We start from the raw sequence: 57,671 nt of genomic DNA on the forward strand, positions 1-57,671 counted from the left end.
GCTCCTTCTCAAGCAACGCCCGGCAATGGATGCACGGCATCCGCGCTAAACGGGCCGTGGACCTGCCCTACCCAGCCGCCCGCGTCGACGCCGTCGACGAGGGCGACGTCGCCGAGGTGGCGTACCACACCCTCACCGATTCCGGGCTACGCGGCGCCACACTCAACCTCACCGGACCGGACGCGATCAGCCTCGCCGAACAGGCACACGCCCTGTCGGCCGCCCTCGGCGAGACGATCACCGTCAACCGGATCACCCGCGAGCAGTGGAAACAGCCTGCCAACCAGTACGTGACCGGCGACTACGCGGAAGCGCTGCTGAACTACTGGCAGGCCCTCGAACTGCACCCGGCATCGATCAGCACCGCCGTTTCGGATATCGCGGGCCGACCCGCGACCAGCTTCCACACCTGGGTTCACCGCAACATCGACATGTTCCGCTAACGACCGCGCGTCCGGCTCCGCCGCCGACGGGAGGCGGAGCTGGTCCGCTTCGGTACCGCTGGACCGACCCGGGTCAGCGCCCCTGATCTGCCCACTTTTGCCCGTGATCGGACTACACAATCAACTGTCCTGTAGCTGATACCCTCCGTGGGGCAGCCCACCGTTCCTGCCGGTAAGTGACCCGCCTACTGTGGGTAATCTATGCGGGGAATCCGCTGTTCATCCGGCCATCTATTTCGGTTGATGGATCTCGCCTATCTTGCCACCAGAAGTTGCGTCTGAGGAGGCAGCATGTCGGGACCGCTCGGCCGCCGCACCATCCAGGCACGCCCGAGGGCGACGACGGTGCGACCGGCCAGCCCGGGACGCCGGTGGCCGGTACAGCGTCGCCGCCCCGGGTGGGCCGCGATGGTCGGATCGCCGGTCGGTCACCGGCGTCCCCGTCCTATCTCAGGTAGGTGGCCAGGGGGATCTGCTGGTCACGGAGTGCTCGGGTGACGACGCCGGCGATCTGCCTGGCGCCGGACGGCTCGAAGTGGGTGTGGTCGTCGCAGAAGAAGGCACCCACCGGGCCCGAGCCGTAGTCGCCGTTGAAGGGACAGAAACGCAGGCTGTTGTAGAGCGTGTAGCTGAGCCGGTGCAGGTCGATGACGGGGACGGCGTTCGCGCTGCCGGCCGAGTTCGTCTCGGTGACGAAGCCGCGGTTGCCGACCGCCGTGCTCCCGGAGCAGGTGAGCGCGGCCGGCGGGGTCAGGAAGACGGGGTGGGCGCCGCGCGCCTTGGCCGCGGTTGCCATCATCCCGAGCAACTGCTGGTACCGCGCCGAACCGACGTGGCGGGGGCAGGCACTGGTCCCGTCGTTGATCCCGAACTGGATGAGCAGGTAGTCGCCGCGCTTCATGCCGGTCGTCGGGTCGAGCATGGCCTGCCAGCGCGAGGAGTACGTCTCCGGGCTGACGACGCACTCCCCGGCCGGGTTCTTCGTGCTCGTCACGTTGGGGTCGTAGAGCCACGTCTGGATGCTCCGCCCGCCCACGGCACTGTTGCGTACGGTGACGTCGCTGGTGAAGTACTGGGCGAACTGGTTGCCCCAGCCGGCCGGGCACACGGTGCCGCCGGAGGGGTCGGCCACCGTGGAGTCGCCGGCCAACCAGACGGTGACCTGCCCCTGCGGGGGAGGAGAGCTGGACGACGGCGGCGCGCACGGCGACGGGCTCGGCGACGGGCCGCTGCCCGTCAGGTCGAAGTAGTCGAGGTTGGGCAGCCCGCCGGCCGTGGTCGGGCTGAACCCGATGGTGGTGGTGCCCGGGTTCACCGGCACGGTCACCGTCGTGGTGACCCACGTCGTCCACGCCCCGGTGGGCGCGAAGGGCACCGTCTGCGTCGATGTGCCGTTCACCAGGACGGCGGCGGGTCGCGCGGTGGTGGAGCCGTTGGCGAACCGTACGTCCAGCGTCGCCGTCCCGGCCGCCGAGGTGGTCACGGTGAGCCGGACCGCCGCGCCGACGGCGTTGTCGCCGTTGCAGAACCCGGTCCCGGAGTACCCGGCGTGGTTCGCGTCGATCGTGCCGGTGCACACCACCGGCGCCGTCTCGGCCTCGTACCGACTGGGCGCTGCCGTGGCGATGGTGGCGCCCAGCCCGATGAGGACTGTCGTCATCGTCACGACGCCGATGACCGCTCGTCGATTCATGTCGCTCCTCGGGTCGCTCAGATGTACTGGTCGAGAATCGGCCGGAGCCGTTGCGTGATCTTGACGTGGCCGGCGTCCGTCGGGTGGACGTTGTCCGTGGTGTCGGTGGCCGGGTCGATCCAGCCCGTGGTGTCGACGAAGTGGACCTTCGCGTCGCCGGCCGCGGTGCGGGTGGCGACGGCGCTGCGGGTCTCGGGCACGTACCGGTTGCGGAAGACGCCCATCGCGAAGATCTCCGCGTTGGGGTACGCCACGCGCACGCGTTCGAGCATGACGACGTAGTTCTGCTGGAACTGCGCGGTGCTGACGCCGTGGCCGACGTCGTTGGTGCCGAGGTTGATGACCACGGCGGTCGCCTGGTACGTCCCGAAGTTCCAGTCGTCGGTGCTCACCCACGCCGAGGAGCGGCGGAACCAGTCGACCATGCCGTAACAGTCCTGGTTGACCAGGCAGGCGCCGCCCTGGGCGACCTGGGTGTGACCGGCCCCGAGGGCCTCGGCCGTGAGCCACGGGTAGGCGGTGAAGGGGCGGTTGGCGTTGGGCTGGCCCACCGTGATGGAGTCACCGATGAACTCCACGAGGTTCGCCGGCCTGGCCAGCGGCGCGGTCTGCGCCCCGCTGGCCAGGATGAGCCCACCGAACACCGGGTCGCCGGTGTACGAGCCGGCCCGCTCGCGGTAGCCGATCCGGATGCTGTGCGAGCCGCCGGTCAGCCCGGAGGCGAGGGTGACGTTGCCGGACACGTTGCGCCGCCACTGCGGTGCGGCCTGGTCGACGGAGTAGTACAGGTCGATGGCGTTGCGCTGGCGCACCCCGATGACGCTGCCGGTGAAGCGGGTCTCGAGGTAGCCGCCGGCCCAGCCCATCGCGGGGAACGCCGGGTCGGACCTGTTCCACCGGCCGTAGTACTGGATGTTCGAGTCGTCCGGCCGACCCGTGCCGGCCGAGGAGCTGCCGGAGGTGTCGACATCGAGATTGTCGACGTTGGGCAGGCCGGCCGCCGTGGTCGGGCTGAGCCGGATGGTGTTGCTTCCGGCACCCAGCGACACGGTGAGCGTGCTGGCCGACCAGGTGGTCCAGGCACCGGTGCCGCCGAAGGCGGCGGTCGAGACCCGGGTGCCGTTGACGAGGACGTCCGCCGGGCGGCCGGTGGTGGTGCCGTTTGCGAAGCGTACGCCCAGGGTCGCCCGTCCCGCCGCCGGCATGGTCACGGTGAACTGGACCGAGGCGCCGACGACGTTGTCGCCGTTGCAGAACCCGGTCCCGGAGAAGCCGGCGTGGTTCGCGTCGATCGTGCCGGTGCACACCGCCGGCGCTGTCTCGGCTTCGTACCGGTTCACGGCCGCCGTCGCGGGACTGCCGCTCAGCGCCGCGACCGTGCCGGCGACGAGCGTGCCGATGACGAGGAAGGGCAGGGGTCTCATGACTGAGCTCCTTGGCTGATCGAAGGTCGGTGGTGTTCCCGCAGGCCCGGCACGACGAGGTCGGACGCCGTACTCCGGAAGTGGCAGCTACCGGAGGTAGATGTCGGGGCGGGGCGGGGTGGTCATGCCGTCGCCCAGGAAGAAGCTCGGGTGTGGCGGCTGGTTGTAGGCGGTGTTCTGCCAGGCGATCGCCACCCGGTACTGCGGGTCGTGCAGGAGGGTGTAGAGCCGCCGGTCGGTCTGCGTCGGGCTGGCGTAGATACTCAGCGCGGCGTTGTCGTCCCGGGGCAGGATGACCTCTTCCCGCCAGTCGCCGAACAGGTCACCGGAGAGCGAGGGCGTCGCCTTGGTGCCGTTGATCGAGTGCGCGCCGGTGGCGGTGAGCAGGCGCGTGTCGCCGCCCGTGCCGTACTTGTCGACGTGGTTGCCGTCGAGCAGTTCCCGCACCGGGTCGCCGTCCCACCAGGCGAGGAAGTTGGAGCTGCCCGGGGTACGCCCGACGCTGCCGCCAGCGGAGTTGAACAGGCTGGTCAGGCCGGTGCCGCTCCCCCAGAACTCGGCGCCGGGGTTGCCGGCGAAGACGTCACCGGCCACACCACGCCCCGGCCCCTCGCAACCGCAGCTGTTGTTCTTCTGCATGATTATCGCGCCGGTGTTGGCGTCGCGCAGCGTCGCCGCCGCGCCGGAGTTCTGCTCGTGGATCTGCCAGATCTCCTTGCCGGGGCGGCTGGGCACGAAGTCGCTGACGTGCAGCGCGTCGCCGTGGGCGTAGAAGTTGGTGGTGTAGCGGCCGGTCCCGTTGGCGTTGATCGTCATGCCGCCGTAGATGATCTCGTCGGTGCCGTTGCCGTCGACGTCGGCGATGGACAGCGAGTGGGTGCCCTTGCCGGTCCACTGGCTGCCCGCGCTGCTCGAATCGAACTTCCACCGCAGGGTGAGCTGTCCGTTGCGGAAGTCGTACGCGGCGATCGCGGTCTTGGCGTAGTAGCCACGGCCCACGATCAGGCTGGGTCGGCGCCCGTCGAGGTACGCGGTGCCGGCCAGGAACCGGTCGACGCGGTTGCCGTAGTCGTCGCCCCAGTCACTGACGTTGCCGCGGGCCGGCTGGAACGGCACCGTGGCCAGCACCGCGCCGCTCAGCCCGCTGAACATGGTCAGGTACTCGGGCCCGGTGAGGATGTACCCGCCGGCGTTACGGTGCAGGGCATTCGCGTCACCGATGACCTGCCCGGTGCCGGAGCGGCTGCCGTCGCCGGTTTTGACCGCGACTTCCGCCCGGCCGTCACCGTCGTAGTCGTACACCTGGAACTGCGTGTAGTGGGCTCCGGCACGGATGTTGCGCCCCAGGTCGACGCGCCACAACCGGGTGCCGTCGAGCCGGTAGGCGTCGAGGTAGACGTTGCTGGTCACGCCCGACTGGGAGTTGTCCTTCTGGTCGCTGGGGTCCCACTTGAGGAAGATCTCGTACTGCCCGTCGCCGTCGGCATCGCCGACGCTGGCGTCACCGGCGGTGTAGTTGCTGCCCGGCCGGGAGATCGGCACGTCCAGGTGGTCGCCACCGGCGAAGCGCAGCGACGCCTCCGAGGCCGCCTGCTCCGCCCCGTCGACCACCGCACGGATCGTGTACGAGGCGTCGGCGGGCGCCCCGGAGTCGAGGTAGTTGGTGGAGGTGGTGATCGGCGACGCGGTCAGCTTCGTGGCGCCGCGGTAGACGTTGAAGCCCGTGTTGGCCGCCTCGGTGCCGAGCAACCGCCAGGACACCAGGTTGCCCGACCCGGAGCGGACGCTGACCACGCCCCGGTTCAGGTCCTCCAGCTGTCGGCCCGTCTCGGACGGCGGCGGGGTGCCGGTCGTCTCGACCTCGACGTAGTCGATGTTGGCGAGTCCCGCGGCGGTGGTGGGGCTCAACCGGATCGTGTTGCTGCCGGCGGTGAGCGAGGCGGTGAGGGTCTTCGTGGCCCAGGTCGTCCACGCCCCGGCGGGGTCGAACGTGCTAGCGGCCTGCGCCACCGAGCCGTTGACGAGCACGTCGGCCGGGCGGTTGTCGGTCGTACCGTTGGCATACCGGACGGCGATGGTCGCCGTGCCGGCGGCCGACACGTTCACGGTGAACTGCGCCGCCGCACCGACGGCGTTCCTGCCGTTGCAGAACCCGCTGCCCGAGTAGCCGGTGTGGTTGGACTCGATCGCGCCGTCGCAGGTGGCAGGCGCGGTCTCGACCTCCTGACGGATCGCGGCGGCGGACGCCACCGTGACGACGGCGACGCCGGCGCTGACGGTGACCGCCGTGCAGGCGGAGAGCAGCGCGACGCGCTGTCTGCGTGACAACATGACGATCTCCAGGGCTTGAGGACGACCGGTTGAGGGCTCGTGCGGGTCAGTGTCGGGAGGCGCGACGTGCCGCCGGTGCCGCCGAAGGTGTCGACACAGTTCAGGTACCTCCTGTGGGCTGGCACGGTGGCGACCCTCGGACCGCGCCGAGGCACGGCCGTGGCAGCGACACGGCCGTGAGGATGCCGATCACCGTCGGGATGTCCCGGTCTGGTCGGAGCAGTAGCAGCGGACGTCGGACGGGGAGCGTTCACGCAATGCGCCTTCGACCGGCCTTCCGGCCCGGAGTCTCAGCCCGCCAACCTGCGGTCTTGGATTTGTAACACCCTGTGAACACTCCCATGACATTTACCTGCGTCAGTCAGTCTCCCGACCGGGCGGCCATCCGTCAATCGACGCCGCTCATTTCCTTGCCTCCGGTGCCGCGCTGGTCGATATCCGCACAGACCGTGCCCACCCCCTCCCTCTCCGTCAGATTGAGGTCAGACGCCACCCGAGGTCGCGGCGGCTGCTCCCGGCCAGATCCGGATGGCCGCGGGAGCAACAGCAGTCCCGCATAATCCGTTCATGACCTCCACCCGCTCGTCACGGCTGTCGTTGTGGTCCACCGACTCGTTGCTGTCCATCGGATCGCGCGGCTCGGTGCTGTCCATCGGCAGCGTCGGCTCGATCGCCTCCGTCGGCAGCGTCGGCTCCGCCGGATCGGTCCTGTCCATCGGGTCCGCGCTCTCGATCGGGTCGGCCCTGTCGTGGCGGTCTCGCTGGTCGTTGATGGCTGACCGCTCCTTCGGAGCCGCGCTGGGCTCCCGCGAGGGTGGCCGCGCACTCATCGGTCCGTCCGCGGCGTTGGCAACCATGGCGCTGACCGCCTGTGCCGGCTACCTCCTGACGCGCAGCGGCGCGAGGCCAGCGCGGCCAGCCCGGCGCCAGCGGCGTTGAGCAGCACGTCGTCCACGGACGACACCCGATCCAGCCGCAGGACGTACTGCCCGGCCTCCACCAGGACCGAGCAGCCCGCCGCGAGCGCCAGGATCCGCGGCACCGACGCCAGCGCCGCGAACCGCAGCGGGGCGAAGAACCCCAGCGCCGCGAACACCAGCAGGTTGCCGGCGACCTGCCCCGTCAGCGTCACCGACCCGCGGTCGGCGAGGATCGTGAGCAGATCCCGCAGCGGTACCAGGCTCACCCCGGCCCGGGAGCCCGGCAGCAGGGTCATCCACACCCACGGCACCGTCCCGTACCCGATGCCGACCTCGGCCAGCGACATCCGCTACGCCCACGCCGGCGTGGCACCGGTGGCCCTGCGCCGGCGGGCCAGGGCCAACACCGCCAGTGCGGCCAGGGGCAGTGCGGCCCCGCGCGGCATCCGGGTCAACGCCGGCACCAGCAGTTCGGGGCCCGTCTGTTGAAGTGGCCGCTCATCACACAGATCGGCGGAACCGCGCGTAGACCTTTGGTCCAACATCGCAGCCGACGTCTACGTAGAGTGACGTGCTGATCCTCTGTCGACCTTCGCGCCGACTTGTAACTGTCAACAAGCGGCGCTCGTTCTGACGAACATCCGCGGAGAACGGGGCGGCGAGTTGGCGCTGAAAGTGGCGAACATCTGGCGCCCGTTCTCACGGAGAGAAATCAGACGGGCAGCGTGAAACGCTCGGTCTTTGGCCTTCCGGTTCCACGGCCCCGGATGTGGACCTTCCGCCGGAATCCTGGCGGCAGCGGCCTCTGGATCGAGTGTATCCCGTGGTGTTCATCGACGCGCTGGTGATGAAGATCCGGCAGGGGCAGGTCACGAACCGGCCCTTCTACGTGGTGGTCGGGATCAGCCTGGACGGGGGAACATCGCATTAGGCGGCAGTCCCTGCTGATGTGTTCAGTCGTGATCCTCGCAGGATGTAGTGGGCTGCGCCGAGGACGAGCAGTCCGGCTGCGGTAGTGCCGGCTGTTGTGGATTCGGCTGGCTGCAGGGGCCAGCTGAGAATTTGGCCGAGGACGCTGTCGCCGGTGGTGCGGCTGATCGGCAGGAACGGCGGAATGGTGATGAAGGGGACCAGATAGAACCATGAGCGTGCGCTACCAAGGGTGGCAGCGCCGAGACTGATCAGACCGAGCGCGCCGGCGCAGTTGCGCGCGAGGGCGGCCGGCTCGCCGTATCCGTGCATCGTGCCGGCTACCGACAGCAGCAGACCGAGGACGACCAGAGCGGCGAGGGTCAGGTGCAGTGCCCGCCGAGTCGGCCAGGGCAGTGCGGCGGTGCGGTCCAGGTCGGGGTCGGGACCGGTGAGAGTGATGCCGGCGGCGACGGCGGCGAAGCCGGTGGCGGCCATGGACAGGGGAGCCGACAGGATGTCGGGTGGCGAGATTGCGGTCCAGATCGCCCAGAGGCCCCAGACCACCGCCGCGGCGCCGATCATGGCGGCGGGTATCCGGCGCGCTCGGAAGTGGTGAGCAAGCCCTTTCATCGAGGGCTACCCATCAGGATGTCCCACTGGGTGTCGGCGTTGCAGGCAAGGCCAGCGTCGCGGAGCGCGGCGATGCGTGCCAGTTGTTCGGCTGCGGGCAGTGAGGCCAGCCGTTGCCATACCTCGACTGCTTTCTGTTCAGTGTCCGGTGGCGGGGTTTCGAGCAGCCAGTACGCGGCGGCGAGCCGGGCGGCGCCGTACGTCTCCCAGTTGCTGGTGTCTCCGCAGCTGATGACCCCCGCACCGGTCAGTAGTTGCAGCGTGACCTGTTCGGCGTCGATGTCCGCGGCCCGTCCGCTGTCGATGTAGAAGGTGATGGTCTGCCCTGACGGGGTGTCCTGTTCGGCGGGGTTACCGCTGATGTCTCGGATCCCTTCGTCGACGGCGGTCGGGGGATTCGGTAGGCGGCTGAGGCGGTGCAGGGCGTCGCGGGCGGGTGCGACGGTGTCGGGGAGGATGGCGGCGTGTACCCGGCGGACGCAGACGCGGGGTGTTCCGTCGGCGCAGACCAGCTCGCGGGCACCGGCGTCGACGGCGTCCATGCTGTTGGCCGGGCCGGCCGACGCCAGCAGAAGCAGCGCGGTCACGGCACCGAAGACGGCTGGTAGGGCGGCAGCCGTGCGGGCGCGGACGTTGGTGGCCGACAGCAGCAGGAATCCGGTGGTGGCCAGGGCGAGCGCCCAGATGGACTGGGCCAGACTCAGCCGGGCCGGCACGATGAGGAAGTCGCCGCTCTGGCCGAGCACCGGCGACAGCAGAGCAACGCTCTGCTGGACACGGCCAGCGACGTAGTAGGCGGACAGCAGGCCGGGGGCGCTGGACAGGATCAGTCCGGCCATGGCCAGAGTTGGCGCGGTGAACCGCGACGGTACGACGGTGCCCAGGCCCATGCCGAGCAGCCCGGCGGCGAGTAGCAGCGGCAGCCCGGTGGTGATGACGGCGATCGCGGCGGGGTTGAAGTAGGTCGCCGAGCCGGCTACCAGCGGCAGGCATGCGGCCACGGTCAGCAGGTAGGCGACGGTGACGGTCAGACTCAGCGCGAGGGCCGGTGACGCGGCGCGTTGCCAGGCGGGCCGGGCAGTGCTGGTGAACAACTCGCCGACGCGTCCGCGGCGGTCGCGGTCGGTCAGCCACGCCCCGGCGGCCAGGGTGAGCGGCCAGGTGAAGGCAAGCGCTGTGCGTAGCGTAGTTGCCAGCGGGGACCATCGGCTGCTCCACGCATCGGGCCCGAAGAGGAGATACATCGCGGCGAGGCCGAGTAGGAGCACGATCAGGCCGGCGCCGACCGCAGCGCTACGGCGCAGGTCGATGGCAAGCGCTTATCATGCGCCGGCCTCCCGCCGGGCCTGGCGGATCACCGCGGCGTAGCCGCGTTCAGCGGCACTGTCACCGGGGTCACCGGTGCCGCCGCGTTCGGCCAGTTCCGCGGGCGTGCCCTGCCACACCACCCGGCCGGCATGCATGATGACCACATCGGTGCACGAGGCCACCACGTCCTCTACCAGGTGGGTAGAGACCAGCACGCAGGTGTCGGCGCCGAGGTCACGGAGCAGCTCGCGGAAGGTCAACCGCTGCTCCGGGTCGAGACCCACGGTGGGCTCGTCAAGCAGTAGCAACGCCGGGTCGTTGACGATGGCCTGGGCCACACCGGCACGACGCAGCATCCCACCGGACAGCTGTTTCAACTTGCTGCCGGCCCGCTCGGTGAGCCCGACCCGGGTGATCGCCCGTTCGGCGGCCACGGTGATGCCGGCCGTGGGCACTTCTTTGAGCCAGGCCGTGTACTCGACGAACTCGTAGACGGTGAACTTCGGGTAGTAGCCGAACTCCTGCGGCAGGTAGCCCATCATGCGCCGGATCGGCCGCAGATCGGCTCGACGCTCGTGCACCGGCCGACTAAGAAGGTTCAGGCTGCCGGCGGCTGGCCTGAGCACGGTCGCCAGCGCGCGCATCAGCGTGGTCTTCCCGGCGCCGTTGGGACCCAGCAGGCCGTGGACGCCTACACCGATGCGCAGGTCGAGGCCGGTCACCGCCAGATGCCGGCCCGCCCGGACCTGCAAGCCGTGCGCCTGCACCGCGTGTTCCCACGTGGTCGGCCTCAACTCGGCCTCGGACAGACTCCGTACCATCATCGCTCCTTGGACAGGAATCACCAGCCGCTGGCAGGCAGCGGGAAACAGTGGGCGGGCCGTTGATCAGTTACGAGTGGCGAGCCGTTGGAAGGCGTCAGCGCGGGTCCAGGCCAGGGCGGCCAGTACCAGCCCGGTCATTGCCCAGACCGGGGCCTTGTCGGCGTCCAGCACGCCGGGCAGCTGATGGGTCAGCATCGCCGGTGCCGTCACCACGGCGACCCAGGCAGCGGCGACGACACCGGCAGCCCTTCGTACGCCGAGCAGACTGCCCAGCGCGATCGTGGCCGAGGTAACGGTCAGGCAGGGCAGCAGCCACAACGCCACCGACGTCCCGACGGCCCAGCCGACCGCCGCGAGAACCGGCAGAAGCGCCGTAAGCACCGTGACGGTGCGGCGCAGCACCATCAGAGCACCTCGTCCTCGGCGGCGGGCGCCGGCGCTGCGGCTATCGCAAGCGGAAGTTCCGCCGCGCGGGCACGGTGCCGGAAGGCGTCCACCAGCCGGCGTGCCGCAATCGTCCAGATCCAGCCCGTCGCACCACTCTGCGCCGAGCCGGTGAACGACCCCGCCGACCGCCACACCGCCATGAAGGTCTCCTGCAGAACCTCGGCCACGATCTCGTCGTCGGAACACCGGCGCCGTAACCGGGTCGCCAGCCACGGCGCCGTACGCCGGTACAACTCGTCGAAAGCGGCATGCTCACCGCGTGCGCAGCGGCGAACCAGCTGCACCTCGGTCACCGCTTCCTGATCACCCACGCTCAGTAGGACGGCGCCGACCGCCCGGCGGATAGCCAAAGCAGTGTGACTCGAGACACATGCGCAAGCCATGAATGCCCGTGCATCGGCTGTCCAACGGATCACGAGGCGCCGAGCGGTCTACGAGAACCCTAGAACCACAACACACGGGATCGAGGTCCTGCCCCACGGAGCACCCCCGGCTGAACACGGATATCTACGCGGCCCCGAGCCCGGTTGATCTCCTTCTGCGAATCCGGTTTGTTCTTGCCGTTGTGGGGCGTGATCTATCGTTCCGGTCACGCCGAATTCGACGTCGTCTTCCGGGCGGCAAGGCGTGATCGGGCCGTCATTGGCCTCTCGCCGGAACGGGAGTAGACCCGTTAGTTCCACGGTCATCGCCTGCCTGCGGAGGAGATGACGCGGGGATGGCGTTTGTCGATGAGGACGGCGGCGGTGGGGAAGGCGTCGGCGTTGAGAACCCGGGTCCGGGTCGCGGCACCGTCGATGAGTAGCGCGAGTTGCTCGCCGAGTTGTTCGGGTTCGGCGGCACCGGCTTCCCGGGCGGTGTCGGCGAGCCGCGCGGCGACGGCTTCCTTGTAGTCGCGCGCGTACTGGGATGCCGGGTGCTGGGGGTCGTGAAGTTCGACGGCGGCGCCGATGTAGGGGCACAGGGGGGTGGCGTGAGGGACGTCGAACGCGGCGAGGAGCCGTTCGCGGGGCGTGAGGTCGGTGCGGTCGAACACGCCAGACAGAACGGAGGGGTCGAACCGGCGCAGGTACTCGGCGACGAGTTCGTCCTTGCCGGTAACGAATTCCCGGACCTCGACCGGGGCTGACCGCCAGCACGATCGCCTCGGGCGGGAACCGGAACCCGGCCCGCAGAGGCCGGGCCGTCCGACCGGTTCCTGGATACCGGAGCCCGCAGGTCGGCCACCGACCGGCCGGCGGGCAACTATCGGACGCTGCGAACTTTCGCCGCAGCGAGATCACGGGCGCGCTGGGTCACCCAGGCGTCGTCAGAAGGTCGAGAAGAGGTAGGGAGAGGCGCGCGGGAAGAGTCGCCGTAGCGGCTGCAGGGATTCCGGATCCACCGTTCCCAGTTGGCGGGCGTTGATGTCCACCGGGTCGAGCACACCGTAGGCCAGACCGCTGAGGCCGGCGACGGTCAGGACCGCGGTGGGTCGCCGCGTCGTCTGCTCCACGAGCATCGTGCCACGTTCGCCGACCAGCCGATGGGTTCCGCCGATCAGCTCGTCGTCGACGATCTGCACGGTGACGTCGCCCGTCCCGCAGGGCATACCGTCGAGGGCGTCCATGCGTAGCAGCCTGCCCATCGGGGCGGGCTCCCCGGGCAGGGCGACGCGACCCGTCTCGGTCACCTCCAGGTCGGTGTCCCACAGTTCGGCCAGCTCACCTGCCGCCACCGTCACGCTGACCGTCTTCACCTGGTCGACATGCCGTGCCAGGAACTGCAACAGCAGCGCCCGCCCCAGGGGTCCGGTGGTGAGCAGGTCGTCGCCGACGAGGTCTCCGCCGAAGCCCGTGATCCGATATGTCAGGGCTCCCACAACTGCACCGTCGACGCAGGCGAGCGCGAGCCACTGTGGGGGATTCTCCCGGCGTGCGGCCCACTGCACTTCGTCGAACACCGCGAAACCGTGCCAGTGTCTCAGCAGTTCGTGGGTGAGGGCCGTGTATTCGGGGAAGCCGTCACGTAGGTCGAGTTGGCTGACCGTCCCGGGCACCTCGCCGGCCAGGCGCAACCCCGGTGTCTGGAGGCAGGCGGTGCGCTTGCGGGGCAGGCCCACATAGCCGAATCGCTGGTAGAAGCTCGGCCGGAATGGATACAGCGTGCTCAGCAGGCATCCTTGGTCGCGCATCTGTCGCAGCAGCCGATTGAGCAGCGCCCGGACGTGGCCCTTGCGCCGTGACCCCGGATGGGAGGCGACGGAGGCGACACCGGCCATGGGGTGCACGGTGCCGCGCAGGTTCTGCCGCATGGGCAGCGCCTCGGCGCAGGCGACGATCCTGCCCGCCTCTTCGACGACCAGGCAGGTGGCCGTCCGCCGGTAGATGCTGCTCTTGTGAAACGCCTCCCGCTGCGCTTCTTCCCATGGCGATGACATGAAGGCGTACGCCTGTAAGGCAAAAGTTGTGTCGGTGAGTTCTTCCGCGGCCACCGATCGTATTTTCATGTCGCCCCTCACGTTTTAAGATCTACGGGCGGTGCCGGCCCGCCGCCCTTGCAGGCGGGGGCCGGCACCGGTTCCGCTAGCCGAGCACGCCGTCCATCGTCGCGTTGATCTGCTGGGCGACGTGGGCCACCTCAGCCTCGGTCGAACGGACGGTGATACCGAATCCGGCACCCAGGTACTGGTCCGACACACCGATGGAGAAGGCGACCGACCGGGCCAGAACCTCGTCGGTGCGCGGCAGGCTGCCACGCCGGTAGTCGTGCTTGGTCTCCGTACCCGGCGCGCGGAACGGGGCGACGTTGGGACCGTCACCGGTCAACGCACCCAGTTGTGGCATGTTGCCGTAGTAGTGCCGACCCGAGTCGACAAGGGTCTTGGTGCCCAACGCGGCGGCCACTGCAGCGGCGTCCTCGACACGGTCGAACACGTAGACCAGTAGCGTTCCGCACTCACCGTGCGGATCGTGCAGGACACGACGGCGGACCCCGTCGCGCTGGGTGATCAGTGAGGCCAGTTGCGCCTTGTGCTCGCGTACCGAGGTGATGACCGCGTCGAGTTTTCCCAGTTGGGCGCACGCGATCGCCCCGGCGAGCTCGGACATTCGAAGGTTGAGTCCGAACAGGACGTCGCCCTGCCCGGTGTCCGTGCGCAGCGGGAACCAGCCCTGGTCCTGGAAGGAATAGGCCCGCTGGTAGAGCCGCTCGTTCGAGGCGAGCAGGAAACCGCCCTCCCCACAGCAGATGACCTTGAAGGGGTTGAGTGAGAAGGCGCCGACGTCGCCCCAGGTGCCCAGCCTCTGGCCCTGGTAGGAGGCGCCGCATGCCTGCGCGACGTCCTCGATGATGGCGAGGTCGTGCCGTCGGGCGATGTCGCGCAGCGGGGCCAGATCACAGGGCGCACCGAGCATGTGGACCGGCATGATGGCGCGGGTCTGTGCGGTGATCCGGGACTCGACGTCGGCCGGATCCAACGTCAGGGACTCGTCGATCTCGGCCAGCACCGGCGTGGCACCGCTGTAGATGATGCTGCCGATGGAGGCGACGAAGGTGTAGCCGGGAACGATCACCTCGTCGCCGGGACCGATGCCCAGGGCGGCGAGGCCGGTCAGGAGGGCCGAGGTGCCGCTGTTCACCGCGACGGAGTACGGCGAGTGGAACAGTTGCTGGCTGCTCAGTTCGAACTCCCGGACGAACGAGGTGAAATCCGGCTTGTCGTAGGCATAGCGATTGAGGTCCCAGTTGTCCAGCACCTGAGCGATGTTGTGCTTCTCCTCGGCACCGAGGAATGCGTATCCGGGTCCAGGCATGGCTTCCTTCTCTCAGATTTGACGGATGTCCACTACCGTGGCGCCCGCGGCACGGGCGGCGGCGATGCCGGCGTCGCTGTCCTCGTACACCAGACACCTGCTGGCGCGGACTCCGAGCCGCTCCGCCGCCACCAGGAAGATGTCCGGCGCTGGCTTGCCGGCCGTGACGTCCTCCCGAGTCACCACGACGTCGAAGAGTTCGTCGAGGTCCAGCGCCGTCATGGTCGCGGTGATGCTGGCTCGTAGCCCACCGGACGCAACGGCCATCGGGAGCACGCCGTGGTTGCTCCGCGCGATGTCGACTATCGCGGTGATCTCCCTGACGCGATCCACGCTGTCGAGGTAGACCGACTCACACCGCCGGACGAGTTCGGCGAGCGGCAGGGTCAGCGTGACCTGCTGCTGGCGGGCCAGCAGCGTGATCGATTCTGCTGTCGACATCCCCGTCTCCGACATGAACCAGTTCCGGTCGACGACGATGCCCTGTTCGTCCATCACCTCCTTCAGTGACTGGTAGTGGGCGGCGTGGCTGTCGACCAGCGTCCCGTCCCAGTCGAACAGGATCGCGTCGTGGTCGTTCACCGTCGGGCTCCACTCGCCGCCGGGACAGGTTCGATGATCAGGTGTGCGGCCTTCTCCGCGACGGCGAACACCGGCGCCGAGATGTTGCCGGTGGTCACCGTAGGTATCACCGACGCGTCCACGACCCGCAGCGCTCCGATGCCGTGTACGCGGAGGTCCGGGTCGACGACCGCGTGGTCGTCGGTGCCGAATCTGCAGGTGCCGACCGGATGGAACTGCGTCTGGGCGTTGCGCCGGCAGAAGTCGAGGACGTCATCGACCACCGACGTGCGCTGTCCGTACCGGCGAAGAGCCGCGGTCTTTCCCAGCTCGACCGCCAGTGCGACGCCGGCAGCCAGCGTCCGGCTGTCGTGGTCGGTCGCCAGGTAGTCGGGGTCGATGACGGGTGGCTGCCACGGGTCGGCCGAGGCGAGCGAAACCCGTCCTCTGCTGGTGGGACGGGTTACCGCAGCGCCGATGGTGAAGCCGCCACCGAACTCCGAAGCGGCGTTGAGGTCGACCATCGGTGCGAAGGAGAGCTGCACGTCCGGTGCGTCGGATGTGCCGAGCAGATTGACGAATCCGCCGGCTTCACCGAGATTCGACGTCGGCGCCACCGGGTGCCGCGTCGGGCACCGGTGGCAGACCGAGACCTGGACGTGGTCGTGGAGGTTGCTGCCGACTCCGGGCAGGTCGGCGTGCACCGGGATGCCGTGCTCACGTAGCTGTGAGGCGGCTCCGATGCCGGACAGCATCAGTAGCTGCGGTGACGCGACGGCCCCTGCCGATAGGATCACCTCACGGTCGGCGTGAACGGTGATCGGTTCGCCGGCGAGGTGTAGCCGTACGCCGGTGGCGACCCCGTTGCGGACGACGATCTTCAGTACCCGACTGCCGCTGTGAATGGTCAGATTCGGTCGCGTCGCCACTGGCCGCAGGTAGGCGTCGGCCGCACTGCACCGTCGCCCGGCACGCTGCATGACGTGGTAGAAGCCGATCCCCTGCTGGCGCGAGCCGTTGAAGTCGGCGTTGGCCTCGATCCCGTGCTCCTGCCCGGCGTCGACGAACGCCTGCGCCAACAGGTGCGGCTGCTGCAGCGAGCTGACGGTGAGGGCGTCGTTCTCCAGGCGCTCGAACCAGGGCAGGACGCCCTCGCGGCCCCAGTCCGGGCCGCCGAACAGCGCCCACCTGTCGAAGTCGCTGGCGTGGCCGCGGATATAGACCATGGCGTGCAGCGAGCTGGACCCACCGACGACCCGCCCTCGCGGCCACGCCAGCTCGCGCCTGTGCAGGTGTCGTTGGGGCGCCGTCCGGTAGCACCAGTCGTACTCGCTGTCGAGCAACTGCGGCCAGGACGACGGCGAGGTGATCCTGGGATCCGAGGCAGCATCGGGTCCGGCCTCCAGCAGCAGCACGGAGACCGACGGGTCGGCCGAGAGCCGGTTGGCCAGGACACTGCCCGCAATGCCCGCGCCGATGACGACGAAGTCGTAACGCCTATCTCGCATCGTTTCTCTCCTCACAGCGCAAGGAATCCGCCGTCCACGCCGATGATCTGGCCGTTGACATAGCTCGACAGATCGGACAACAGATACATGACCGTCACGGTGACCTCGTCGGGTGTGCCGACCCGGCCTGCCGGGATCAGTCGGGGCCACCTCGCCGCGACGGGGTTGGTCGCCGTCGACGACCGAAACATCTCGGTGTCGATCGGGCCGGGCGCCACCGCGTTGACGCGCAGCCCGATCTCCGCGTTCTCGATCGCCGCGGCGCGGGTGAGCGCGACCGCCGCATGCTTGGAGGCGGCATACGCTCCGACCCCCGGGAAGGCGTTGCGGAAGCCATGAACGGAGATGTTGTTGACGATCGTCCCCGTGCCCTGCGCGCGCATCTGCCGGAGCTCGTGCTGCATGCACAGCAATAGTCCACGGGCATTGACGTTCATCACCCGGTCGAACATGCTCGCGTCGAGATCGACGATCCGGCCGTCGCCCGAGACGCCGGCATTGTTGAACGCGCAGTCGAGTCTGCCGTAGGTCGAGACCGCCAACCTGATCGCTGCCGCGACCTGCTCCTCGTCGGTGACATCGACGACGGCGTGGACGGCGTCGCCACCCGTCGAGACGATCTCCTTGACCAACCGTTGGCATTCGTCCGCCCGCCGCGCCGCGACCACGACTTTCATGCCGCTACGGGCGGCCACCGTCGCCGTGGTCCGGCCGATGCCGGCGCTGGCACCGGTGACGAACAGCACCCGACCGCGCAGCCACTGGCCGAGGTCCACCGCCCCCGTCACGGAGCGACCACCGCATCGAGCCGAAGGCTCTCGGTCGCCAGGTGGCGCATGTGCTCCACGGTGGTCGCCACCTCGTCGAACGTGAGGTCGTTGATGAAGAGCGACCTGCCGATTCCGGCCATGAGCGGCAGGTTCTGGCTACCGTTGCGATGCCGCACGGTGTCCGACAGTGCCTGCCACAGCAGTGCGGCATCGCCGAAGGCGGAATGCCACACGGGCAGGCGCAGACCGCGGGCGGTGTCGAGAATCCGTTGCAGGTCAGCGTGCCCTAGGTGGCCGCGACGCAGGGCTATGACCGCCGAGAAGATGCAGTCGAGTGTCACGGCCTCGCCGTGCAGCAGGTCGTGGACGTGTCGCATCTCGACCAGCGGGCTGAAAGAGTGACCGTAGTCGACGACTCGCCGCAGGTCTTTCTCCCAGAGATTGTCACGCAACTCTTCGATCATGTCGGCGATGGCGAGGCCGATGGCGTGCCGAGCCGTTTGCGAGTGTTGGAACCGGCTGTTGACCAGGTCTGGGCCGCCGGCCTCCAACAACTCGAAGAGGGTCGCGTCCTTGATGAGGCCCAGCTTGAGCATTTCCCCCGCGCCGTTGGAGATCTGGCGTTGCGGCACGGTACCCAGGAAGGACAGGTCCACGAGCGTCAACGGGGGAGGGCTGTAGGAGCCGATCCGGTTCCGATAGCCCTGGAAGTTCACCCCCGTCTTCGCGGCGACGCTCACGTCGACCAGCGACAGCAGAGTGGTAGGAACCCTGGTGTGTGGGATCCCCCGGCGGTAGAGACTGGCCGCGAGGCCGACGATGTCGAGAGCCACACCGCCACCGATCGCTATCGGCGGATTGCCCACCCGCAGCGTTCCGGCGTTATTGAGCGCGCTGACGATCTGGAACACCTGGCCCATGGTCTTGTTCTGTTCGCCACCCGACACCACGACGGTACGGTGGGGAACTGCGCGGGCCCGGAAGTAGGCATCGATCCGGGAACCGTAGGAGCCCACCAGGTTGTGGTCCAGCACCACGACACGTTCGCCCGAGCCGATTCCTCCGTCAGGAAGCTCAAGCAGTGTCGGGTTCTCCGGGTTCAGCAGGTCGGCGGCGATCCGAATCTCGTAGCTGACGTCAAGGGTTGATCTTACTTCCCATTTCTCGTCGAGCGCCTTCGACATGAGTATCCAATCCTTGAGGGAAGCGGCTAGTTTCCTGCCAGTGCGCCTAGGTTCGATTCGCTCCTTCGGGTAGCGGTCAAAAAGATTGCCCAGACCAACAGAATCGGCACCAGAAGGAAGGCCAGGTGGATTCCCACGACGTCGCCCAGAACACTCAGCACAAATGGGCCGACAGCAGTGGCGACGCCGGTGCCGACGCCCAGTCTCGCCATGGCGACGTCAGATCTTCCTCCGGAGAGATTCATGGCCCTGGTCATGGCCAGTGGAATTTGCAGCGCCATTCCGAGGCCGCAGACGACGAGGCCGGAAGCGGAGACGACCGGCGTGGTGGACAGCCAGAACAGTGCAAAGCCTGCAAGATGCACTCCGATCGAGGCCATGAGGACGTCCTCCAGCTTCCGGTCACGCACGAGCGTGGCCCCGAAGATTCGTCCGACGACGATTCCCCCCAACATCAGCGAGATGGCCATGGTGGCGATACTCTGCTCCATTCCGGCGTGCCGGCGTAGCTGCTCCGAAGCCCAGAAGACCATGCACATCTCGACCAGGGCGCAGGCGAGGAAGATCAGCCACGCGATCCAGAACGGCCCGCTCAGCCGCTGTGGTCCGGACGTGGTCAAGGCACTCGGCGCGGCGGGAAGCCGCAGCCGCCGCGAGACCACGATCGCCGCGATCAGCATCGGCATGACGAGCAGCAGACCGGCTCGCCACCCCCACCCCAAACTCGCCGCCGAGCCCAGGGCGACCGGCGCCAGCATTCCTACTCCGGCGCTGACCCCGTTGGCCTCACTGATCCTTGCCGCCGCCGCCCGACCATGGTGTACCGACAGGCCAGCCGAGGTGGTGTTGACGATGAGATTCCCGGTGTATCCGATGAGCACCGCAGATGCCAGGGTCACCGGGAAAGTGCCACCTGCGCAGTAACCGACGACGCCGAAACCCAACCCGACCAGCGACGACGTCTGAACGATGGAGCGCCCCAGGCGGCCGACGAGCGTTGCCGCCGTCAGACCGGCGACCACGGCGCCGGCAGCCAACGCCACCGCATGCAGGGATACTGCGGTGTCGCTGAGCGACAGGTCGCGTGCCAACAGGGATATCGACGGACCGAAGCCGTAGAGGACATAACCGAAGATCGATAGATTGAGGTACAGGCACCACGTTGTCCTGTCGCGGGAACGATGGTCGAGTTGGCTCGTCGTCGTGGCAGCAAACTGGTCGCGCCCGTCCATTCACCCCTCCACTCAGGCGATCCCACGGACAATCTCCTGTGGCATCACCGATTCATCCGAGAGCTCCGCCCGACCCTGCAGTCCTACCGAGCTGAATAGAGCAACGCTACTGTCGTGTCGGTCGCAGAAAAGATCACAAAAACACTCGACTCATGTGGTTTCTGCGAAAGCCCTTGCCGGACGCACTTCTCCTCCGGCAGCCTTTTGGCTGGTTGTCCGATACCACTCACACTGCTCTCGCGTAGCGTTATTCCTGTCGACGCTGAGCACATGGCTGGCACTGGTCCCCTGACGTGACCCTGCTGCCATCGGATCATCCGATAGCGGGTTCGTCGAGAGCGACTCCGTAGCCGTTGTGCGGTTGCCGTATCTCGATACTTCAAGATGCGCGCCGCTATGTCAACCCTGCGTGATTACGCGACTACGGACCCGTCTTTGGCGTGCCCGAAGCGCCGTCTAGCTGCCGATAGGGGACGGCCCGCCGATCGATGGCTGCCCGTAGTAACGCGGAGGTCGGCGTGAACTGTGTTTGGCGTCACACGACGCGGAGAGAGTGGATGGCGCGAGCTCGAGCGCCCTTACCACTGCCTTTCGAGAATATGTCGATTGTTTCGACAATGCATCGGATGCATTTGCCCAGGTGGTTCCGCCCGTCGGCTGGCCCCTACCGGAACGGGGCCGCGTCCCTCATTCGAGATTCGCGTCTTTAGTTGACTCCCGTCAGGAAGCCGGCGCCATGGTACGACCCGGCGACGCAGTGTGGAGTGCGCGGGATTCGCCGCACTGGAATTCCATGCCATGTCCGTGCGGGCCACGGATGCCAGGTGGGATTCGCATCCACTGCGCCAGCCCGCTACGGCGAACGCCACAACGGCATTGCCATCCTCTCCGTTTCGGTAGTGGTGCGCCGTCGCCGCGATCGTCGAGCCGCGACGACACAGCGACGCGCGTCCTGAGGCGACCGCGGATCGACCGCGCTAAAGAATGTCGACCACCCACCTTCCTGGAACTTCCGCCCACTGCGACCGACCAACACGTCAGCGGACCCCGACGGCGCGGTTCTTGTCGTCGCGGAGGAGGCCCGGCTGGTCGCCTGGGTACGAGCGGCGCGGCTGGGTCCGCCGGGCGAGCTGACCCCGTTCCCCTACGGCGACGAGCGGTTCGGCCGGTCCCGCCGCACCGATCTGGCGCTCGAGACGTTGGTGAGGAAGCTCGGCTGCCGGGCGGCCCCGGCGTCTGCCGCGGGTTCTTTCCGATCATCGCCCGGTCGGCGGAAGCGCCCTGTCGGCGGAAGCGCCCGGTCGGCCTCGCCGCGCCCGGCCGAGGCCACCGCCGCAGGCCTCGGCCGGGCGCCCATCGCGCTGACCAGGGCTCTTGTTGTCGGCAGGTTGAGCCGGGGCGAACGGATAACGGTCGGGTAACGAGCCCTTCCCAAGGAGTTCGTCGCTCACATAGCGTGCCGGAAGGCAGGAGGTCAGACCTCCATCCTCATGCCTCTAGCCTCGGCGAGGTGAGTACGCAGGTGCAGGAAATTGCCCCCCGCTACGACGGGTACCGGTCTTTCGACTATCTGGAGCCAGTGGTCGACTACAAGGTGTTCGACCTGGCGCCCCAGCTCGGTCGGGTGCCCGCCCACGATCTCGGCCTGACCGACGACCAGCACGACCGTGTCGCCCGGCTGCTGCGTGAGCAGATAGCCATCTCGTTGCACGAACACCCGAAGATCCTGCCGGCGGACGTCACTCAGCTGCGCGACTACAACCGCACCGGCCGCAACGCCTTCGGCTTCGAGGGCCTGGCCCGCTCCGGCATGACCGCGGTCTTCGACAACTTCATGAACGGCACCGGCTGCGTGACCAGCGAGCACGCCTGGAAGTGGGACGACGTCATCTACGACATCGGGCTGCGCTTCGCTGACGTCGCCAAGCAGGACCACGTGGTGCTGGCGACCACGCTGGAACAGATCCTCGCCGCCAAGCGCAACGGCAAGCTCGCCCTGGTGGCCGGCCTGGAGGCGGCCACCATGATCGAGAACGAGCTGGACCGCATCGACATCCTCTACGGCTTCGGCGTCCGGCAGATGGGCATCGCCTACAGCCAGGCGAACATGCTCGGTTCCGGTCTCTCCGAGCGCACCGACGGGGGGCTGACCCACTTCGGGCGGCGGGCGGTGACCCGGATGAACAAGCTGGGCATCGCCATCGACGTGTCGCACTCCGGCGACCGGACCTCGCTGGAGGTCATCGAGGGCAGCATGGTGCCGGTCTTCATCACCCACGCCGGCGCCCGCACCGTCTGGGACACCCCGCGGATGAAGCCGGACGAGGTGATCCGGGCCTGTGCCGAGCGGGGTGGGGTGATCGGCATCGAGGCCGCGCCGCACACCACCCTGTCGGCGGCGCATCCGCACCATTCGATCGAGTCGGTGATGGACCACTTCACCTACTGCGTCGACCTGGTGGGCATCGACCACGTCGCGTTCGGCCCGGACACCAACTTCGGTGACCACGTCGGGCTGCACGACAGCTTCACCCAGCACCTGGCGATCGGACAGGCCCACGGCGCGGTGGACCACCCCCGGGTGCCGTACGTCTCCGGCATGGAGAACCCGGCCGAGTGTTTCAGCAACATCGTCGGCTGGCTGGTCTCGCACGACTACTCCGATGACGAGATTTCCAAGGTCATCGGCGGCAACATCATCCGCGTTCTTCGGGAGGTCTGGTGACCACGTCCAACAACCGCCGTCCCGGTCGGTGGCGGTTCGCCGCCGCGATCGGCACGGCCGCCGCGCTGGTGCTCTCCGGCTGTGGCCTCAACGAGTCCGACGACTCCTCCGGTGACAAGGCCGGCGGCGGCACGGTGCTGCGGATCGGCACCACCACCGACGTCTCCAACTTCAACCCGCTCCAGTCGTTGAGCAAGACCGACTCCTGGATCCTCAACGCGATGTACCCGCACCTGCTGCGGATCGACGAGAACGCCAAGAAGGCGCCGGAGTTGGCGAAGGACTACAGCTACGAGGACGGCGGCAAGACCGCCGTGTTCCACCTGCGCGACGACTTCACCTGGAGCGACGGCAAGCCGGTCGTGGCCGAGGACGTCAAGTTCAGCGCCGAGCAGATCATGAAGTACAAGCTGGGCAACGTCGCCGCCAAGCTGACCTGGGTCACCTCCGTCGAGGCGCCGGACGCCACGACGGTGAAGTTCAAGCTCTCCCAGCCGTACGCGCCGTTCGCCGAGGGCGTCGGCTTCTGGATGTCGATCGTGCCCAAGCACGTCTTCGAGTCCGCCGGCGACCTGTCGAAGTTCGCCAACGACGCCGACTGGGTCGGTGCCGGACCGTTCGTGCTCGACAGCGCCACCAAGGGCCAGCGCTACGTGATGAAGCGCAACGAGAAGTACCCGTTGGCACCGGGGGGCAAGGCCGCCCTGAGCCAGGTCGAGTACCGGATCTACCCGGACGTCAACACGATGATGCTGGCGCTGCGCAACGGCGACATCGACCTGATGGGTACCCCCGTGCCGGCCTCGGCGGCGAAGACCTTCGAGAACGACGACAAGATCAAGTTGCAGAAGGTCGGCGCGCTCGGCTTCGCCCACCTGACGTACAACATGAACAACAAGGACCTGGCGAAGCAGGAGGTCCGGCAGGCGCTGTCGATGGCGGTCGACACCAAGGCGATCATCGCCTCGGTGCTGCAGGGCGACGCCCAGCAGATGGCCGGCCCGATCTCGCCGATCTTCGCCGACTACGACAACCCCGAGGTCCAGCCGTACCCGTTCGATCCGGCCGGAGCGAAGGCGAAGCTGTCCTCGGCCGGCTACCGCGACGGTGACGGTGACGGTCTCTTCGACAACCTCACCCTCGGCGTGGCCTGCGACCAGTCCAACGCCAACCTGACCCGGGTGGTGCAGCTGTTCCGGGAGAGCGCGGCCAAGGCCGGGATCAAGCTGGAGAACCAGTGCGTGGAGCGGAACACGTTCCTGTCCCGCACGAAGAACGGCGAGTACGACATCGACGCCTCGCAGTGGGGTGTCTTCGACAACCCGATGGACCAGCTGCGCAGCACCTACCTCTCCAGCAACCCGGGCGGGATCAACTACAACCTGCTCAAGTCCCCGGAGATGGACGGGCTGATCAACGACGCGGCGGCCACCACCGACAAGGACGCCTTCGCCGAGAAGATCAAGAACATCGACAAGGTGGTGCACGAGCAGGCGTACCTGACTCCGCTCTACGTGGAGAACTTCCAGTTCGCCTACAACGCCAGCAAGTTCACCGGTTTCGTCGCCTCGCCGTCGGACCTGCTCGGCATGGTCACCGCCTACTCGCTGGCCCAGGTCAAGCCGGCCAGCTGACCGGCTGACGACGCAGAAGGGAGGGGTCCCCCGTGGCACGCTTCGTGCTCAGCCGGGCGGTGAAGGCCGTCCTGACCATCTGGATCGCGATCACCGCGACGTTCTTCCTGCTCCGGCTGCTGCCGGGGGACCCCACGACCCTCATGGTCGAGGGGGACATGACCCCGGAGATGCAGGCCGCCCTGCTCAAGACGTATGGCCTGGACCGGCCACTCTGGGAGCAGTACGTGTCGTACCTGCGCGAACTGACGCAGGGCAACTTCGGCATCTCGTTCCGGCAGATCCAGCCGGTCACCGACATCCTGGTCGAGCGACTGCCCTGGACGCTGCTGCTGGCCGGTACGGCGTTCGTGGTCACCATCGCCGTCGGCATCCCGATCGGGGTCTACGCGGCGGTGCACCGGGGCCGCTGGCCGGACAAGGTGCTCCAGGTGCTCGGCATCGGCGGGCACGCGCTCTTCGTGCCCAGCGTGGCGATGCTGCTGCTGGTCTACCTGGGTGCCCGGCTCGGCTGGTTCCCGATCGGCGGGGCGATCGACCCGGACACCAGGGGCGCGGCGGCCTACGCCAGCCTCGCCCACCATCTGGTGCTCCCGGTGCTCTCGCTGGTGCTGGTGCAGCTCGGTCCGTACGCGTTGACCCTGCGTACCAACATGATCGAGGTGCTCGGTGAGGACTACATCCGGGCCGCCCGGGCCCGGGGCCTCGCCACCCGTCGCCGCGTGTGGAAGCACGGTCTGCGCAATGCGATCCTGCCGGCGCTGACCCTGATGGGGCTGCAACTCGGCACCCTGGTCGGCGGCGCCGTGCTCACCGAGACCGTCTTCGCCTACCCCGGCGTCGGCCGCCTGATCTTCGAGGCGGTCGGGCAACGCGACTATCCCGTGCTGCAAGGAGCGTTCATCATGCTCGCCGTCACCGTCGTGATCGCCAACTCGCTGACCGACCTGCTCTACGCCGTCCTCAACCCCAGGATCCGGCTGTGAGCGCGAGGAGTGCAGCGCAGCGGAGCCCCGCAGTCGCGAGGCGAAAGGGAAGCCCTGTGAGCGCGAGGAGTGCAGCGCAGCGGAGCCCCGCAGTCGCGAGGCGAAAGGGAAGCCCTGTGAGCGCGAGGAGTGCAGCGCAGCGGAGCCCCGCAGTCGCGAGCGAAAGGGAAGCCCCGTGAGCGCGCCGGTGTTGACCGAGCAGACCGTGGCGGTCCAGGAGGTCGGCGTCCGGCCGGCCTGGCGCAGCTACCTGCGCCAACCCTCCGCCCTGGTCGCGGTAGCCGTCCTGGTGGTGATGGTGGTGCTCGCGGTCGCCGCGCCGCTGATCGCCGACGAGCCCGGCGGCACCAGCGCCGACGTGCTCCAGTCCCCGTCGGGACGGCACTGGTTCGGCACCGACGACCTGGGGCAGGACATCTTCGCCCAGGTGGTCTGGGGCACCCGGACCAGCCTGATGATCGGGGTGGCGGCCTCGTTGATCGCGCTGGTGCTCGGCACCGCGATCGGACTGGTCTCGGCGTACTTCCGGCCGGTCGACGCGGTCGGCACGGTGATCACCGACGTGATGTTGGCGCTGCCCACCCTGCCGCTGATGATCATGCTGGCGGCGGTGGTCAGCCCGAGTGTCTGGACGCTGACCGTCATCATCGGCGTCTTCGCCTGGCCCGAGGTTGCCCGCCTGATCCGCTCGCAGGGGCTGGTGGTGACGGCGATGCCCTACATCGACGGCGCCCGGGTGCTCGGCGCCACCGGTTGGCGGATCGTCACCCGGGAGATCATGCCGGCGGTCGTCCCGCTGATGGTGGTCAGCGTGCTGCTCACCGCCTCCCGGGCGGTCATCTCCGAGGCCGGGCTGAGCTTCCTCGGCCTCGGCGACCCGGACGCCTGGTCGTGGGGGCGGATCCTGCTCAACGCCCAGCGCAGCGGGGTGGTGGCGATCGCCTGGTGGCAGACGCTCTTCCCGTCGCTGGCGATCCTCGCCCTCGTCCTCGCCGCCACGGTCGCCGGCATGCGCTTCAACGACAACCGTGATCCCCGCCGGAACGGAGGCTGACCGCGATGCGGCTGCCCGACAGTTTCTACGCCACGGTCCGGACCCGGCTCAGCGCCGCGCTCGCCGAGCGCGACCTGGACGGCTTCCTGGCCACTGCACCCGCCGACGTCGCCTTCCTGGTCGGTTTCTTCTACATCGCCACCGAACGGCCGGTCTACCTCTGGATGCCACGCGAGGGCGATCCGCTGCTGGTCATCCCGCGCCTCGACGAGGAGTACGCGGCCCAGCAGGAGGTGGCCGTCGCCACCGTCAGCTACGCCGAGTATCCGGGGGTGGTCAGCGCCGAGGAGACCCTCGCCACCGCCCTGTCCGGCCGGCGGGCCCGGCGGATCGGGATCAGCTCCGGCCTCTCCGTCGGCGCGGTGGAGAAGCTGGGCCGGGCCATCGGCGGGGCCAGCCTGGTGCCCACCGACGCGGTGGCGAGCCTGCGGCTGACCAAGTTCGCCGAGGAGATCCCGCTGCACGAGGCGGCGGCCCGGATCTGCGACGACATGCTCGCCGCCGGTCGGGAGCTGATCGCCGACGCGCTGGCGCGGGGCACGGAGTTGCCCCGCGAGGACGAGTTGGCCAGGCATGTGATCGGGTACGGCACCGACCGGATGTACGCCGACTACGAGCGGGTCGTCTACACCACCAAGGTGGCCGGCGGGCTGGTCTACGCCGGCCCCAACTCGGCGCTGCCGCACGGGTTGCCGACCCGGCGGCGGATCCAGCCCGGGGACACCTTGATCCTGTCGCTGGGCGCGGCGGTGGCGAGCCGGTTCGTGGAGAGCGAGCGGACCTTCGTCGTCGGCGAGCCCACCGCCGCGCAGCGCCGCTACTACGAGGCCGACCGGGAAGCCCAGCAGGTGGGCACCGAGGCGATGCTCGCCGGCCGGACCTGCGCCGAGGTCAACCGGACCTGCCTGGACGTGCTGCGCGGGCACGGGCTCGGCGAGTTCATCAGGCACCGGCAGGGGCACGGCATCGGCCTACAGAACCACGAGCCGCCCTGGGTGGCCGACGGCGACCACACCGTGCTCGCCCCCGGGATGCTGCTGTCCAGCGAGCCGGGCGTCTACGTGCCCGGCCACGCCGGCTACCGGATCTCCGACACCGTCCTGGTCACCGAGACCGGCCCGCGCCGGCTGACCAGCTATCCGCGCGACCTGGAAGCCAACGTCATCGAGGGGGTCCGATGAAGATCAATGGTGCGGAGCTGGTGGTCGAGGCGTTCGGCCCGACGGACGCTCCGGCGATGATCGTGCACCACGGCGCACCCGGGCTCGGCTCGCGGTCGGAGCCGAAGCGCTCCTTCGGGCCGTTCGCCGACCGGTTCCGGGTGATCGTCTTCGACGCGCGTGGCTCGGGGGAGTCCAGCGACGACGAGCCGTTCACCCACGAGCAGTGGGTGGCCGACGTCGACGCCATCCGGGAGCACTTCGGCTACGAGAAGATCGTGATGGCCGGTGGCTCGTACGGCGGTTTCATCGCGCTGGAGTACGCGGTCGCCCACCCCGACCGGGTCTCCGCGCTGGTCCTGCGGGACACCGCCGCCGATACGGCGCACGACCACCTGGCCGTGGAGCGGGCCCGCAGCACCGACCGGACGGTGATCCCGCAGTGGGCGATCGACCGGATCGGCACCGGCCGTTTCGAGAGCAACGAGCAGCTCCGCGACTACTGGCAGGCGATCCTGCCGCTCTACGACCACCAGCACGACCCGGCGAAGGACGCCGCCCGGCTGGCCGCCACCCGGTTCCACTACCGCACCCACAACGCGGCCTTCGGGCAGAACATGCCGCGCTACGACCTGAAGCCGAAGCTGCCGCAGATCACCTGTCCCACCCTGGTAACCGTCGGCCGGCACGACTGGCGTACGCCGGTGGCGGCCTCGCAGGTGATCGCCGACCTGATCCCGGACGCCCGGCTGGTGGTCTTCGAGCACTCCGGGCACTCGCCGCAGTTGGAGGAGGCGGAGCTGTTCCAGCGGGTGGTCCGCGACTTCCTCCACGAGGCGGGGGTCGGCTGATGGACCCGCTGCTACAGGTCACCGATCTGTGGGTCTCGTTTCCCGGGGCGAGCGGACCGGTGCGCGCCGTCAACGGGGTGTCGCTGACCCTCCAGGCCGGCCGGACGCTGGCCATCCTCGGCGAGTCCGGCTCGGGCAAGAGCGTCACCGCCCAGGCGGTGATGGGCATCCTGGACTCGCCGCCGGCCCGGATCACCGGCTCGGTCACCCTGCGCGGACGGGAACTGCTCACCCTGACGCCGAAGCAACGCGACCGGGTCAGCGGCGAGGAGATCGGCATGGTCTTCCAGGACTCGATGGCCGCGCTCAACCCGGTCTTCACCGTCGGCGACCAGCTCACCGAGCTGCTCCGGGTCCGCCGCGGGATGTCCCGCGCAGACGCCCGCCGCCGCGCGGTCGAACTGGTCGACCGGGTCCGCATCCCGGCGGCGAAGGACCGGCTGCGCGACTATCCGCACCAGTTCTCCGGCGGGATGCGGCAGCGCATCATGATCGCCCTGGCGATCGCGCTGGAGCCGGCGGCGCTGATCGCCGACGAGCCCACCACCGCCCTCGACGTCACCGTGCAGGCCCAGGTGATGGAGCTGATCGCGGAGATCCAGCGGGACAGCGGAATGGCCCTGCTGCTGATCACCCACGACCTGGGGGTGGTCGCCGAGGTCGCCGACGACGTGGCGGTCATGTACGCCGGGCGGATCGTCGAGCGGGGCACCGTCGAGCAGATCTTCGACGGACCGGCCCACCCGTACACCGAGGGGCTGCTCGCCTCGATGCCCCGGATCGACCGCCGTGACGAACAGTTGTACGCCATCCCGGGAGCCCCGCCCAACCCGGCCCGGCTGCCCGGCGGCTGCCCGTTCCACCTGCGCTGCCTCCGGCTGACCGAGGAGTGCCGCATCGTGCTGCCCCCGCTGGAGCCGCTGCCCCTGGGCCGGGCCAGTGCCTGTCACCACCGTACGGAGGTGCTGCATGCCACCCGGCGATGACGTCGTGCTGCGGGTCGACGGCCTGGTCAAGCACTTCCCGCTCAAGGGGCGGGTGCCACTGCGCCCCGGCGGGGTGGTGAAGGCCGTCGACGGAGTCTCGTTCGACCTGCGTAGGGGGGAGACCCTGGGGGTGGTCGGCGAGTCCGGCTGCGGCAAGAGCACGCTGGCCCGGATGCTGGTCGGGCTGGAGCGCCCCACCGCCGGTGAGGTGCGCTTCGGCGACGCGGTGGTGCACCGGGCCCGGGGCCGGGAGCTGCGGGCGCTGCGCCGGCGGATCCAGATCGTGCTCCAGGACCCGTACACCTCACTGAACCCGCGCCGCACCGTGCGCGACATCCTGTTGCAGCCCTTCGAGATCCACCCCGACGTGCTGCCGAAGGCCCGCCGGCTGGACCGCATCCGTGACCTGCTCGACCTGGTCGGGCTGGACGCGAGCCTGCACCTGGACCGCTACCCGCACCAGTTCTCCGGCGGCCAGCGGCAACGGATCGGCATCGCCCGCGCGCTCGCCCTGCAACCCGACGTGATCGTCTGCGACGAGCCGGTCTCCGCGCTCGACGTGTCGGTCCAGGCCCAGGTGGTCAACCTGCTGGAGCGGCTCCAGGAGGAGCTGGGCGTGGCGTACGTCTTCATTGCCCACGATCTGTCGGTGGTGCGGCACATCTCCGACCGGGTGGCGGTGATGTACCTCGGCAAGCTGGTCGAGACCGGCCCCGGCACGCCCCTCTACGAGCAGCCCCGCCACCCCTACACCAAGGCGTTGCTGTCGGCGGTGCCGGTGCCGGAGCCGGCCCGCCGGGTCGCCCGGCAGCGGATCCTGCTCGCCGGTGACCCGCCCAGCCCGGTGAACCCGCCGTCGGGCTGCCGGTTCCGCACCCGTTGCTGGCAGGCGACCGAGACCTGCGCGACCACCGAGCCGCCCCTGCTGGCGATCGGCTCCCGCCCGGCCGACGCCGACCCGCACACCCCGTCGACGTCGGCCGCCGGGCATCCGGTCGCCTGCCACTACCCGCTGGCCGCCTAGTGCGCCGGTGGCGTCGTACCCGTCCCTGAAGGAGAGAGCCGTGCTGCAAGAATCCGCGCCGAGGTACCGGGGCCACAAGTCCTACGGGTACCTGGAGCCGCACTCGGACTACCGGGTGTTCGACCTGGCGGCTGAGGTCGGCCGAGTGCCCGAGCACGACCTGGGCCTCACCGAAGCGCAGCGGCAGCGGGTCACCCGGCTGCTGACCGAGCAGATCGCCATCTCGCTGCACGAGCATCCGGTGGTCCTGCCCGAGGACGTCCGGGAGCTGCGCGCCTACAACCGGACCGCGCGGCAGCGCACCGGCTACGAGGGGCTGTCCCGTTCCGGGCTGACCGCCGTCTTCGACAACTTCATGGCCGGCGCGTCCTGCGTCACCAGCGAGAACGGCTGGAAGTGGAACGACCTGGTCTACGCGGTCGGGATGCGCCTGAGCGACCTCTACAAGCAGGACTTCGTGGTGCTGGCGACGTCGCTGGCCGACATCCACGCGGCCAAGCGGGACGGCCGGCTCGCCCTGGTCGCCGGCCTGGAGTGCAGCAGCCCGATCGAGAACGAGCTGGACCGCATCGACATCCTCTACGGCTTCGGCGTCCGGCAGCTCGGCATCGCCTACAGCCAGGCGAACATGCTCGGCGGCGGGCTCTCCGAGCGGGTCGACGGCGGGTTGACCCACTTCGGGCGGCGGGCGGTGGACCGGATGAACAAGTTGGGCATCGCCATCGACGTGTCGCACTCCGGTGACCGGACGTCGTTGGAGGTGGTCGAGGCGAGTCGGGTGCCGGTCTTCATCACCCACGCGGGGGCCCGTGCGGTGTGGGACACCCCGCGGATGAAGCCGGACGAGGTGATCCGGGCCTGTGCCGAGCGGGGTGGGGTGATCGGCATCGAGGCCGCGCCGCACACCACCCTGTCGGCGGCGCATCCGCACCATTCGATCGAGTCGGTGATGGACCACTTCACCTACTGCGTCGACCTGGTCGGCATCGACCACGTCACCTTCGGCCCGGACACCATGTTCGGTGACCACGTGGGCGTGCACAACACCTATGCCGCGAACTACGCCCACGACGCCGGCAACCGCCCCGAACACCCCCGGGTGGAGTACGTGTCCGGGGTGGAGAACCCGGGCGAGGCGTTCGGCACCATCGTCGGCTGGCTGGTCTCGCACGACTACTCCGATGACGAGATCGCCAAGGTGATCGGCGGCAACACGATGCGGGTGCTCGAACAGGTCTGGTGAGCCGTCGTCGGCCCTGGGCTGAATGCGCGACAACAACTACTACACTCCGCGTACGCCGCGGCCGGCGGCGCGGAGCGAAGAGGTGATGGTGGATGGCGCGGCGCGAGACCGCACTCCAGGCCGCGCAGGGCCGGTTGATGGAGCTGATCGGCAGCGAGTTCGGCCCCGGCGACAAGCTGCCCAACGAGCGGGAACTGGCCGATCTGCTGGAGGTCAGCCGCGCCACCGTCCGTGAGGTGCTCGGTCAGCTTGCCGCCGAGGGAGTGGTCAAGCGGACCTGGGGCATCGGCACCTTCGTACACGAGCCGGCTGGCCGGGTGCCGGTCTCGCTCGGTGACGTCACCGCCCTGCGTGACCGGATCACCGCCTCCGGTCACCGGCCCGCCCTGACCGACGCCGGGGTCAGCCGGTCGACCTGCCCGGTCGACTGCGCCGAGGTGCTCGGGCTGACCCCGGGCGATCCGGTGTGGCGGGTCGAGCGGCTCTTCACCGTCGACGGAGTGCCGGCGGTCTGGATCCGCGATCACCTGCCGCTCCAGGTCGCCGGCCAGAACCTGGACCCGTCCGGCCTGGTGAGCATCGACCTGGATATGTTCGAGTTCCTGGCCAACGCGACCGGGATGCCGGTGCGCCGGGCCGAGATCGAGTTCGCGGCGGTGCTCGCCGACGAGGTCGCCACGGGTCGACTCGGCGTGCCCGCCGGGCATCCGCTGATCAGCGCGACCCAGATCGGCTACAACGCCCAGGGGGTGGCCCTCTTCCATGGCCACATCACCGTCCGTACCGACGTGTTGACCCTGCGGATCAGTCGGGTCGGCTGACCGGCCGCGCGGATCCGGCACGGCGGGCGCGCCCGGCTCGCCGGTCCCGTTGCCTGAGTGTCCCTGTTCAATCGGCAGAGCGCTGACCTGCCCACTTTTGCCCGTGATCGGACTACACAATCAACTGTCCCATAGCTGACACCACTGTCGTGGCCGGCTGCCGTTTCGGCCGGTAGACGACCAGGTCACCGTGGGTGATCGGGTCGGGGAACCCGCTGTTCACCCGGCCATCTATTCCGCTTGATGGATCTCGCCTATCTTGCCACCCAGAAGTGCGTCTGAGGAGGCAGCATGTCGGGACCGCTCGACCGCCGCACCATCCGATCGAGGGTCTGGGCAGGTGCTCGGCTGCGATCCACCGCGATGCTCGCCACCCTCGTCCTGCTGCTGGCCTTCGCCGTCCGGGCAGACCTGCCGGACATGGTCCCGGCCTCCGTCTCCTGCGACTCCGTCGGCTACGCCTACGACGCCGCCGGTCAGCTGGCCGGGGTACAGGACCAGGCCGGTCGGACCGCCCGCTACCGGTACGACCCCACCGGCAACACCACCTCGGTCGCCAACGACGGCACCCCCGCCCCCGCCCTGGCCCTGCTGTCGGTGGTGCCGGCCCGCGCCGCCGTCGGTGCCGAGGTGACCCTGGAGGGCGGCTGCTTCTCCACCGTGGCGGCCGAGAACACCGTCGCGTTCAACGGCGTCCCCGCCACCGTCACCACAGCCACCGGCCGGCGTCTGGTCGCGCGGGTCCCCGCCACAGCGACCACCGGCCTGGTCACCGTCACCGTCGGCGGGGCCACCGCGACCAGCCCGCAGTCCTTCGTGGTCACCGGGCCGGACGAGTCCGCGCCCACAGTCACCGCCGTGTCCCCCTCCGTCGTGGCGCCCGGCGGCACGGTCACCGTCACCGGCACCGGCTTCGCCACCCAGGCAGCCGAGAACGCCGTCACCCTCAACCGCACCCGGGCCTTCCCCTCGACGGTCGCCGCCGGCAGTCTGACCGTCGAGGTGCCCGCCGGAGTCGCCTCCGGCCGGATCGGCGTGCGCACCGTCCACGGCAGCGGCGACGGCGCGGCCGACGTGTTCGTCGCGCCTGCCCCGTACACCGTCGCGGACGTGACGCACACCTCCCGGACCACGCTCGGCACCACCACGGCGGTGTCGATCCCGAGCGCCGGCGACATCGCGCTTGTCGTGTTCGACCTGGCGGAGGGGCAGCGGGCGAGCGTGCAGCTCGCCGACGGCACCTTCGGCTCCTGCGGCATCTCCACCGCCAAGCTCCTCGACCCGTTCGGGCGTACCGCGGCGTCGGCCGGGTGCGTGGGGGCCACCGGCTTCATCGACACGGTGACGGCCCGCACGGCGGGCACGTACACACTGCTGTTGGCGGCGGCGAGCACGGCCACCGGCTCGGTCTCCGCGACCGTGCGGGGTGTGCCGGCCGATGCCACGGCGGGCACCACGGCGGGCGGGGAGGCGGTCACCGTCACCACCACCGTGCCGGGGCAGAACGGCGCGGTCACCTTCGCCGGCAGCACCGGCCAGCGGGTCTCGGTCAAACTCAGCGGCGGCACCTACGGCACCTACAACGCCGCGGTGACGCTGCGCAGGCCGGGCGGCGGCACTGTCGTCTCCAACGGCTCCTGCGGCACCGCCTGTTTCCTCGACACCACAGTCCTGCCGACCGAGGGCACGTACACCCTCGTCGTCGACCCGCAGTCCACCGTCACCGGGACGATCACCGTCCAGGTGTACGACGTGCCGGCCGACGCCGTGGTGGCGGCGACGCCCGGCGGCCCGCAGGTGACGGCGACCACGACGGTGCCCGGCCAGAACAGCGTCATCTCGTTCCCCGGTACGGCCGGACAGCGGATCCTCGTCCAGTTCACCGGCGGCACGTACGGCACCTACAACGCGTCGGCGGTGGTGCGGAAGCCGGACGGGTCGAATCTGACCGGCAGCGGTTACTGCGGCGGCTCGTGCATCTTCGACACCACGGTGCTGCCGGTCGACGGCACGTACACCATCCTGGTCAACCCCGACACCAGCTACGTCGGCGCGGTCACCGTGCAGGTCCACGACGTCCCGGCGGACGCGACGGCGACCGCCACCCCTGGGGCCGGCGCGGTCACGGTGACCACCGCCGTCGGGCAGAACGCCGTGGTCTCGTTCGCGGGCACGGCGGGGCAGCGGGTGTCGGTGCAGTTCAGCGGTGGGACGTACGGGACGTACAACGCGTCGGCGGTGGTGCGGAAGCCGGACGGGTCGAATCTGACCGGCAGCGCGTACTGCGGGGGGTCGTGCTTCTTCGACACGGTGACGCTGCCGGTCGACGGCACCTACACCATCCTGCTCAACCCCGACGGGGTCACCGTCGGCCAGGTCGCGGTGCAGGTCCACCCGGTGCCGGCGGACGCCACGGCAAGCACCAGCGCGGGCGGTGCCCCGGTCACCGTCACCACCACCGTCCCGGGGCAGAACGCCGTGGTCTCGTTCGCGGGTACGGCGGGGCAGCGGGTGTCGGTGCAGTTCAGCGGTGGGACGTACGGGACGTACAACGCGTCGGCGGTGGTGCGGAAGCCGGACGGGTCGAATCTGACCGGCAGCGCGTACTGCGGGGGGTCGTGCTTCTTCGACACGGTGGTCCTGCCGGTCGACGGCACATACACCGTCCTGCTCAACCCGGACACCACCTACCTCGGCCAGGCCACCGTCAAGGTCCACGAGGTGCCGGCCGACGCCTCGGCCACCACCAGCCCCGGCGGCGCGGCGGTGTCGGTGACCACCACCGTGCCGGGGCAGAACGCGGTCGTCTCCTTCCCCGGCGCCGCCGGGCAGGTCGTCTCGGTCACCCTGAGCGGCGGCACCTTCGGCACCTACGACGCCGGCGTGACGCTGCGCGCCCCGGACGGCACCACAGTGGTCAGCGAGAGCTACTGCGGCACCAGCTGCGCGTTCAACGCGGTCACCCTCCCGACCAGCGGCACGTACACGGTGCTGGTCAACCCGACCGGCACCACCCTCGGCGCGATCACCGCCCGGGTCTACGACCTGCCCAACGACGCGGTCGCCAACACCACCCCGGGTGGGGCGGCGGTGTCGGTGACGACGACGGTGCCGGGGCAGAACGCGGTGGTGTCGTTCCCGGTGGCGGCGGGGCAGCGGGTGGCGGTGCAGCTCTCGGGTGGGACGTTCGGTTCGTCCGAGGCGGCGGTGACGTTGCGTCGTCCGGACGGGAGCACTGTCGTGTCGAACACGTCCTGTGGGACGTCGTGCTTCCTGGACACCACCACCCTGTCGGCCGCCGGCACGTACACCGTGCTGGTCGACCCGAAAGGCACTGTCGTCGGCGGCATCACGGTCAAGGTGCACGCCGTGCCCGCCGACACCACCGCGACCACCACTGCGGGTGGGGCGGCGGTGTCGGTGACGACGACGGTGCCGGGGCAGAACGCGGTGGTGTCGTTCCCGGTGGCGGCGGGGCAGCGGGTGGCGGTGCAGCTCTCGGGTGGGACGTTCGGTTCGTCCGAGGCGGCGGTGACGTTGCGTCGTCCGGACGGCAGCACTGTCGCGTCGAACACGTCCTGCGGCACCTCGTGCTTCCTGGACACCACCACCCTGTCGGCCGCCGGCACCTACACCCTGCTGGTCGACCCGAGGACGACCGCCGTCGGGGCGCTCACCGCCCGGGTGTACGCCGTGCCCGCCGACGCCTCGGCGACCACCACCCCGGGCGGCGCGGCGGTGTCGGTGACCACCACCGTGCCGGGGCAGAACGCCGTGGTGTCGTTCCCCGGCACGGCCGGGCAGGTCGTCACCGTCAGCCTCACCGCCGGCGCGTTCGGCGGCGGCAGCGTGACCGCGACGCTGCGGGCGCCGAACGGCAGCTCGGTCAGCTCCTCGTCCTGCGCGACGAGCTGCGCGTTCAGCTCGGTGCCGCTGCCCACGGCCGGCACCTGGACGGTGCTGGTCGACCCGGCTGCGGCGGCTGTCGGCAGCCTCACCGTGCAGGTGTTCGACGTGCCGGTCGACGCTACCGTCAGCACCACCCCCGGCGGCGCCCCGGTCACCGTCACCACCGTCAGCCCCGGGCAGAACGGGGTGGTGACGTTCCCCGGCACGGCCGGGCAGCGGATCCTGGTGCAGGGCACTGGTGGCACGTACGGGACGTACAACGCGACGGCGATCGTGCGTAAGCCGGACGGGTCGAACCTGACCAGCAGCGCGTACTGCGGGACGTCGTGCCTGTTCGACACGACGGTGCTGCCGGTCGCCGGCACGTACAGCATCCTTGTCGACCCGGCGTCCACCTACACCGGCGCGCTCACCCTCCAGGTGTCCGACGTGCCGGCCGACGTCACTGCCGGCACCGCCCCGGGCGGCGCAGGCGTCACCCTCACCACCACCGCCCCGGGGCAGAACGCGGTGTTGTCGTTCACGGGTGCGGCGGGTCAGCGGATCGTGGTGCAGGGCACCGGTGGCACGTACGGGACGTACAACGCGACGGCGATCGTGCGTAAGCCGGACGGGTCGAACCTGACCAGCAGCGGGTACTGCGGGGCGAGCTGTTTCTTCGACGTGACCACGTTGCCGGTGGCCGGCACGTACAGCATCCTGCTCAACCCCGACGCGGCCTACACCGGCGCGGTGACCCTGCGGGTCTACGACGTGCCGGCGGACGCGGCGGTCGGTGCCACCGTCGGCGGCCCGGCCGTGCCGGTGACCACCACCGCCCCGGGGCAGAACGCGGTGTTGTCGTTCACGGGTGCGGCGGGTCAGCGGATCGTGGTGCAGGGCACCGGTGGCACGTACGGGACGTACAACGCGACGGCGATCGTGCGTAAGCCGGACGGGTCGAACCTGACCAGCAGCGGGTACTGCGGGGCGACGTGTTTCTTCGACGTGACCACCCTGCCGGCGGCCGGCACGTACAGCATCCTGCTGAACCCCGACGGCATGTACACCGGCACGGTCTCGCTGCGGATCTACGACGTCCCGGCCGACGTGGCCGCCGGCACGACGCCGGGCGGCAGCGCGGTCACCCTGACCACCGCAGCCCCCGGCCAGAACGCGGTCCTGTCGTTCCCCGGCACCGCCGGGCAACGCATCTCGGTGCAGGGCAGCGCCGGCAGCTACGGCACCTACAACGCCACGGCGATCATCCGCAAGCCGGACGGGTCGAACCTGACCAGCAGCGCGTACTGCGGGGCGACGTGTTTCTTCGACGTCACCACCCTGCCGGTGGCCGGCACGTACAGCATCCTGCTGAACCCGGACGGCATGTACACCGGCACGGTCTCGTTGCAGGTGTACGACGTGCCGGCCGACGCCACCGCGGCCGTCACCCCGGGCGGTGCGGCAGCCACCCTGACCACCACCGTGCCCGGCCAGAACGCCACCCTCACCTTCCCCGGCAGCGCCGGCCAGGTGGTCACCGTGGCGATGACCGCCGGCACCTACACCCGCTACAACGCCACAGCGGTCATCCGCAAGCCGGACGGGACGAACCTCGGCAGCAGCGTGTACTGCGGCGACACCTGCACCCTCAGCGCGGTCACCCTGCCGGTCGCCGGCACGTACACCGTCCTGGTCGACCCGTCGGTGGGCACCGTCGGCGCCATCACCGGCGAGGTACGGCTGCCGGCCGCAGTCGCCGCCGCCGCGAAGAAGACGCCAGCGAAGAACACGCCGGTCCGGCCGGTCGGCGACGTCACCGAAACCTGGACCCCGGACCGGTTCAACCTCGCCGGTGAGGACTGGGCGAGCCACCGCACCGGCGCGTACGGCCAACTCCAGCCGGCACTGCGGGCCGACCGTGGCGTCACCGCCCTCGCCGGGCAGGCCCTGCTGCTCGACGGCAAGCCGCTCGCCGACGTCACCCTCGCGGTGGGCCGGCGCAGCACCCGCACCGACGCCACCGGCCGGTTCCTGCTCACCGGGCTCACCGCCGGCCACCACGTCCTGGTCATCGACGGGGCGACGGCGAGCCGTCCCGGCCGGGCGTTCGGCCGCTTCGAGACCGGGGTGGACCTGCGGGCGGGGGAGACCGTCGAGCTGTCGTACCCGATCTGGATGACCCGGCTCGACACCGCGAACAGCGTCCGCTTCCCCTCACCCACCCGCAGGCAGACAGTCATCACCACCCCGGCCATCCCCGGTTTCGAGGTGCGGCTGCCCCAGGGCTCGGTGATCCGCGACCGGGCCGGCAAGCGGGTCACCGAACTGTCCATCACCGCGCTGCCGGTGGACCAGCCGCCGTTCCCGCTCCCGGCCGGGGTGCGCACCCCCGTCTACTTCACCGTGCAGCCCGGCGGGTCGGTGATCCTGCCGAAGGGCGCGCAGATCATCTACCCGAACACCCAGGGCCTCGCCCCGGGCAGCCGGCTGGACTTCTGGGACTACGACCCGGGGCGCAGGCCGTGCGTCAAGACGCCGGTGAAGTCGTACCCGAAGAAGCCCGCCACGGTGGCGAAGGCCCCCGCCGTCTGCGCGGTGACCGGCGCGCAGGCCGGCTGGTACATCTACGGCCACGGCACCGTCACCCCGGACGGCCGGCAGATCGTGCCCGACCCGGACGTGCGGGTCTGGGAGTTCACCGGGGCGATGTTCAACGGCAGCGGCAAGCGTCCCGCCGGCACCGGCCCGGGTGAGGACGGCGACGCCGGCGGCGACCCGGTCGACCTGGCGAGCGGTCTCTTCGTCGACGAGCACACCGACCTGACCGTCAACGACGTGCTGCCGATCTCGATCACCCGCACCTACCGGCAGAACGACACCCAGAACCGCGAGTTCGGCATCGGGGCGAACTTCACCTACGGCATCTTCATCAACTCCAAGCAGGAGTACGTCGAGGCCGACCTGATCTTCCCGGACAGCGGCAAGGTCCACCTCGTGCGGACCAGCCCCGGCACCGGCTGGACCGACGCGGTGTTCAAGGCCGTCGACACCACCGGTCCGTTCCGGGACGCGGTGATGAGCTGGAACGGCGACGGCTGGGACCTGGTCCGCACCGACGGCATGGTCTACGTCTTCGGGGAGAACACCCCGTTGCAGTCCATCCGCGACCGGCACGGCAACCAGATCACCCTCACCCGCGCAAGCGGCGGACAGTCCGGCGACATCACCCAGATCACCTCGCCGAACGGACGTTGGATCAAGCTCAGCTACACCGGCGGCCGGGTCACCCGGGCGCAGGACAACGCGGGCCGGGCCGTGCAGTACGGCTACGACTCCGCCGGCCGGCTGACCACTGTCACCTCGCCGGGCGGCCGGACCACCACATACACCTACGACACCGCGCACCGGATGACCACCGTCACCGACGCCCGGGGCGTCACCTACCTCACCAACAGCTACGACGCCGCTGGTCGGGTGTCCGCCCAGACCATGCCCGGCGGCGTCAGCTACGGGTTCGCCTACACCACGGACGCCAACGGCCAGGTGGTGAAGACGGCGGTCACCGAACCCGACGGCAGCATCCGGGAGACCCACTTCGACGGCGACCACCGGGTGACCGCCGAGACCACCGCCGCCGGCACCGCCCACGCGCGCACCTCGACCACCACCCGGGACCCGGCCACCCACCTGCCGACCGCGCTGGTCGACCCCTACGGCCGGCGGACCACCCTCGGGTACGGCCCCAACGGGCAGCTCACCGGCCTCACCGCGCTCGCCGGCACCGCCGCCGCGCAGTCTGCCACGGTCACCTCCGGCGGGCCGTACCGGCAGCTCACCTCGGTCACCGACGACCAGGGCCGGACCACCCGGATGGAGTACGACGACGGGGGCAACCTGACCGCCGCGACCGACGCCGCCGGCCGGACCCGACGCTACGCCTACAACGCCGCCGGACAGGTCACCTCGTTCACCGACCCGCTCGGCAACGTCACCCGCTACACCTACGACCAGGGCGACCTGGTCGCGGTGACCGACCCGCTGGGCCGGACCACCCGCAGCTTCGTCGACGCCGTCGGCCGCCCGGTGGCGGTCACCGATGCCAACGGGGTGCTGGAACGGGTCCGCTACGACCCGGACAACCAGGTCGTCACCAGCACCGACGGCCTCGGCCGGGCCACCACCTTCGGCTATGACGGCAACGGCAACCTGACCACTGTCACCGACGCCCGGGGCAACAGCACAAGCGTCGTCTACGACAGCTCCGACCGCCCCGTCACCGTCACCGACCCGCGCGGAAAGCAGGCCCACCAGACCTACGACGTGCTCGGCCGGGTGGTCTCGGCCACCGACCGGCGCGGCAAGACCACCGTCACCGAGTACGACGTCCTCGGCCGCACCACCTTCATCGGGTACGGTGCCACCGCCGGCCCGACCTACGAGAGCACCAAACGGTTCGGCTACGACACCCTGGACCGGCTCACCACCGTCAACGACTCCGCCGGTGGCCTGCTCACCCTCGGCTGGAACGACCTCGACCAGGTGGTCAGCGTCGCCGGCCCGACCGGCACCGTCGGCTACAGCTACGACGCGGCCGGCCGACGCTCCGGGATGACCGTGCCCGGTCAGCCGGCGATCTCCTACGGCTACGACCAGACCGGGCTGATCGCGCGGATCACCCAGGGCGGCACCACAGCCACCTGGCAGCGGGACGCCGCCGGCCGCACCACCCGGGTCGAGCAGGCCGGCGTCACCACCCGGTACGCCTACGACGCCGCTTCCCAGCTCACCCGGCTGTCCTACGAGACCACCGGCGGGGTGCCCATCGGCGATCTCCGTTACGGCTACGACGGCACGGGTCGGGTGGCGGACCTGACCGGCAGCCTCGCCCAGGTCACCGTCCCCGCCACCGGGCCGACGGCCAGCTACGACGCGGCGAACCGGCTGACCAGCCGGGGTGCGCAGACGTTCGGCTACGACGACGAGGGCAACCTCACCGGCGACGGCGTGCGCGGCTACACCTGGAACGCCCGGGGTGAACTGACCGGGGTGACCGGGCCGGGCCTGGCCACCTCGTACGGCTACGACGCCGCCGGGCGGCTGGCCAGCCGGACCTCCGGTGCGGCCACCACCACCTTCGGCTACGACGGCCCGAACCTGGTCCGGGAGCAGACCGGCGCGGCGGTGGCCGACCGGCTCACCGCCGGGCTGGACCAGACGCTGGTCCGCGCCGACGCCGCCGGTGCCCGGGTGCCGGTCACCGACGCGCTCGGCAGCGTGCTCGGCCTGGCCGACTCCGCCGGCACGCTGACCACCCGGTACACCTACGACCCGTTCGGTGCGGTCACCGCCAGCGGCGCGACCAGCGGTAACACCCAGGGGTTCACCGGCCGGGAACGCGACGCCGACACCGGGCTGACCTACCACCGGGCCCGCTGGTACAGCCCGGAGACGGGCCGGTTCCTCAGCCAGGACCCGGCCGGGTTCGGCGGCGGCAGCACCAACCTCTACACGTACGCCCTCAACGACCCGGTCAACCTCTCCGATCCCAACGGCGACTGCCCGATCTGCGTGCCGATCCTGATCGGGGCGCTGATCGGCGGCGCCTCCTCGGTCGGGATCGGCGCGGGCCTGGCCGCGCTGACCGGGCGCAAGTACAGCGCGGGCGACGCGCTGAAGGACTTCGCCATCGGCGGTGCGCTGGGGGCGCTCACCGGCGGCCTCGGGGCGTACCTCAAGGCCGGCAGTTCGGTCTGGAAGCTCAACCAGTTCGAACGCGGCCTCGCCATCGAGGCCAAGCTCGGCGGCAACCTGCCGCGCAGCTTCCCGACCATCGACCGGTTCGCCAACGGCACCGCCACCAGCATCAAGAGCGTCGACCTGACCGCGAAGAGTTACCAGAGCGCCGGCCAGCTCACCAGCCGGTTGCAGGGCTACGTCGACAAGGCGGCCGGCTTCGCCAAGAGCAACCCGGTCAAGTGGGACGGCGTCACCATCAGACCGGGCCAGGTCGCCGCCCGGGAGCTGGAGATCGCCGTCCAACGCGGCGCGGCCACCAGCGCCCAGCAGAACGCGCTCAACCAGATCGTCCAGTACGGTGCCCAGAAGGGGGTGACCGTGCGGATCATCCCGATCAGATAGACCACCGGGGGCGTCCCACGGCAGCCTGGGGCGCCCCCCTCTCCACCGAGGACACCGATGACCAGACTCGCCGCTCTCGACCTGCGCAGAGGTCGGTACGTCGCGCACTCCTCCTCGCTGACCGGCGACGGCATGTGGATCGCCAACGGCGCATTCACGCTCCTCGACGAGCCGGTCGACGACCGGGAACTGGGCGCGGCGGTGCGCCGCATGCTCGACGCCTCGCGCACCGGGGTGCCCACCCCCGACCTGCGGGGCGGGCCGTCGGCGTTCGCGCCGGTCCTCGACGCTCTCGGCCTACGCACCTACGCCAGCTACGCCAGGGGCACCCGGCAAGTCGACGTCGAGCAGGACGCCGACGTGGTGCTGGTGAGCCCCACCCGCAACGGCGGGGCCCGGGAGGGTTTCGTCGGGCTCACCGAACACACGGTGCGGCTGACCGCCCCCGGCGACGGGGAGTTGGGCGCGGCGTTGCGCGCCGCGCTCGACCGGTCGAGCTGAGGCATGGGCGACGAGTCCCGGCTCAGCCGCCGGACCATGCTGGCCGGCGGCGCGCTGGCGATGGCCGCGTCGGCCCTCGCCGGCTGTTCGGCCGGCGGGCGTGTCCCGGCCCGCCCGGCCGCCCCCGACCCGGCGGCAGGGCTGCCCGACATCCAGTTCGACGTGGCGCGGTTCAGCGCCCCCGAGCAGTCCTCGCCCACCGGCGGCCCGTTCGTCATGCCGCCGGTGCACACCGTCTACCTGACCGCCGCGCTGTCGCGCACCCCCGGCGGCGACGACCAGCGGGAGCTGACCCGGGTGCTCGCCGCCCTGGAGTCGCGCTACCCGTTCGGCGCGGCGGACCTGATGACCTTCGTCTCCTACGGCCTGCCCTACTTTCGCCGACTACCCGGTGGTCTCACCGGTGATCTGGTCGGCGCGCACCTGCCCCGGCTGCTCGCCGACCCGACCCGGTCGGTGCTGGAGGAGGCGGTGCCCGCGCCGACCGACGTCCACCCGGACAACCCGGGGGTGACCAAGAGACGGTTCACCGTGCCGGTCCGGATCGAGGACAACGACCTGCTGTTCACCTTCCGCAGCGACCGGGCGGCGGTCATCCAGGACGTGCTGGCCTGGTTCGACGGCAACGGCACGCTCGCCGGCCGGCCGACAGCCCCGCCCGCCTTCGCCGGGCTGCTCACGGTCACCTCCAGCCGGCACATGTTCACCCAGGTCGGCCTGCCCCGCTCGGTGGCCGAGCAGAACCAGCTGCCGTACGCCAGGTTCATCCAGCCCGACTCGCCGATGTGGATGGGCTTCTCCGACCAGCAGGTCAATGCCTCCGGGCCGCCGGAGATCTGCACCTTCGCCGGCCACCCCTCGGCCCGGCTGAGCACCGCCCGCCCCGGCGACTACCTGGACAACGGCGGCATCCAGCACCTGTCGCACGTCATCCTCGACATGCTCCAGTTCTACGACATGGCCGCGCCGGGCACCCCGCCCAGCGAGAACGGCAACTTCACCAAGCGGGTGCAGTACATGTTCCACGCCCCGCCGGTGCATCCCGGCAACCCCGACCAGCTCACCGACGGCGGCGGCCCGTCCTTCCTCGCCGCCGAGAACCGTGGGCCGGACTACGCCGAGCGCACCGCCCGGGGGATCGGCCTGCCCCGGGGCGAGCGGCGGATGGGTCACCTGTCCACCCTCCAGCGCAGCTCCCGGGCGTCGGACGGCACCCCCATGCACCTGCGGGTGGACGGGCCGGGCTTCGACCCGATGGACGTGCCCGACGGCAGCAGCCAGCCGAAGCTGCACTTCAGCGTCTTCGTGCCGACCGCGGACTTCTTCACCCGGATGCGGCGCAGCCAGGCATCGGTGGACCTGGTGCGCAAGCATCGCGTGGCCGAGCAGGACAACGGCCTGGAACGCTTCCTGACCTGCACCCGTCGACAGAACTTCCTGGTTCCGCCCCGGCGCCACCGGGCCTTCCCGCTCGTGGAGCTGGCCGGGTAGGCCATGTCCCGCGTGATGAAAGCTGCACACGCGTACGAGGTGAAGGCCGAGCGCGATGACTCGATGCCGCTGCCACGCGCAACAGGGATGATCGACATCGGGACCTCCCGTGCAAGCGGAGGATCTGGTATTCAGCCCCCGCGTTCTCCTCGACGTCCGGTCACTCTCCTCCCAGCCGCCGACCACGAGCAGGAAACCCTGTTCGCACTGTTACAGGGCCGCACGGGGAATCGCTGTACACGCAGCGGGTACCAACCCCCTCAACGTGACGACGATGGTGCGAGGAGTTGCTGGTGACCACCTACACCCTGCCGACATGCCGTACGACTATGTGCGCTGGAATGGAGGTGTGAGTTCATCGCAGCCCCTCGACGACCCTGGGTCCGAGTCGGAGCCGACCGAAGGTGTACGGGCGAACACGGCAGGCGCGGAGTCCGGGCCCCCAGTGCCGCGTACCCCCGGGTCTGCCCCGGACCGCCGCTATCTGCTCGACAACGCCCGGGTGGAGGCGGGCGAGCGGTTCACCTGGCTGGCTGAGCTGTTCGACGGTGTCACCCGGGGGCACTTCGACCGGCTCGGAGTGCAGGCGGGCTGGCGCTGCTGGGAGGTCGGTGCCGGAGGCCCCAGCATTCCGGAGGCGCTGGCCGCCGCCGTCGGACCCTCCGGTCACGTACTGGCCACGGACATCGATCCCGCCTGGTTGGACCCGTACGGCGGGTACGAGGTTGTCCGGCACGACATCGTCGGGGATCCGCCGCCGCAGCCAGGAGCGTTCGACCTGGTGCACGCCCGGCTCGTGCTCGTCCACGTGCCCGACCGGGCCCGGGCGTTGGCGACGATGGTGGCGGCGTTGCGGCCCGGCGGCTGGCTGGTGGTCGAGGACGCGGACACCGAGCTACAGCCGCTGGCCTGCCTCGACGAGGTCGGCCCGGCGCAGCAGCGCGCCAACCGGCTACGGCGAGCCGTCCGGGAGTTGATGACCCGTCGGGGCGCGGACCTGCGCTATGGCCGTACCCTGCCGAGGACGTTGCGTGCGGCCGGCCTGGTCGAGGTCAGCGCGACCGGCTGCTTCCCGGTCGGCGGGGTGGCCTGCGACCGGCTGGAGACCGCGACGGTGCGCATGGTCCGCGCCGACTTGCTCGCCGCCGGGCTGGCCACTGACGCCGAGATCGACGCGCACCTGGCCGCTGTCGACGCCGGCGAGCTCGATCTCACCCTCGCGCCGCTGGTTTCGGCATGGGGACGTCGACCGGGGTAGTCCCTGCACGTCGGTGCGGCACGACCGGATCAGCCCCCGGTAGGGCTCCGGCCCGGTCGACCGTCGGGCCGCTCTCGCGCGGGCCCGGCGCCACCCGGGGAGCCCGGGCGGGTGTCCATCCGCCAGGGTGTGCGGCCGGGTGCTCGGATAAGTGGTTGTCGCCGCCCGTTCAATATCTTGACCCCCGTATGCCTAATTTGGTAAGGCCGACACATTCCGTCCGTGCGGTATCGGGCGAGCAGGCGGGCCTGGGACGCCTTGCGAATCTCGGATGATCGGTGAAGCGAAGCGGTGATCGATACCTCTTTCATGTACGATCGTCTATCGTTGCCGTACGAGGACGGGGGTCGCCTGTGCTGCTTCGTTCGTCATCGAGTGCGCCACATCCGGCGCACATCCGTCGGTACGGGTTTGCCGCCGGGGCGGACGGCCTGCGCCTGCGTCCTCGCCGTCATCTGCGCCAGCGGCAGCTCCGGGCTGGTACGGCTGGTCGAGCCACGGCTCGACTCCAGGAAAGTCGTCGTCACATCGTCGGCGAACCCATCCCCTTGGCTACGGCCGGAACGGCAAGGTGGCAACGACATGAAGGTTCTCGTCATCGGCGGTGGTCCGGCCGGGAGCACTGCGGCAACGGCGATGGCCCAGGCCGGGCTCGACGTGCAGCTCATCGAGAGCGCCCATTTTCCGCGATACCACGTGGGTGAGTCGCTCACGCCGTCGTGCCGGGTGGTGCTGGACGTGATCGGTGTGTCGAAAATCCTCGATGACTATGGTTTCGTGAAAAAGAACGGAGGTGTCATCCACTGGGATGACGACCAGTGGACGTTTGATTGGCACATGCAGTCCGGCGTGCAGTCATGGCAGGTGGATCGGAGCGAGTTCGACACGCTGCTGCTGGAGCACGCCCGCCAGAACGGCGTCAGCGTCACCACCGGCGTCACCGGTCGGTCGGTTCGGTTCGCCGACGGCAGGCCGGTGGCCGTGGAGTGCTTCCGGGACGACGGTGAGTCGTTCACTGTCGGTGATTTCGACTTTCTGATCGATGCCACCGGGCGTAACGGGCTGCTCAGCGCCCGGCACTTCGGCAACCGTGAACCCCTGAGTAACCTACGGAATGTCGGCGTCTGGGGTTACTGGACCGGTGCCAGGCTACTGCCCGAAACGCCGACCGGAGGTATTAATATCATCTCTTCGCCGGAGGGTTGGTACTGGGTTATCCCGATGGCCGGTGGGCGAATGAGTATCGGTTACGTCACCACCAAGGACGCCTTCGCGCGTGACCGTCGCGAGCACCCGTCGTCGGATGAACTGTACCGGCACCTTGTCGCAGTCTCGCCGACCGTGGCGGGCCTGACCGCGGGGGCGGAGTTTCTTGGTGGTACGAGGGTCGAGACCGACTACTCGTACATCGCAGACCAGTTCTGCGGCCCAGGTTACGCGATCGTGGGCGACGCGGCGTGTTTTCTGGATCCGCTCCTGTCCACCGGCGTGCACCTCGCGCTCTACAGCGCGTTGACCGCAGCCGCATGTGTTGCTTCGATGGACCGTGGCGAGGTCAGCGAAACGGAGGCCCTGAGGTTCTTCGAATTCGCCTACCGTCGCGCGTACATGCGCCTCTTCGCGTTGGTGAGCATCATGTACGAGCGCTATCTCGGGAAGGACGGCTTCTTTCTCACGTCCGATCGGTTGATCGGAGACGAGCAATCGGGGAAGGCGGAGGATGGCGTTTCCTCCCGTTCCTTCGCCGAGATCATCGGTGGTCTGTCCGACCTGCGTGAGGCGGCCCACTCGTCCACCCGTGTCATCACGGACCAACTGCGGGTGGAGGCGGTGAGAGCGCAGATGCGGTCAGTGCGTGCACCGGACTCCGTCGGGCCCGACTTCACCCCGGTGCGGGGCAACCCCCTCTCCGATGCGGAGTCGGCTGACTACCGCCTCGTCACCAGCCCGCAACTCGGCCTCGAGCGGGTGCGTGAAGCGCGCCCCTGACCGAGTTGGGCTGCCTGGCCAAGAGCCGCTGGCGCGTCGAGCACGACCACGGCGAACCCGAGACCGCCCTCGGGCTCGACGACCGCGCGACGCTCCTGGACCGGCTGGCACCGCCACCTCACCCCCGCCGACGGGTAGTCGGCCATCGTGGCACCTGCTCGGGCGTGGGGTTTGAGCGTCCGAGCAGGCCGCGCCCCTGGTCCAGGTCGACCGGGGAGGCTCGCTCTCCGCGCTGGGCACGGGCTGTTGAGGTCGCCCCGCGAGGGCATTTCCCTGTCCGTGGCGGTGGGGTTCCCTGGTCAGGTGAGGGGTGGCGGCGAACCCGACGAGGTCGGGACGGCCCCGGGTACGGGTGCAGCGGGTAAGGGAGGTGTTGGTGACGGGGGTGGCGGCGAGGATCGCGTCGAGGTCGGCGAACGACAGCCCTTCGAGGACGCGACGGACGGCGACGAGCACGGCATCATGGGCCACCACCCACACCGGCGGCCGGCGTGGTGGCTGTCCAGGTCGGCCAGGACCGCGCGGACCCGGCAGGCGACGTCGTCGTACGCCTCGCCGCCCGGCGGCCGGTAGGCGTAGAGGCCGTCGGCGGTGAGCCGGGCCGCCTCGGCGGGAAGCCGATCGGCGATCATCAGCGGGGTTCAACAGCTCCAGATCGCCCATGTGCCGGTCACCCACCCGGACGTCGACCTCGGCCGGCGGGCAGGGGACGCCGAGCGAACCGGCGGTCTCGACCACCTGTGCCCAGGTCTGCCGGGCCCGTCGGCACGGGGAGCAGAGGACACGGTCGGGACGCTCGTCGGCGGACTGGGCCGCGAGCCAGTGGCCGAGCCGGGCGGCCTGCTGCCAGCCCAGCGGCGACAGCTCGACATCGACGTCACGGCCGGTGAGCCCGTGTGCGGCGACACCACGGGCATGGGCGTCGGCGAAGGCGACGTTCTGCCCGTGGCGGACGGTGGTCCACCTCGCGACGGCGTCCATGGACCCACTTTGCACCACACAACACCACGACCCGCTGCGCGCCGCCGCCCCGGAACCGAAAGGGTCGGCCCCCGGCCGGCCACCTCGCGTGCGGCTGGCCGGCCGGGAGAGCCTCAGAGGTACGGGTTCTGGGTCAGTAGGTGGGCTTTGAAGCCCTCGCCGATGCCGGGTTCCGGGGTGCCGGCCCAGTCCTTGATGAGCACGGCGCCGCTGGTGCAGCCCCAGGGGTTCCAGGTCCAGGCGAGGTAGCTCAGGTCGTGCTCGTCGGCCCAGTTCACCAGTTGCCGCATGTAGTCGAAGGCGCAGTTGTCCTGGCCGAACTCGCCGATCACGATCGGGACGTGCTGGGTGAGCGGGGCGATCTGGCTGTCCCAGCAGGATTCGGTGGCGCAGGCGTTGAAGCTGTAGGCGTGCCACGACGCGGCGATGTTGTGCAGCGGGTCGTTCGGCCTGTAGGTCAGCCACTCCCGCATGTCGTTGGCCCATTCCAGGCCGCCGATCATGAGTAGGTTGGTGGCGCCGGTGGCGCGGACCGCGTCGACGAGGTCCTGCATGCCGGCCACCTCGTAGGGCAGGCCGGTGCAGGTGCCGCCGTCACGTAGGCACTGCCAGCCCAGGGTCTTGTCCCAGTCGGCGGGCATGTCCGGGTAGGGCTCGTTGAACAGGTCGAACACGACCGCGTCGTTGCCCTTGAACGCGTTGGCGACGCCGGTCCAGAACTGGGGGGCGTACCGCGCGTCCGGCATCGGCTTCTGGCAGGTGGCGTGTTCGTCCTTGCAGTGCCAGTCTGGGCTGTTGGGGTAGGCGCCCCAGGTCCAGTGCAGGTCGAGGATGACGTTGATGCCGTTGGCGACGAGCAGGTTCACGTAGTCCTTGACGCCCTGTTGGTAGGTGACGCCGCTGGGCGAGCCGTTGAGGCCGAGCCAGCATTCTTCGTTCAGCGGAACCCGCACGGCGTGGATGTTCCAGGTCTTCATCGCATCGATCGAGGCCTGGTCGACCGGTCCGGAGTCCCACAGGCCCTTGCCCTGCACGCAGGCGAACTCTCCGCTGGACCGGCTGACCCCCAGCAGCCGGTACGGCTTGCCGGCCGCGGTGACGATCTGGTTCCCGGACACCCGCAGCGCCGGTGCCGATCCGGTGGTCGGCGGCGGGGTGGTCGGCGGCGGAGTCGTCGGCGGCGGAGTGGTCGGCGGCGGAGTCGTGGGCGGCGGAGTGGTCGGGTCTGTGGTGGGGGTGGGCACCGGCCCGGTGCACGTGGTGCCGTTGAGGGCGAACGACGTGGGCACCGGGTTCGCGCCGCTCCACGAGCCGCCGAACCCGATCGACGTCGAGACGCCGGTGCCCAGCGCTCCGTTCCAACTCATGCTGGCGGCCGACACCTGGGTGCCGGCCTGGGCCCAGGTCGCACTCCAGCCCTGGGTGACGTGCTGGCCAGCGCTGGGGAAGTCGAAGGTCAACGTCCAGCCGGAGACCGCGTCGCCCAGGTTGGTGACGGCGACGTCGGCGGTGAACCCGCCCGGCCACTGGCTCTGCACCGTGTAGGTGACCGAGCAGCCTTTGGCGGCCGCCGCAGCGGGGAGGGTGGCTGTTGCGGTGCCACCCAACATCAGCACGCTGGCACCGGCGGCCAGCAGCGCATGACGGTGTTTCATCTGATCTCCAAGAGTCTGGTGAGAGATCGATGGGAGCGCTTCCATGCATCCTTTATTGCCTTGTTTACGAAAGTCAATACACCGCAGGTTCGTGTTCGGACCGTGGACGGCCGCAGCGCGGCAGGACCGGCCAGGTGGTGAGTGCAGTAGCCTGGCGAGGCGGCGAGATGGGGACGTGGCGGTGGCGAGCAGCCCGATCTGGGCCGGCCGGCCGAAGACACGTGGCCTGGTGCTGCACGTGATCAGGTCGGCGCGCAGCATCAGCCGGGTGGAACTCGCGGCGGCGACGGGGTTCAACTCGGACGCAACACCTGCGTGATCGTGGTCGTCGACCTGGCGGGCCGGCAGGTGGCCCGCGCATCGTTCCAGGGGGCGTCGATGCGCCGCAGCGGGCGTTGCCGCTGGTGGGCTCACAGGTGGGCGCGCTGCTGGCCTCGGCGGCAGTCGACCGTCACCGGGTGCTGGGAGTCGGCCTGGTCAGTTACGGGCCACAGGATCGGCGCGCGGGTGTGCTTCTTCCTCGGGTGGCTCACCCTCGCGACCGCGTACCGCGGAGAGTAGTTCGGCCAGTGGCACGCCACTGGAAGCGGGCGGCGTCGAGCTTGGCCAGGAACGTCGGCCGGCGGCGGTGTTCTGCGCGCAACGTCTCCAGGTACGCGTCGAATCGGGTGCTCTCGCCGGGGGCCGCGTACGCTTCGCGCAGGCGGGACAGCAGCGTGATCGTCTTGTCGTGGCGGCCTGTGGTTCCGGTCCGGGCTTGTTGATCACGCCTGGTGACCGAGGTGGGATCGGCAGATATCAAGGCCAGCCGCCGGACCAGACGGGTGACCTGCCCACCCGGTGGCTTTGTCGCCGGCTACGTGCCGTTTGCCTTAGTCACGAGGCCGGCGATCTCCCGGCTCGATGGGCTGACCACACCCGGTCAGGCCTTCGACCGAAACGGTGCCAGCGTGGCGCGGATCGTCTCGGCGGCACCCCAGTCGTCGTCGAACTGGGCCAGGACGGCCAAGTGTTGCCGCAACTGGATGATCGGCATGCGGGCAGGCCAGTCGGCGTCGAGACCGGTCAGCTCGGCATAGACGTCGAAGAACCGACGCGACTCCGGCGGAGGTGACGTGATCCAGAGGTGGGCCAGGTCCACCTCGGCCCACATGTATGACACTGCCGGATCGATGACCGTCGCTCGCCCGTCCGCAGTCGCCAGCACGTTCTGGGCCCACAGGTCCCCGTGCGTCAGGCAGGCCGGCCGGACCGGCAGCAGCTCGGGGAGGCGAGCACACAACCGCTCCAGCGCGGCCCGGTCGGCGGGTTCGAGCGCCGCCTCGACGCGCGGCTCGGAGAGCCAGCGGAGCAACCGGCGCTCGGCGAAGAATGCGAAGCCGTCGTCGGCCCACGCATTCATCTGCCGACGGCGACCCAACCAGTTGTCGCGGTGCCATCCGAAGCGGGGATGGATGGTGCTCGTGTGCGCCTGGGCGAGCGCGTGGGCGAACTGCTCCCAGAAAGCTACCTCGCTTGGTCTCGGCTGTAGCAGCGACAGCACGAGCAACTCGTGGTTCGCCACGATCACCTCGGGTGTCGCCAGTCCTCCGCGCTCCCGCAGGGCCGCCAGCCCTTCGGCCTCCGCGACAAAGGCGTCACCGTCGCCGTCGGGCGCTTCGGCGAAGGCTTTGACGAAGACCGACGGCGCGTCCCTGCGGTGGGCTATTCCGGCGAGCGCGGCAAGTCCACCGCTGACCGGCGTGATGGTGACGATGTCGCGGATCCCCGTCCGCGACAACCGCTCCGCCAGCGGATCTGTCAGGAACATCGGCAGTGGTCTCCTCCGGTCGGGGGCGTGCCGGGATCTTCCGGAGTCACGGTGACCATCCCAGCACATCCGCGTTAGGACAGGCCCTTCCGGAACCTTCCGACGCACCGCAGTAGGCGGCGATGACGCCCGCCCGGGTGAGCCGTTGGTGTCGGTCGGCGTTGGGGCGGCGGTGGCCAAGGCCGTCGGCTCGGGTTGGCGGGTCGACCCGGACGGCCGTCCGTTGTGTGCACCCGCGCGGGCGGAACGGCAGGCCGGTGAACGGTTCGCGCCCGGCGTGGTCGTGCAGACCCTACGCCGGGGGTGCTCTCCATCGAACTCGTCAACTGGTAGTCCGGGGGTCAGACCGCCGCGGAGGTGGGCTGGTGCCACTCGGGCTGGCGCACGCCAACGTCGACGAGCGGTTCATCGCGGAGTCCGTCCGCTTCGATGTCGGCCGCGTCCCGAACCGGCATCTGGCCTTCGGCCACGGGCGGCACTTCTGCGCGGGCGCGCCGCTGGCCCGGCTGGAACTCCAGCACTCTTCGTGTGTGCCGGTGACCTGGCAGCTCAGGGTGGCGGGATGTTGACCAGGCGGCGCAGCAGGTCGATGAACTGGGCGCGTTCGGCCACCGTGAACCGGTCGAGCAGGTCGTTCTGAGCGCCGTCGACAAGCGTGTCCATCTCCCGCATCCGGGCGGTTCCGGCGTCGGTGATGTGAACGACGTTGCGGCGCCGGTCCACCGGGTCGGGTTCCCGGCGGAGCAGGCCGTCGGCCTCCATCCCGTTCAGGGTGGTGACAGCGTCGCCCCGGTCGATGCCCAGCCGGCGGCACAGCTCTGCCTGGCTGATCCCGCCGAACTCGTCGAGCGCGGCGGGGATGCCGTACCGCATCCGGTCGCCGGGGCGATCCAGGTGCGTCCCGACGACCCGGTTCGCGCGGGCTGCCCCGTGGTGGAGCAGCCAGGAGGTCAGCCGCTGGAGCCGAGCCGGTGGTGCCCCCGGCTGCAGGGCCGGTTCGTGAGCGAGCGGATGGGTCGGGTGATCGCCGTGTCCAGTGTGCCGTCCATCCTGGCCCCGGCCTTCGGCCGGCGGGATCCGGGCCGTCGAGCACCTGCGGCTGGTGATGGCGGAGTTGCACGTCGCCGGCCTGGGTCAGCGGCACGCTGACCACGGTGGACCGGCCGGGCGACAGCGGCAACAGTGGACCTGCAAGATCATCGCGGGCTGCGGCCGCCGCGTGCGGGGGGCGTCGCCGACCTGTGCCGCTGACGCGAGTTGGCATCCTCGACGGCATGATCGTGCGAGGTGCCCCGCGTGCGCGGGGAGAATCGGGAAGCCGGTGTGAATCCGACACGGGCCCGCTGCGGTGACCGGGGAGCGACCGTCCATGCGCGAGGAGCGCAGCCACTGGCCATAAGGCCGGGAAGGCGGACGGGCTGGCGTTGATCCGGGAGTCCGAAGACCGGCCTCGCGTCGACCGCCCACCCCTCCGGGCTGGGCCGAGCGCAGCGGGAGCCTGCCTGTGGCACTCTACGACGCCATCCACCGCCGCCGGGACGTCCGGGCCCAGTTCACCGGGGCGCCGGTGCCGGCCGACACCCTGCACCGGATTCTCGACGCCGCGCATGCCGCGCCCGGCGTCGGCTACTCGCAGCCGTGGGACTCCGTCCTGGTCCGGGACCCCGACCTCCGCCGCCGGTGCCACCGGCACGTACAGGCCGGGCGGGCCACGTTCGCCGCCACCCTGGACGGTCCGCGCCGGCACGTTCGATCACCGGCAGCTCCCAACCCGCCCGCGGCGGAGGGGACCGCGACGCCGGCCAGACGCAGCATCCGGTCGGCGATCGGGCGCAGCACCTCCAACTCGTGCCGGGTCAGTCCCACCTGGTCCGGCGTGCCCTCGGCGGGGCGGATGCACGCCGCGTGCCTGCCGACGAGCTGCCGGGTCACCTCGGGCGACGCCCAGAACCTCGATGGTCATCGGCCGTCCGGTGTCACGTCAGCAGTGGTAGCGCCTGTTGGCGGACATCGACGTAGCGCGCGTACACCTCGGGGGTGCCGGCGGCGGTGACCTCCTCGGCCGCGACCGGCCACGGCGGCGGCTCGGCGTCGCCGGACAGCGCCCAGGCCGCCTGCCGCGCCGAGCCGAGCGCCACGTACTCGGCAGCGCGCGGCACGGCCACCGGTACGCCGAACAACGCCGGCGCGACCGCCCGCACCGCGCGGGACCGGGCCGCGCCGCCGATCAGCAACACCCGGTCGACCGGGACGTCCTGGGCACGGAGCGCGTGGAGGGCGTCGGCGATACCGCCGAGCATGCCCTCCACGGCGGCCCGCGCCAGGTTCGCCGCCGACGCGTTCGCCCGGGTCAGGCCGGCGAGCAGACCGCGCGCGTCGGGCAGATTGGGGGTGCGTTCCCCATCCAGGTACGGCAGCAGGGTCAGCCCGCCCGCGCCAGGTTGCGCCGAGAGCGCCAGCTCGTCCAACTCGGCCAGTGACCGGCCCAGCAGGTCGGCGACCGTGACCAGCACCCGGGCCGCGTTGAGCGTGCACACCAGTGGCAGGAACCGGCCGGTCGCGTCGGCGTACCCGGCCACCAGCCCGCTCGCGTCGGCGGTCGGCACGTCACTGAGCCCGTACACGCATCCCGAGGTGCCCAGCGAGACCACCACGTCACCCGGCCGCAGGCCGACGCCGAGCGCCCCGCCCATCGTGTCACCGGTGCCGGCCGAGAGCAGCGCGCCCGAGGTGGTCTCCCCGACCACCTCGGCCGGTCCGGCGATCCGGGGGAGTGCCACGTCCCGACCGAAGGCGAGCCGCACCAGGTCCTGCCGGTACGCGCCGGCGGCCGGTGACCAGTAGCCGGTGCCGGACGCCTCACCCCGGTCGGTCGTCGGTTCTCCGCGGTCCGCGCGCAGCCGGTGGGTGAGCCAGTCGTGGGGTAGCAGCACCATGCTGGTGCGGGCCGCGAGCTCGGGCTCGGCACGGGAGAACCAGCGCAGCTTGGTGACCGTGAAGCTGGCCACCGGCACCAGCCCGACCGCGTCGGCCCACGCCTTCGGGCCGCCGAACTCGTCGGTCAGGTCGACGGCGGCGCGTGCCGAGCGGGTGTCGTTCCAGAGAATGGCGGGACGCAGCACCTCGCCGGCATCGTCGAGGCAGACCATGCCCTGCTGCTGTCCGCCGACGCCGATCGCGGCCACACCGTCCAGAAGACCGGCGCTGGCCTGCTCGTACGCGGCCCACCACAACCGTGGCTCGATCTCGGTGCCATCGGGGTGCGGGGCGCGGCCCGCGCGGAGCACCTCGCCGGTCTCCGCGTCGCAGACCACGACCTTGGTCGACTGGGTCGACGAATCGACCCCGGCAACGAGGGTCCTCGCGCCACCCATGGCGATGCCTCCGTAGCTCGGTGGGACCCGAGCCTACGTCCAGCGACCGGATTTGTTCAATGGACTTACAAAATTCGACGTCGTGGCAGCGGTGCCGTGGCCTCACCCGGCCCCACGGGTTACGGGTGCGAGCGCGCCTCGTCGCGCCGACGACCCCGCGCTCCACCCCCTGACTCGCCCGACGAGCGGTCAGCTCACTCAGCGCCCATGGTGATGCGCAGGAACTCCTCTGCGACGGCCATCGGCGTCTGGGTAGCCACCTGCCGGGGTGCCTGCTGCGACGCCTGATGGTATGCATCCCGGTCCGCCAGCAGATCCGCCGTCGCACGCCAGAGCCGGGCGGGCCCGCTGTCCAAGTCGATCATCTCAAGAGCCGTGCCGGTAAGCGCGGGAAGATGTCCGAAGCCGCCGACCACATTCAAACTCACGATCCGTCCGGCCTCGCCGACCAGCACAGGAAGATGCCCGAAGCCGTAACCGACGACCGGCGTACCCATCGACAGCGCCTCGGCCGCAACGTTGCAGAACGTCTCGGGACTAGTAGACGGCACGAGCACTACCGATGCGCCCCCGAGAAACGGCTGCGCGTCGGTCCAGGAAATGGCAGGCAGGATCTCGACGCCCGGCAGCTTCGCGGCCAGCTGCCGGCACTCCGCAATCATGTCGCGCTGCATGCCGGGCCACAACTCGAAAGCCGCCTCGCCGAGCACGATCTCCACCTGCCGGCCGAAACCCTCCGGATATGCCTTCAACAGGTCCGCCACTCCCTTGGACGGGTCGGCTCGAGCGAGGATCCGAACCGGCCCAGTCTGTCGCAGCTGCTCACGCACGGCATGGTCGGGAGGGTCGCCCGGGCACAACAGCGCGTTGGGCAGGGAGTGCCAGCCGGCGGAGTCGAGACCGGCCCGCGCGGCCTCGTCGATCAGAAAATCGCTGATGGAGATCACGGCGTCGGGCTTGAGCGCCAGACTCTTCGCCATCGGTTCGTCGACGCGTAGGAAGTAGACCATCAGCGCCGTACGGACTCCGGTCGGCGCCGCACCGAGATATCCGAGGCCCACACCAGCATCGGTCCAGCAGGCGACATCGATCTCGTGTTCGGCCATTAGGCTCAGGACCTCCTGCCGGAGCGGATCCGGGTCGTCCGGCATGACGTTCACGTCGTCGAACACGACCGGGCGCGACAGGGTCAAAGTCTCCAGGCGCACTGTGTCCGGCCCGTCCGCGGCGGTCGGCGGACCGGCGGCGATGATGATCGCGCGGTGGCCGAGTTCGCGCAGACCGTCGGCGAGTGACGCAATCCCGCGCTCCACGCCAGCGGGCTCGTCCGGATTGTGCGTCAACAGGACCAAGGCTACATTCATGGGTTCTCCTCGTAGCAGGAACTAAGGGTCCGGCCTCGTGACGTCATCGTCGCCGCCGGTCGCTGGGCGGCGCATCACGGGCTCTGACCGAGAGATCAGCGACGCACCTCCGATAGGACGGCGCTGATAGCGGCACGGAAGTCGCGCCATACCGGCGGGCCGAGTCTCGGTCGGAGTTGGGGCAACACTTCGGGGGCGGCCGAGATGTGGGTGGCTACGGCCGACGGCCATGATGGTCGGGACCTGACGGAAAACATCGCTGTTTCGAGGATGGTGTGCGGCTGTGGACAGAGTTCTGGTCACCGGTGGCGCGGGGTTCATCGGTTCGCATTTCGTTCGGCGCCTACTACGCGACGAGAACATCTCCCGCGTGACCGTGCTGGATGCGCTGACCTACGCCGGCACCGTCTACAACCTGGACGGTGTTCTGAACCATCCGCGGCTATCGTTCATCGAGGGGGACATCCTGGACGGCACCGTGGTCGCTGACCTGGTCGCAACCCACGACGCTGTCGTCCACCTCGCCGCCGAGTCACATGTCGACCGGTCATTCGAGACAACGGAGAAGTTCGTCGCAACCAACGTGCAGGGCACCCGTATGCTGCTCGATGCCGCAGCGCAACTGGGCGTACGGAAGTTCGTGCACGTGTCGACCGACGAGGTGTACGGACCCTTGCCGACCGGGACCGCCTGCGAGAACGACCCGCTTCGGCCGACGAATCCATACGCCGCATCCAAGGCGGCCAGTGACATG

At 69.9% G+C, this 57,671-nt stretch carries 42 protein-coding genes, 5 pseudogenes and 1 riboswitch (2 of these 48 only partly in view); of the genes and pseudogenes, 22 read left to right on the plus strand and 25 right to left on the minus strand.

Going from position 1 to position 57,671, the window contains the following annotated elements; genetic code table 11:
• Positions 1 to 443: the 3' portion of a hypothetical protein gene (locus tag OHQ87_RS04915; protein ID WP_328345336.1), read on the plus strand. It extends 394 nt beyond the left edge of the window; the window shows 443 of its 837 coding nt (coding positions 395-837); its start codon lies beyond the left edge, outside the window; the stop codon is at positions 441 to 443.
• 445 nt (positions 444 to 888) lie between these two features.
• On the opposite strand, the gene OHQ87_RS04920 is transcribed toward OHQ87_RS04915, so the two are convergent.
• The 4 genes from OHQ87_RS04920 to OHQ87_RS04935 form a co-directional block, all read right to left on the minus strand.
• Positions 889 to 2,136 (minus strand): carbohydrate-binding protein, encoded by a 1,248-nt coding sequence (locus OHQ87_RS04920; RefSeq protein ID WP_328345338.1) that lies wholly within the window; start codon positions 2,134 to 2,136, stop codon positions 889 to 891.
• A 17-nt stretch (positions 2,137 to 2,153) separates the two neighbouring features.
• Positions 2,154 to 3,560 (minus strand): GDSL-type esterase/lipase family protein, encoded by a 1,407-nt coding sequence (locus OHQ87_RS04925; RefSeq protein ID WP_328345340.1) that lies wholly within the window; start codon positions 3,558 to 3,560, stop codon positions 2,154 to 2,156.
• An 87-nt stretch (positions 3,561 to 3,647) separates the two neighbouring features.
• Positions 3,648 to 5,891 carry a rhamnogalacturonan lyase family protein gene (locus tag OHQ87_RS04930; RefSeq protein WP_328345342.1) on the minus strand — a complete coding sequence of 748 codons (2,244 nt, stop codon included), beginning with the start codon at positions 5,889 to 5,891 and terminating at the stop codon, positions 3,648 to 3,650.
• Positions 5,892 to 6,373: 482 nt separating this feature from the next.
• The gene (locus tag OHQ87_RS04935; RefSeq protein WP_328349127.1) at positions 6,374 to 6,607 is read right to left on the minus strand and encodes a hypothetical protein; all 234 of its coding nucleotides are present in this window, start codon (positions 6,605 to 6,607) and stop codon (positions 6,374 to 6,376) included.
• Between OHQ87_RS04935 and OHQ87_RS04940 the strand changes: the two genes are divergently transcribed.
• The gene (locus OHQ87_RS04940; protein WP_328348748.1) at positions 6,534 to 6,830 is read left to right on the plus strand and encodes a hypothetical protein; all 297 of its coding nucleotides are present in this window, start codon (positions 6,534 to 6,536) and stop codon (positions 6,828 to 6,830) included. The two genes, OHQ87_RS04935 and OHQ87_RS04940, sit on opposite strands and share 74 nt — an antisense overlap.
• Here the strand turns inward: OHQ87_RS04940 and OHQ87_RS04945 are convergent.
• On the minus strand, positions 6,718 to 7,158 hold the full coding sequence (locus OHQ87_RS04945) for a VanZ family protein (protein WP_328345344.1): 441 nt from the start codon (positions 7,156 to 7,158) through the stop codon (positions 6,718 to 6,720). The genes OHQ87_RS04940 and OHQ87_RS04945 overlap by 113 nt on opposite strands.
• A 422-nt stretch (positions 7,159 to 7,580) precedes the next feature.
• Between OHQ87_RS04945 and OHQ87_RS04950 the strand changes: the two genes are divergently transcribed.
• Positions 7,581 to 7,742: a transposase gene (locus tag OHQ87_RS04950; RefSeq protein ID WP_442930681.1), complete on the plus strand. Its 162-nt coding sequence runs from the start codon at positions 7,581 to 7,583 to the stop codon at positions 7,740 to 7,742.
• Here OHQ87_RS04950 and OHQ87_RS04955 read toward each other — a convergent pair.
• The 13 genes and pseudogenes from OHQ87_RS04955 to OHQ87_RS05015 all read right to left on the minus strand — a co-directional run bounded on the left by OHQ87_RS04955 (position 7,739) and on the right by OHQ87_RS05015 (position 19,981).
• Complete coding sequence (locus tag OHQ87_RS04955; RefSeq protein ID WP_328345346.1) at positions 7,739 to 8,305, minus strand: hypothetical protein; 567 nt, start codon at positions 8,303 to 8,305, stop codon at positions 7,739 to 7,741. The genes OHQ87_RS04950 and OHQ87_RS04955 overlap by 4 nt on opposite strands.
• A gap of 44 nt (positions 8,306 to 8,349) precedes the next feature.
• Complete coding sequence (locus OHQ87_RS04960) at positions 8,350 to 9,597, minus strand: hypothetical protein (RefSeq protein WP_328345348.1); 1,248 nt, start codon at positions 9,595 to 9,597, stop codon at positions 8,350 to 8,352.
• A gap of 78 nt (positions 9,598 to 9,675) precedes the next feature.
• A complete protein-coding gene (locus tag OHQ87_RS04965; protein ID WP_328348749.1) occupies positions 9,676 to 10,482 on the minus strand; it encodes an ABC transporter ATP-binding protein in 807 nt (268 codons plus the stop codon).
• Between the two features lie 66 nt (positions 10,483 to 10,548).
• The gene (locus OHQ87_RS04970; protein WP_328345350.1) at positions 10,549 to 10,890 is read right to left on the minus strand and encodes a hypothetical protein; all 342 of its coding nucleotides are present in this window, start codon (positions 10,888 to 10,890) and stop codon (positions 10,549 to 10,551) included.
• A gap of 2 nt (positions 10,891 to 10,892) precedes the next feature.
• Positions 10,893 to 11,249, minus strand: a pseudogene (locus OHQ87_RS04975) (RNA polymerase sigma factor); the annotation flags it as partial.
• 368 nt (positions 11,250 to 11,617) lie between these two features.
• On the minus strand, positions 11,618 to 11,968 hold the full coding sequence (locus OHQ87_RS04980; RefSeq protein ID WP_328345352.1) for a hypothetical protein: 351 nt from the start codon (positions 11,966 to 11,968) through the stop codon (positions 11,618 to 11,620).
• A 273-nt stretch (positions 11,969 to 12,241) separates the two neighbouring features.
• A complete protein-coding gene (locus OHQ87_RS04985; RefSeq protein ID WP_328345354.1) occupies positions 12,242 to 13,405 on the minus strand; it encodes a GNAT family N-acetyltransferase in 1,164 nt (387 codons plus the stop codon).
• Positions 13,406 to 13,496: 91 nt separating this feature from the next.
• Entirely contained in the window at positions 13,497 to 14,726 is a 1,230-nt protein-coding gene (locus OHQ87_RS04990) for a DegT/DnrJ/EryC1/StrS family aminotransferase (RefSeq protein WP_328345356.1), read from the minus strand.
• 12 nt (positions 14,727 to 14,738) lie between these two features.
• Positions 14,739 to 15,308: an HAD family hydrolase gene (locus OHQ87_RS04995; RefSeq protein WP_328345358.1), complete on the minus strand. Its 570-nt coding sequence runs from the start codon at positions 15,306 to 15,308 to the stop codon at positions 14,739 to 14,741.
• Complete coding sequence (locus tag OHQ87_RS05000; RefSeq protein ID WP_328345360.1) at positions 15,305 to 16,810, minus strand: GMC family oxidoreductase; 1,506 nt, start codon at positions 16,808 to 16,810, stop codon at positions 15,305 to 15,307. Before OHQ87_RS05000 ends, OHQ87_RS04995 begins: the two co-directional genes overlap by 4 nt.
• Positions 16,807 to 17,583 (minus strand): SDR family NAD(P)-dependent oxidoreductase, encoded by a 777-nt coding sequence (locus OHQ87_RS05005; protein WP_328345362.1) that lies wholly within the window; start codon positions 17,581 to 17,583, stop codon positions 16,807 to 16,809. Before OHQ87_RS05005 ends, OHQ87_RS05000 begins: the two co-directional genes overlap by 4 nt.
• Positions 17,580 to 18,749, minus strand: coding sequence for a sedoheptulose 7-phosphate cyclase (locus OHQ87_RS05010; RefSeq protein WP_328345364.1), 1,170 nt, complete (start codon positions 18,747 to 18,749; stop codon positions 17,580 to 17,582). Before OHQ87_RS05010 ends, OHQ87_RS05005 begins: the two co-directional genes overlap by 4 nt.
• Positions 18,750 to 18,775: 26 nt before the next feature.
• On the minus strand, positions 18,776 to 19,981 hold the full coding sequence (locus OHQ87_RS05015) for an MFS transporter (protein ID WP_328345366.1): 1,206 nt from the start codon (positions 19,979 to 19,981) through the stop codon (positions 18,776 to 18,778).
• 1,510 nt (positions 19,982 to 21,491) lie between these two features.
• Between OHQ87_RS05015 and OHQ87_RS05020 the strand changes: the two genes are divergently transcribed.
• The 16 genes and pseudogenes from OHQ87_RS05020 to OHQ87_RS05095 form a co-directional block, all read left to right on the plus strand.
• Positions 21,492 to 22,706, plus strand: a complete 1,215-nt coding sequence (locus OHQ87_RS05020; RefSeq protein WP_328345368.1) for a dipeptidase — start codon at positions 21,492 to 21,494, stop codon at positions 22,704 to 22,706.
• Positions 22,703 to 24,340, plus strand: coding sequence for an ABC transporter substrate-binding protein (locus OHQ87_RS05025; protein WP_328345370.1), 1,638 nt, complete (start codon positions 22,703 to 22,705; stop codon positions 24,338 to 24,340). The genes OHQ87_RS05020 and OHQ87_RS05025 overlap by 4 nt, the downstream gene beginning before the upstream one ends.
• Before the next feature lie 32 nt (positions 24,341 to 24,372).
• Positions 24,373 to 25,326 (plus strand): ABC transporter permease, encoded by a 954-nt coding sequence (locus OHQ87_RS05030; RefSeq protein WP_328345372.1) that lies wholly within the window; start codon positions 24,373 to 24,375, stop codon positions 25,324 to 25,326.
• 175 nt (positions 25,327 to 25,501) lie between these two features.
• Positions 25,502 to 26,380: an ABC transporter permease gene (locus tag OHQ87_RS05035; RefSeq protein WP_328345374.1), complete on the plus strand. Its 879-nt coding sequence runs from the start codon at positions 25,502 to 25,504 to the stop codon at positions 26,378 to 26,380.
• 5 nt (positions 26,381 to 26,385) lie between these two features.
• Positions 26,386 to 27,561: a M24 family metallopeptidase gene (locus tag OHQ87_RS05040; RefSeq protein ID WP_328345376.1), complete on the plus strand. Its 1,176-nt coding sequence runs from the start codon at positions 26,386 to 26,388 to the stop codon at positions 27,559 to 27,561.
• Complete coding sequence (locus tag OHQ87_RS05045) at positions 27,558 to 28,391, plus strand: alpha/beta fold hydrolase (RefSeq protein ID WP_328345378.1); 834 nt, start codon at positions 27,558 to 27,560, stop codon at positions 28,389 to 28,391. The genes OHQ87_RS05040 and OHQ87_RS05045 overlap by 4 nt, the downstream gene beginning before the upstream one ends.
• Positions 28,391 to 29,377, plus strand: a complete 987-nt coding sequence (locus tag OHQ87_RS05050) for an ABC transporter ATP-binding protein (protein ID WP_328345380.1) — start codon at positions 28,391 to 28,393, stop codon at positions 29,375 to 29,377. Before OHQ87_RS05045 ends, OHQ87_RS05050 begins: the two co-directional genes overlap by 1 nt.
• Entirely contained in the window at positions 29,361 to 30,401 is a 1,041-nt protein-coding gene (locus OHQ87_RS05055) for an ABC transporter ATP-binding protein (RefSeq protein ID WP_328345382.1), read from the plus strand. The genes OHQ87_RS05050 and OHQ87_RS05055 overlap by 17 nt, the downstream gene beginning before the upstream one ends.
• A 40-nt stretch (positions 30,402 to 30,441) precedes the next feature.
• Positions 30,442 to 31,644: a dipeptidase gene (locus OHQ87_RS05060; RefSeq protein ID WP_328345384.1), complete on the plus strand. Its 1,203-nt coding sequence runs from the start codon at positions 30,442 to 30,444 to the stop codon at positions 31,642 to 31,644.
• A 92-nt stretch (positions 31,645 to 31,736) separates the two neighbouring features.
• Positions 31,737 to 32,465: a GntR family transcriptional regulator gene (locus OHQ87_RS05065; RefSeq protein ID WP_328345386.1), complete on the plus strand. Its 729-nt coding sequence runs from the start codon at positions 31,737 to 31,739 to the stop codon at positions 32,463 to 32,465.
• Positions 32,466 to 32,756: 291 nt separating this feature from the next.
• Positions 32,757 to 42,494 carry an RHS repeat-associated core domain-containing protein gene (locus tag OHQ87_RS05070; RefSeq protein WP_328345388.1) on the plus strand — a complete coding sequence of 3,246 codons (9,738 nt, stop codon included), beginning with the start codon at positions 32,757 to 32,759 and terminating at the stop codon, positions 42,492 to 42,494.
• A 57-nt stretch (positions 42,495 to 42,551) separates the two neighbouring features.
• Entirely contained in the window at positions 42,552 to 42,995 is a 444-nt protein-coding gene (locus tag OHQ87_RS05075) for a hypothetical protein (RefSeq protein WP_328345390.1), read from the plus strand.
• A gap of 3 nt (positions 42,996 to 42,998) precedes the next feature.
• A complete protein-coding gene (locus OHQ87_RS05080; RefSeq protein ID WP_328345392.1) occupies positions 42,999 to 44,486 on the plus strand; it encodes a DUF7405 family protein in 1,488 nt (495 codons plus the stop codon).
• 445 nt (positions 44,487 to 44,931) lie between these two features.
• Positions 44,932 to 45,744: a methyltransferase gene (locus tag OHQ87_RS05085; protein WP_328345394.1), complete on the plus strand. Its 813-nt coding sequence runs from the start codon at positions 44,932 to 44,934 to the stop codon at positions 45,742 to 45,744.
• Positions 45,745 to 46,326: 582 nt separating this feature from the next.
• Complete coding sequence (locus OHQ87_RS05090; RefSeq protein ID WP_328345396.1) at positions 46,327 to 47,733, plus strand: NAD(P)/FAD-dependent oxidoreductase; 1,407 nt, start codon at positions 46,327 to 46,329, stop codon at positions 47,731 to 47,733.
• Positions 47,727 to 47,871 (plus strand): annotated as a pseudogene (locus tag OHQ87_RS05095) (IS701 family transposase); the annotation flags it as partial. The gene OHQ87_RS05090 and the pseudogene OHQ87_RS05095, both read left to right, overlap by 7 nt.
• A 237-nt stretch (positions 47,872 to 48,108) precedes the next feature.
• Here the strand turns inward: OHQ87_RS05095 and OHQ87_RS05100 are convergent.
• The 3 genes and pseudogenes from OHQ87_RS05100 to OHQ87_RS05110 form a co-directional block, all read right to left on the minus strand.
• Positions 48,109 to 48,714: pseudogene (locus OHQ87_RS05100) on the minus strand (histidine phosphatase family protein); the annotation flags it as partial.
• 113 nt (positions 48,715 to 48,827) lie between these two features.
• Positions 48,828 to 50,369: a cellulase family glycosylhydrolase gene (locus OHQ87_RS05105; protein ID WP_328345398.1), complete on the minus strand. Its 1,542-nt coding sequence runs from the start codon at positions 50,367 to 50,369 to the stop codon at positions 48,828 to 48,830.
• 922 nt (positions 50,370 to 51,291) lie between these two features.
• Entirely contained in the window at positions 51,292 to 52,179 is an 888-nt protein-coding gene (locus tag OHQ87_RS05110; protein WP_328345400.1) for a fructosamine kinase family protein, read from the minus strand.
• Between the two features lie 365 nt (positions 52,180 to 52,544).
• Between OHQ87_RS05110 and OHQ87_RS05115 the strand changes: the two genes are divergently transcribed.
• Positions 52,545 to 52,748 carry a cytochrome P450 gene (locus tag OHQ87_RS05115; RefSeq protein ID WP_328345402.1) on the plus strand — a complete coding sequence of 68 codons (204 nt, stop codon included), beginning with the start codon at positions 52,545 to 52,547 and terminating at the stop codon, positions 52,746 to 52,748.
• Here OHQ87_RS05115 and OHQ87_RS05120 read toward each other — a convergent pair.
• Positions 52,729 to 53,052 (minus strand): MarR family winged helix-turn-helix transcriptional regulator, encoded by a 324-nt coding sequence (locus tag OHQ87_RS05120; RefSeq protein ID WP_328345404.1) that lies wholly within the window; start codon positions 53,050 to 53,052, stop codon positions 52,729 to 52,731. The genes OHQ87_RS05115 and OHQ87_RS05120 overlap by 20 nt on opposite strands.
• A gap of 395 nt (positions 53,053 to 53,447) precedes the next feature.
• Positions 53,448 to 53,646, plus strand: a riboswitch (cobalamin riboswitch).
• A gap of 37 nt (positions 53,647 to 53,683) precedes the next feature.
• On the opposite strand from OHQ87_RS05120, the pseudogene OHQ87_RS05125 reads away from it, so the two are divergent.
• A pseudogene (locus OHQ87_RS05125) lies at positions 53,684 to 53,914 on the plus strand (nitroreductase family protein); the annotation flags it as partial.
• 83 nt (positions 53,915 to 53,997) lie between these two features.
• Here the strand turns inward: OHQ87_RS05125 and OHQ87_RS05130 are convergent.
• From OHQ87_RS05130 to OHQ87_RS05140, 3 genes and pseudogenes are all read right to left on the minus strand, one after another.
• Positions 53,998 to 54,120: pseudogene (locus tag OHQ87_RS05130) on the minus strand (DNA-binding response regulator); the annotation flags it as partial.
• Between the two features lie 35 nt (positions 54,121 to 54,155).
• Positions 54,156 to 55,553 carry a xylulokinase gene (xylB, locus tag OHQ87_RS05135; RefSeq protein WP_328345406.1) on the minus strand — a complete coding sequence of 466 codons (1,398 nt, stop codon included), beginning with the start codon at positions 55,551 to 55,553 and terminating at the stop codon, positions 54,156 to 54,158.
• Positions 55,554 to 55,747: 194 nt separating this feature from the next.
• Positions 55,748 to 56,917 (minus strand): glycosyltransferase family 4 protein, encoded by a 1,170-nt coding sequence (locus tag OHQ87_RS05140; RefSeq protein WP_328345408.1) that lies wholly within the window; start codon positions 56,915 to 56,917, stop codon positions 55,748 to 55,750.
• A 283-nt stretch (positions 56,918 to 57,200) separates the two neighbouring features.
• On the opposite strand from OHQ87_RS05140, the gene rfbB reads away from it, so the two are divergent.
• A protein-coding gene (gene rfbB / locus OHQ87_RS05145; protein WP_328345410.1) for a dTDP-glucose 4,6-dehydratase crosses the window boundary here: on the plus strand, positions 57,201 to 57,671 show its 5' end (the start). The gene runs 546 nt beyond the window's last position; only the first 471 of its 1,017 coding nucleotides appear in the window; the start codon lies at positions 57,201 to 57,203; the stop codon falls past the right edge of the window.

The organism is Micromonospora sp. NBC_00421, assembly GCF_036017915.1.
Taxonomy (GTDB): Bacteria; Actinomycetota; Actinomycetes; order Mycobacteriales; family Micromonosporaceae; genus Micromonospora.

Excerpts from the sequence above, each read along its gene's own strand:
- OHQ87_RS04920 (WP_328345338.1), bottom strand. The coding sequence starts at position 2,136 with ATGAATCGACGAGCGGTCATCGGCGTCGTGACGATGACGACAGTCCTC.
- OHQ87_RS04925 (WP_328345340.1), bottom strand. The coding sequence starts at position 3,560 with ATGAGACCCCTGCCCTTCCTCGTCATCGGCACGCTCGTCGCCGGCACG.
- OHQ87_RS04930 (WP_328345342.1), bottom strand. The coding sequence starts at position 5,891 with ATGTTGTCACGCAGACAGCGCGTCGCGCTGCTCTCCGCCTGCACGGCG.
- OHQ87_RS04935 (WP_328349127.1), bottom strand. The coding sequence starts at position 6,607 with ATGGACAGGACCGATCCGGCGGAGCCGACGCTGCCGACGGAGGCGATC.
- OHQ87_RS04945 (WP_328345344.1), bottom strand. The coding sequence starts at position 7,158 with ATGTCGCTGGCCGAGGTCGGCATCGGGTACGGGACGGTGCCGTGGGTG.
- OHQ87_RS04955 (WP_328345346.1), bottom strand. The coding sequence starts at position 8,305 with ATGATCGGCGCCGCGGCGGTGGTCTGGGGCCTCTGGGCGATCTGGACC.
- OHQ87_RS04960 (WP_328345348.1), bottom strand. The coding sequence starts at position 9,597 with ATGTATCTCCTCTTCGGGCCCGATGCGTGGAGCAGCCGATGGTCCCCG.
- OHQ87_RS04965 (WP_328348749.1), bottom strand. The coding sequence starts at position 10,482 with ATGGTACGGAGTCTGTCCGAGGCCGAGTTGAGGCCGACCACGTGGGAA.
- OHQ87_RS04970 (WP_328345350.1), bottom strand. The coding sequence starts at position 10,890 with ATGGTGCTGCGCCGCACCGTCACGGTGCTTACGGCGCTTCTGCCGGTT.
- OHQ87_RS04990 (WP_328345356.1), bottom strand. The coding sequence starts at position 14,726 with ATGCCTGGACCCGGATACGCATTCCTCGGTGCCGAGGAGAAGCACAAC.
- OHQ87_RS05010 (WP_328345364.1), bottom strand. The coding sequence starts at position 18,749 with ATGTCGAAGGCGCTCGACGAGAAATGGGAAGTAAGATCAACCCTTGAC.
- OHQ87_RS05015 (WP_328345366.1), bottom strand. The coding sequence starts at position 19,981 with ATGGACGGGCGCGACCAGTTTGCTGCCACGACGACGAGCCAACTCGAC.
- OHQ87_RS05040 (WP_328345376.1), top strand. The coding sequence starts at position 26,386 with ATGCGGCTGCCCGACAGTTTCTACGCCACGGTCCGGACCCGGCTCAGC.
- OHQ87_RS05045 (WP_328345378.1), top strand. The coding sequence starts at position 27,558 with ATGAAGATCAATGGTGCGGAGCTGGTGGTCGAGGCGTTCGGCCCGACG.
- OHQ87_RS05050 (WP_328345380.1), top strand. The coding sequence starts at position 28,391 with ATGGACCCGCTGCTACAGGTCACCGATCTGTGGGTCTCGTTTCCCGGG.
- OHQ87_RS05055 (WP_328345382.1), top strand. The coding sequence starts at position 29,361 with ATGCCACCCGGCGATGACGTCGTGCTGCGGGTCGACGGCCTGGTCAAG.
- OHQ87_RS05065 (WP_328345386.1), top strand. The coding sequence starts at position 31,737 with ATGGCGCGGCGCGAGACCGCACTCCAGGCCGCGCAGGGCCGGTTGATG.
- OHQ87_RS05070 (WP_328345388.1), top strand. The coding sequence starts at position 32,757 with ATGTCGGGACCGCTCGACCGCCGCACCATCCGATCGAGGGTCTGGGCA.
- OHQ87_RS05075 (WP_328345390.1), top strand. The coding sequence starts at position 42,552 with ATGACCAGACTCGCCGCTCTCGACCTGCGCAGAGGTCGGTACGTCGCG.
- OHQ87_RS05080 (WP_328345392.1), top strand. The coding sequence starts at position 42,999 with ATGGGCGACGAGTCCCGGCTCAGCCGCCGGACCATGCTGGCCGGCGGC.
- OHQ87_RS05090 (WP_328345396.1), top strand. The coding sequence starts at position 46,327 with ATGAAGGTTCTCGTCATCGGCGGTGGTCCGGCCGGGAGCACTGCGGCA.
- OHQ87_RS05105 (WP_328345398.1), bottom strand. The coding sequence starts at position 50,369 with ATGAAACACCGTCATGCGCTGCTGGCCGCCGGTGCCAGCGTGCTGATG.
- OHQ87_RS05110 (WP_328345400.1), bottom strand. The coding sequence starts at position 52,179 with ATGTTCCTGACAGATCCGCTGGCGGAGCGGTTGTCGCGGACGGGGATC.
- OHQ87_RS05120 (WP_328345404.1), bottom strand. The coding sequence starts at position 53,052 with ATGCGGTACGGCATCCCCGCCGCGCTCGACGAGTTCGGCGGGATCAGC.
- xylB (WP_328345406.1), bottom strand. The coding sequence starts at position 55,553 with ATGGGTGGCGCGAGGACCCTCGTTGCCGGGGTCGATTCGTCGACCCAG.
- OHQ87_RS05140 (WP_328345408.1), bottom strand. The coding sequence starts at position 56,917 with ATGAATGTAGCCTTGGTCCTGTTGACGCACAATCCGGACGAGCCCGCT.